This is a genomic window from Bacteroides congonensis (assembly GCF_900130125.1).
Lineage (GTDB): Bacteria > Bacteroidota > Bacteroidia > Bacteroidales > Bacteroidaceae > Bacteroides > Bacteroides congonensis.
On sequence record NZ_FQXY01000011.1, the window covers coordinates 115,344 to 173,014 of the forward strand.

Annotated in this window: 50 protein-coding genes and 1 pseudogene (2 of these 51 cut by a window edge); 26 read left to right on the forward strand and 25 right to left on the reverse strand. The window is 44.1% G+C overall.

Annotated elements, in window-relative coordinates; genetic code table 11:
• Both trmB and BQ7997_RS18025 read left to right on the forward strand, forming a co-directional pair.
• Positions 1 to 553, forward strand: the 3' portion of a protein-coding gene (gene trmB / locus BQ7997_RS18020) for a tRNA (guanosine(46)-N7)-methyltransferase TrmB (protein WP_073347547.1). Its footprint begins 206 nt before the window's first position; the window shows 553 of its 759 coding nt (coding positions 207-759); its start codon lies off the left edge, out of view; the stop codon is at positions 551 to 553.
• 98 nt (positions 554 to 651) lie between these two features.
• Positions 652 to 1,752: an Mrp/NBP35 family ATP-binding protein gene (locus BQ7997_RS18025; protein WP_022136498.1), complete on the forward strand. Its 1,101-nt coding sequence runs from the start codon at positions 652 to 654 to the stop codon at positions 1,750 to 1,752.
• Between the two features lie 106 nt (positions 1,753 to 1,858).
• Here BQ7997_RS18025 and BQ7997_RS18030 read toward each other — a convergent pair whose 3' ends face one another.
• From BQ7997_RS18030 to BQ7997_RS18040, 3 genes are all read right to left on the reverse strand, one after another.
• Positions 1,859 to 3,754, reverse strand: a complete 1,896-nt coding sequence (locus tag BQ7997_RS18030) for a TlpA family protein disulfide reductase (RefSeq protein WP_073347548.1) — start codon at positions 3,752 to 3,754, stop codon at positions 1,859 to 1,861.
• A 186-nt stretch (positions 3,755 to 3,940) separates the two neighbouring features.
• Entirely contained in the window at positions 3,941 to 5,758 is a 1,818-nt protein-coding gene (locus BQ7997_RS18035; RefSeq protein WP_073348438.1) for a M56 family metallopeptidase, read from the reverse strand.
• A 21-nt stretch (positions 5,759 to 5,779) separates the two neighbouring features.
• A complete protein-coding gene (locus BQ7997_RS18040; RefSeq protein WP_022136495.1) occupies positions 5,780 to 6,145 on the reverse strand; it encodes a BlaI/MecI/CopY family transcriptional regulator in 366 nt (121 codons plus the stop codon).
• A 401-nt stretch (positions 6,146 to 6,546) separates the two neighbouring features.
• On the opposite strand from BQ7997_RS18040, the gene BQ7997_RS18045 reads away from it, so the two are divergent.
• Positions 6,547 to 7,200, forward strand: a complete 654-nt coding sequence (locus tag BQ7997_RS18045) for a porin family protein (protein WP_073347549.1) — start codon at positions 6,547 to 6,549, stop codon at positions 7,198 to 7,200.
• A gap of 158 nt (positions 7,201 to 7,358) precedes the next feature.
• Here BQ7997_RS18045 and BQ7997_RS18050 read toward each other — a convergent pair whose 3' ends face one another.
• The 5 genes from BQ7997_RS18050 to mdh all read right to left on the reverse strand — a co-directional run bounded on the left by BQ7997_RS18050 (position 7,359) and on the right by mdh (position 13,481).
• Positions 7,359 to 8,618: an ABC transporter permease gene (locus BQ7997_RS18050; protein WP_073347550.1), complete on the reverse strand. Its 1,260-nt coding sequence runs from the start codon at positions 8,616 to 8,618 to the stop codon at positions 7,359 to 7,361.
• Positions 8,619 to 9,800 carry an ABC transporter permease gene (locus tag BQ7997_RS18055; protein WP_073347551.1) on the reverse strand — a complete coding sequence of 394 codons (1,182 nt, stop codon included), beginning with the start codon at positions 9,798 to 9,800 and terminating at the stop codon, positions 8,619 to 8,621. It abuts the gene before it with no gap.
• 2 nt (positions 9,801 to 9,802) lie between these two features.
• Complete coding sequence (locus BQ7997_RS18060; protein WP_022136491.1) at positions 9,803 to 10,795, reverse strand: HlyD family secretion protein; 993 nt, start codon at positions 10,793 to 10,795, stop codon at positions 9,803 to 9,805.
• 11 nt (positions 10,796 to 10,806) lie between these two features.
• Positions 10,807 to 12,261, reverse strand: coding sequence for a TolC family protein (locus BQ7997_RS18065; RefSeq protein ID WP_073348439.1), 1,455 nt, complete (start codon positions 12,259 to 12,261; stop codon positions 10,807 to 10,809).
• Between the two features lie 278 nt (positions 12,262 to 12,539).
• Positions 12,540 to 13,481: a malate dehydrogenase gene (gene mdh / locus BQ7997_RS18070; RefSeq protein ID WP_022136489.1), complete on the reverse strand. Its 942-nt coding sequence runs from the start codon at positions 13,479 to 13,481 to the stop codon at positions 12,540 to 12,542.
• Positions 13,482 to 13,771: 290 nt separating this feature from the next.
• Between mdh and BQ7997_RS18075 the strand changes: the two genes are divergently transcribed.
• Complete coding sequence (locus BQ7997_RS18075) at positions 13,772 to 14,644, forward strand: hypothetical protein (protein WP_073347552.1); 873 nt, start codon at positions 13,772 to 13,774, stop codon at positions 14,642 to 14,644.
• 508 nt (positions 14,645 to 15,152) lie between these two features.
• Here BQ7997_RS18075 and tnpC read toward each other — a convergent pair.
• From tnpC to BQ7997_RS26170, 4 genes and pseudogenes are all read right to left on the reverse strand, one after another.
• On the reverse strand, positions 15,153 to 16,766 hold the full coding sequence (gene tnpC, locus BQ7997_RS18080) for an IS66 family transposase (protein WP_073346707.1): 1,614 nt from the start codon (positions 16,764 to 16,766) through the stop codon (positions 15,153 to 15,155).
• A 69-nt stretch (positions 16,767 to 16,835) separates the two neighbouring features.
• A complete protein-coding gene (gene tnpB / locus BQ7997_RS18085) occupies positions 16,836 to 17,345 on the reverse strand; it encodes an IS66 family insertion sequence element accessory protein TnpB (protein WP_073346706.1) in 510 nt (169 codons plus the stop codon).
• A 396-nt stretch (positions 17,346 to 17,741) separates the two neighbouring features.
• Positions 17,742 to 18,422: an NAD kinase gene (locus BQ7997_RS18090; protein WP_235817323.1), complete on the reverse strand. Its 681-nt coding sequence runs from the start codon at positions 18,420 to 18,422 to the stop codon at positions 17,742 to 17,744.
• Positions 18,423 to 18,528: 106 nt separating this feature from the next.
• Positions 18,529 to 18,888: pseudogene (locus tag BQ7997_RS26170) on the reverse strand (NAD kinase); the annotation flags it as partial.
• Between BQ7997_RS26170 and BQ7997_RS18095 the strand changes: the two are divergent.
• The 14 genes from BQ7997_RS18095 to folE all read left to right on the forward strand — a co-directional run bounded on the left by BQ7997_RS18095 (position 18,866) and on the right by folE (position 30,632).
• Positions 18,866 to 19,579: a pyridoxine 5'-phosphate synthase gene (locus tag BQ7997_RS18095; protein ID WP_022137726.1), complete on the forward strand. Its 714-nt coding sequence runs from the start codon at positions 18,866 to 18,868 to the stop codon at positions 19,577 to 19,579. The pseudogene BQ7997_RS26170 and the gene BQ7997_RS18095 overlap by 23 nt on opposite strands.
• Entirely contained in the window at positions 19,579 to 20,292 is a 714-nt protein-coding gene (locus BQ7997_RS18100) for a MotA/TolQ/ExbB proton channel family protein (protein ID WP_073347553.1), read from the forward strand. The genes BQ7997_RS18095 and BQ7997_RS18100 overlap by 1 nt, the downstream gene beginning before the upstream one ends.
• An 81-nt stretch (positions 20,293 to 20,373) precedes the next feature.
• Positions 20,374 to 20,790 carry an ExbD/TolR family protein gene (locus BQ7997_RS18105; protein ID WP_073347554.1) on the forward strand — a complete coding sequence of 139 codons (417 nt, stop codon included), beginning with the start codon at positions 20,374 to 20,376 and terminating at the stop codon, positions 20,788 to 20,790.
• A gap of 5 nt (positions 20,791 to 20,795) precedes the next feature.
• Entirely contained in the window at positions 20,796 to 21,668 is an 873-nt protein-coding gene (locus BQ7997_RS18110) for a TonB family protein (protein WP_073347555.1), read from the forward strand.
• Positions 21,669 to 21,701: 33 nt separating this feature from the next.
• A complete protein-coding gene (locus tag BQ7997_RS18115; protein ID WP_022137722.1) occupies positions 21,702 to 22,253 on the forward strand; it encodes a DJ-1 family glyoxalase III in 552 nt (183 codons plus the stop codon).
• A 7-nt stretch (positions 22,254 to 22,260) separates the two neighbouring features.
• Complete coding sequence (locus BQ7997_RS18120) at positions 22,261 to 22,920, forward strand: 2-C-methyl-D-erythritol 4-phosphate cytidylyltransferase (RefSeq protein WP_073347556.1); 660 nt, start codon at positions 22,261 to 22,263, stop codon at positions 22,918 to 22,920.
• The gene (gene recG / locus BQ7997_RS18125; protein ID WP_073347557.1) at positions 22,921 to 25,017 is read left to right on the forward strand and encodes an ATP-dependent DNA helicase RecG; all 2,097 of its coding nucleotides are present in this window, start codon (positions 22,921 to 22,923) and stop codon (positions 25,015 to 25,017) included. It begins immediately after the preceding gene.
• A gap of 223 nt (positions 25,018 to 25,240) precedes the next feature.
• The gene (ndk, locus tag BQ7997_RS18130; protein WP_044653644.1) at positions 25,241 to 25,705 is read left to right on the forward strand and encodes a nucleoside-diphosphate kinase; all 465 of its coding nucleotides are present in this window, start codon (positions 25,241 to 25,243) and stop codon (positions 25,703 to 25,705) included.
• A 19-nt stretch (positions 25,706 to 25,724) separates the two neighbouring features.
• On the forward strand, positions 25,725 to 26,597 hold the full coding sequence (locus BQ7997_RS18135; protein ID WP_022137718.1) for a peptidoglycan DD-metalloendopeptidase family protein: 873 nt from the start codon (positions 25,725 to 25,727) through the stop codon (positions 26,595 to 26,597).
• A gap of 122 nt (positions 26,598 to 26,719) precedes the next feature.
• Positions 26,720 to 27,262, forward strand: a complete 543-nt coding sequence (locus BQ7997_RS18140) for a DUF1599 domain-containing protein (RefSeq protein ID WP_022137717.1) — start codon at positions 26,720 to 26,722, stop codon at positions 27,260 to 27,262.
• Positions 27,252 to 28,655: a BT_3928 family protein gene (locus tag BQ7997_RS18145; protein ID WP_073347558.1), complete on the forward strand. Its 1,404-nt coding sequence runs from the start codon at positions 27,252 to 27,254 to the stop codon at positions 28,653 to 28,655. Before BQ7997_RS18140 ends, BQ7997_RS18145 begins: the two co-directional genes overlap by 11 nt.
• A 68-nt stretch (positions 28,656 to 28,723) precedes the next feature.
• Positions 28,724 to 29,482: a triose-phosphate isomerase gene (tpiA, locus tag BQ7997_RS18150; RefSeq protein ID WP_073347559.1), complete on the forward strand. Its 759-nt coding sequence runs from the start codon at positions 28,724 to 28,726 to the stop codon at positions 29,480 to 29,482.
• A 102-nt stretch (positions 29,483 to 29,584) separates the two neighbouring features.
• Entirely contained in the window at positions 29,585 to 30,034 is a 450-nt protein-coding gene (locus BQ7997_RS18155) for an SPOR domain-containing protein (protein ID WP_073348440.1), read from the forward strand.
• Between the two features lie 7 nt (positions 30,035 to 30,041).
• Positions 30,042 to 30,632, forward strand: coding sequence for a GTP cyclohydrolase I FolE (gene folE, locus BQ7997_RS18160; RefSeq protein ID WP_022137713.1), 591 nt, complete (start codon positions 30,042 to 30,044; stop codon positions 30,630 to 30,632).
• A 21-nt stretch (positions 30,633 to 30,653) separates the two neighbouring features.
• Here folE and dnaG read toward each other — a convergent pair whose 3' ends face one another.
• The 8 genes from dnaG to recJ form a co-directional block, all read right to left on the reverse strand.
• Entirely contained in the window at positions 30,654 to 32,747 is a 2,094-nt protein-coding gene (gene dnaG, locus BQ7997_RS18165) for a DNA primase (protein WP_022137712.1), read from the reverse strand.
• A gap of 108 nt (positions 32,748 to 32,855) precedes the next feature.
• Entirely contained in the window at positions 32,856 to 33,629 is a 774-nt protein-coding gene (locus BQ7997_RS18170; RefSeq protein WP_073347560.1) for a prephenate dehydrogenase, read from the reverse strand.
• 37 nt (positions 33,630 to 33,666) lie between these two features.
• Positions 33,667 to 34,728, reverse strand: a complete 1,062-nt coding sequence (locus tag BQ7997_RS18175) for a bifunctional 3-deoxy-7-phosphoheptulonate synthase/chorismate mutase type II (protein WP_044655600.1) — start codon at positions 34,726 to 34,728, stop codon at positions 33,667 to 33,669.
• Positions 34,729 to 34,823: 95 nt separating this feature from the next.
• Positions 34,824 to 36,002 carry a pyridoxal phosphate-dependent aminotransferase gene (locus BQ7997_RS18180; protein ID WP_073347561.1) on the reverse strand — a complete coding sequence of 393 codons (1,179 nt, stop codon included), beginning with the start codon at positions 36,000 to 36,002 and terminating at the stop codon, positions 34,824 to 34,826.
• On the reverse strand, positions 35,977 to 36,825 hold the full coding sequence (locus BQ7997_RS18185; RefSeq protein ID WP_073347562.1) for a prephenate dehydratase: 849 nt from the start codon (positions 36,823 to 36,825) through the stop codon (positions 35,977 to 35,979). The genes BQ7997_RS18180 and BQ7997_RS18185 overlap by 26 nt, the downstream gene beginning before the upstream one ends.
• 300 nt (positions 36,826 to 37,125) lie before the next feature.
• Positions 37,126 to 38,088 carry a tetratricopeptide repeat protein gene (locus BQ7997_RS18190; protein ID WP_073347563.1) on the reverse strand — a complete coding sequence of 321 codons (963 nt, stop codon included), beginning with the start codon at positions 38,086 to 38,088 and terminating at the stop codon, positions 37,126 to 37,128.
• A 38-nt stretch (positions 38,089 to 38,126) separates the two neighbouring features.
• Positions 38,127 to 40,034 (reverse strand): RecQ family ATP-dependent DNA helicase, encoded by a 1,908-nt coding sequence (locus BQ7997_RS18195; protein WP_073347564.1) that lies wholly within the window; start codon positions 40,032 to 40,034, stop codon positions 38,127 to 38,129.
• Positions 40,027 to 41,745 (reverse strand): single-stranded-DNA-specific exonuclease RecJ, encoded by a 1,719-nt coding sequence (recJ, locus tag BQ7997_RS18200; protein WP_044654326.1) that lies wholly within the window; start codon positions 41,743 to 41,745, stop codon positions 40,027 to 40,029. The genes BQ7997_RS18195 and recJ overlap by 8 nt, the downstream gene beginning before the upstream one ends.
• Positions 41,746 to 41,913: 168 nt before the next feature.
• Here recJ and BQ7997_RS18205 point away from each other — a divergent pair, with 168 nt between their 5' ends.
• The 8 genes from BQ7997_RS18205 to BQ7997_RS18240 all read left to right on the forward strand — a co-directional run bounded on the left by BQ7997_RS18205 (position 41,914) and on the right by BQ7997_RS18240 (position 53,223).
• Positions 41,914 to 42,474: an RNA polymerase sigma-70 factor gene (locus BQ7997_RS18205; protein ID WP_073347565.1), complete on the forward strand. Its 561-nt coding sequence runs from the start codon at positions 41,914 to 41,916 to the stop codon at positions 42,472 to 42,474.
• Positions 42,475 to 42,656: 182 nt separating this feature from the next.
• The gene (locus tag BQ7997_RS18210) at positions 42,657 to 43,601 is read left to right on the forward strand and encodes a FecR family protein (protein WP_073347566.1); all 945 of its coding nucleotides are present in this window, start codon (positions 42,657 to 42,659) and stop codon (positions 43,599 to 43,601) included.
• Positions 43,602 to 43,935: 334 nt separating this feature from the next.
• Positions 43,936 to 47,148, forward strand: coding sequence for a TonB-dependent receptor (locus BQ7997_RS18215; RefSeq protein ID WP_083589350.1), 3,213 nt, complete (start codon positions 43,936 to 43,938; stop codon positions 47,146 to 47,148).
• Positions 47,149 to 47,163: 15 nt separating this feature from the next.
• A complete protein-coding gene (locus BQ7997_RS18220) occupies positions 47,164 to 48,432 on the forward strand; it encodes a RagB/SusD family nutrient uptake outer membrane protein (protein WP_083589299.1) in 1,269 nt (422 codons plus the stop codon).
• Between the two features lie 34 nt (positions 48,433 to 48,466).
• Complete coding sequence (locus BQ7997_RS18225) at positions 48,467 to 49,402, forward strand: phosphodiester glycosidase family protein (protein ID WP_073347568.1); 936 nt, start codon at positions 48,467 to 48,469, stop codon at positions 49,400 to 49,402.
• Positions 49,403 to 49,430: 28 nt separating this feature from the next.
• Positions 49,431 to 50,858: a BACON domain-containing protein gene (locus BQ7997_RS18230; protein WP_073347569.1), complete on the forward strand. Its 1,428-nt coding sequence runs from the start codon at positions 49,431 to 49,433 to the stop codon at positions 50,856 to 50,858.
• 49 nt (positions 50,859 to 50,907) lie between these two features.
• A complete protein-coding gene (locus BQ7997_RS18235) occupies positions 50,908 to 51,762 on the forward strand; it encodes a phosphodiester glycosidase family protein (RefSeq protein ID WP_073347570.1) in 855 nt (284 codons plus the stop codon).
• Between the two features lie 57 nt (positions 51,763 to 51,819).
• Positions 51,820 to 53,223, forward strand: a complete 1,404-nt coding sequence (locus BQ7997_RS18240; protein WP_073348442.1) for an alkaline phosphatase — start codon at positions 51,820 to 51,822, stop codon at positions 53,221 to 53,223.
• Positions 53,224 to 53,703: 480 nt separating this feature from the next.
• Here BQ7997_RS18240 and BQ7997_RS18245 read toward each other — a convergent pair whose 3' ends face one another.
• The 5 genes in view from BQ7997_RS18245 to BQ7997_RS18265 are tightly spaced (at most 60 nt apart) and all read right to left on the reverse strand, a layout consistent with a single transcriptional unit that may run on beyond the window.
• The gene (locus BQ7997_RS18245) at positions 53,704 to 54,318 is read right to left on the reverse strand and encodes a hypothetical protein (RefSeq protein ID WP_073347571.1); all 615 of its coding nucleotides are present in this window, start codon (positions 54,316 to 54,318) and stop codon (positions 53,704 to 53,706) included.
• A 45-nt stretch (positions 54,319 to 54,363) separates the two neighbouring features.
• A complete protein-coding gene (locus tag BQ7997_RS18250) occupies positions 54,364 to 55,080 on the reverse strand; it encodes a DUF481 domain-containing protein (RefSeq protein WP_073347572.1) in 717 nt (238 codons plus the stop codon).
• Between the two features lie 18 nt (positions 55,081 to 55,098).
• Positions 55,099 to 55,668 carry a hypothetical protein gene (locus tag BQ7997_RS18255; RefSeq protein WP_073347573.1) on the reverse strand — a complete coding sequence of 190 codons (570 nt, stop codon included), beginning with the start codon at positions 55,666 to 55,668 and terminating at the stop codon, positions 55,099 to 55,101.
• A 60-nt stretch (positions 55,669 to 55,728) separates the two neighbouring features.
• Positions 55,729 to 57,024 carry a flexirubin biosynthesis putative acyl-CoA ligase FlxY gene (locus tag BQ7997_RS18260; protein WP_024986840.1) on the reverse strand — a complete coding sequence of 432 codons (1,296 nt, stop codon included), beginning with the start codon at positions 57,022 to 57,024 and terminating at the stop codon, positions 55,729 to 55,731.
• 1 nt (position 57,025) lies between these two features.
• Positions 57,026 to 57,671, reverse strand: the end of a protein-coding gene (locus BQ7997_RS18265) for a C45 family autoproteolytic acyltransferase/hydrolase (RefSeq protein ID WP_073347574.1). Its footprint extends 1,073 nt past the window's final position; only the last 646 of its 1,719 coding nucleotides appear in the window; its start codon lies beyond the right edge, outside the window; the stop codon is at positions 57,026 to 57,028.

The window sequence follows — 57,671 nt, forward strand, 5'->3', positions numbered from 1 at the left end:
AAAGAACTTTATAGCAGTTGATATTAAAGGTGCCCGCATGTGGACGGGGGCAACGGAATCGTTGCAGGCAGGAATGAAGAATGTAGCTTTTCTGCGCACGAATATCGAAATCATCGAACGCTTCTTTGCGGAAAGCGAAGTTAGCGAGATATGGCTGACTTTCTCCGATCCGCAGATGAAGAAAGCGACCAAACGACTGACTTCCACTTATTTCATGGAAAGATACCGCAAGTTTCTGCAACCGAACGGTATTATCCATCTGAAGACAGACAGTAACTTCATGTTTACTTATACCAAATACATGATAGAAGCCAATAAACTTCCGGTTGAGTTTATGACGGAGGATTTATATCACTCCGACCTGGTGGATGATATTCTGGGTATCAAGACTTATTATGAACAACAATGGCTTGATCGTGGTTTAAATATAAAGTATATCAAATTTCAGCTTCCGCAAGAAGGCAAATTGCAGGAGCCGGATGTCGAAATAGAACTTGATCCTTATCGTAGCTATAATCGTAGTAAACGCAGCGGGTTGAGCACAAGCAGATAACTTGCTGAAATAATCGCCATAAAGTAAGCTAAACATAAACAGTATACTGAGTGGTGAATCTGAAATGGTAGATTGTAAATCGTCAAATAGTAAATAAAATGACTCTTTATCCTAAATTGATATTGGATGCATTGGCAACGGTGCGTTATCCCGGCTCGGGAAAGAATTTGGTGGAAGCGGAGATGGTTGCCGATAATCTCCGTATTGACGGTATGACTGTCAGCTTTTCATTGATATTTGAAAAACCGACTGATCCGTTTATGAAATCAATGTTGAAGGCTGCCGAAACAGCTATTCATACCTATGTATCTCCGGATGTACAGGTTACGATAGCAACGGAAAGCAAGCAGGCTGCTCGTCCGGAAGTGGGCAAGATGCTTCCGCAGGTGAAGAATATTATTGGTATTTCTTCAGGCAAAGGTGGGGTAGGTAAGTCTACTGTATCTGCGAACCTGGCAGTCGCTTTGGCTAAATTAGGCTATAAGGTAGGTTTGCTCGATGCGGATATTTTCGGGCCTTCCATGCCGAAGATGTTCCAGGTGGAAGATGCGCGTCCATATGCTGAACGCATAGATGGCCGTGACCTGATTATCCCTGTAGAAAAATATGGAGTGAAATTATTGTCGATCGGTTTCTTTGTTGATCCGGATCAGGCTACTTTGTGGCGTGGCGGAATGGCAAGCAATGCACTGAAGCAATTGATTGGCGATGCGTCCTGGGGTGATCTGGATTATTTTCTGATTGACCTTCCACCGGGAACAAGTGACATTCATCTGACTGTTGTCCAGACATTGGCAATGACAGGTGCGATTGTTGTCAGCACTCCGCAGGCAGTGGCTTTGGCAGATGCCCGTAAAGGAATCAATATGTTCACTAATGATAAGGTAAATGTACCTATCCTCGGCTTGGTTGAGAATATGGCATGGTTTACTCCTGCCGAACTTCCGGAAAACAAATATTATATTTTCGGTAAAGAAGGTGCAAAGAAGTTGGCCGAAGAGATGAATGTGCCTTTGTTGGGGCAGATTCCTATTGTGCAGAGTATTTGTGAGGGTGGGGACAATGGTACGCCGGTTGCGTTGGATGAAAATACCATCACCGGACGTGCTTTCTTGTCATTAGCTGCGAGTGTTGTCCGCCAGGTGGATCGTAGAAATGTTGAGATGGCTCCGACCCAAATTGTAGAAATGCATAAATAGCCGGAATCCGGACAAGATAGCTTTTATATAAGCTGTTCGTAAGATATAAAAAGAACCTTCATAGTCTTTATAAAAACTATGAAGGTTCTTTCTTATAGTAGCTCTATTATTTATTCAATGCTTCTGTCAGTTTCTTTTTCATGGTGTCAGCTCCTGGGAAACCGGTCTGCTGATAAACTGTGTTACCATTGCGGTCGATAACAAAATAAGTCGGTACTCCCTGAATATTGAATTTATCCATAAGATATCTCCATTGGTCATTAGTCACACGGAAATGTTCTCCGTGAACATCGGGTATCATATTTTCCCAAGTTCCTTTGGGGGAATTTTCTCCTGCGACATATAAATAGAGGATATCCTTATCTTTCAATTCTTCTTTCATCGGAACCATAGCTTTGTTCGCCATTCTGCAAGGGCCGCACCAAGTAGCCCAAAAGTCTACTAATAGGACATGGCCTTTAAATTTGGAAATGATGGCAGAGAAAAGTTCTTCATTTTCTACTTCGCCTATTTCATTGATTTTGTATCCGGTCTTCTGTTTGTTCAATTCCATCTTCTTGAGCAACTCTCCATTGAGTGCTGTCAGCATGTTTTTGTAGGCGGGCGAAGGCAGTGCTTCAAGCGCGGTTATCTGTTCGGCGGTCAGCGGGGTAAAATCTTCAATCGAACGGTAACATTTATATGCTTCCATCATTTGGAACAGAATCCCCTGGTTTGTTCCCAACTGTTTTTCCAGAAGATCTTTCCGGGAACTGAATATTCCCGTTCCGTATGCGTATTCCGATGCATATAAATCTACCGGTGTATTGAGAGCCAATTCTTTGAATATATCAAAATAATTATCCGGAAATTCAATCTTGGTGTTTGTGTAATATTCCTTAGTCTGCTCTCTGTTCAACTTTTGACTAACGACATGTGCACGCATCAGGATATCTTTGCCCATAAAAAGTCCGATAGCTGTAGTTATATCTGTATTGGCTTTCAGAACTTCTTTTGCGGCCGGACTAAGAGGAGATTCTGCTATCTGTTTATGGATATTGCTCCGTTTCTCTATGAAATAGTTTTTCACTCCATCTATATCTTTTCCGATTACTTCGTCTACGATTTCCCCCGGACTGCTGACCAGATTACACTGAATGGTATTGTCCGTCAACTCTTGTTGCAGTTCAGCCAAATAACCGCTGTAATAAGCTTTCTTTCCATAAGGCTTATCGTCCTTTTGCAAGTGTGATTGTTGGCGTGTACATTCGGCCGTATTAATAATAATAGAACTTTCTTTTCCCGGAGCTAATAAGCAGGAAATTTGAGCAAACGGGAAAACAAGAGTCGCCGGAGTTACCGTGATGACATTTGTTTGAATCTGGAAAGTTCCGTCTTCATTTATACTCACTTCTTCGGCAAAGTTCAGCCACCTGACCGGGTCATTCAGATGCAATTTACCTGATGACGGCATATCTTTCTTAAAGTCGAGCACTCTTCCTGTTAGTGTGGCTTTACCGTATGCGAGTTCCGGGGTAGGTAATTGGGCTTTCTTATTAATCTTATGGATTATTGCGTCTTTAGGTAACGGAGTTTTACGGAAATACTTCTCGTTGAGCTGTATTCCCCATATCTTGTATGCTCCGTCAAAGTCTCCTTCAGAGAAATCCAGGCTGGTAACATTTTCCGGTATAGGAGGAAAGAGTAACTGAAATTCCGCTTCTCCGGATTCCGGCATCCAAAATTCTTTGTCCAGTGTTATTCCGACTCCCTTCCGGATTGGATAAAGTGCCCCGTTATTATCTTTCAGAAAACTTCCGGTTGCTACTTTTATCCAGTACTTAGGCCGATAGTAAGCTTTCACATAGACAGTGGTCACTGTGTCACTCATGACAATTTTATCAACTTCGATACTGTTGGAGCTCCAGGCAAGAAAAGGAGGACGCTCGATAACTCTGTCTTTGGCTTGTACAGTGCAAACTGTGCAGAGTATCAAACCGATAATCCATGCGAATCTTTTCATATGAATAGCGTTTTATTTCTAACAAATATAAGGATATTTTTGTAACTAGCCTTATGGAAGTAGAAAAAAGAAATTCTTTTTGGAATTGATGAGGTTAGTGTTCCCCACCGATGAGACTTGTGTCCGGCACCGGGGAACGCCTCTCTCCCCACCGATGAGGAGAGAGAGCGGCATCGGGAAAATAAATTATTGTAGCCGGAATGTAATAGGAAGGGTGTATTCTACGGCAACCGCTTGTCCGCGTTGCAGTCCCGGTTCCCATTTCGGCATATTACTTACTACGCGCATGGCTTCTGTATCTAAAGAAGGAGAAACGCTCCGCAGCACTTTTATTTCTGACAAGCTGCCATCTTTTCCGACAACCATCTTTATGATGACTCTGCCTTGCTGCTTTTTCTCTTGTGCAATAACAGGATATTTGATACTTCTGGCAAGATATTGCATTAGACCTCTTGTTCCGCCGGGGAATTTCGGCATTGTTTCTACTACCTTGAAAGTAGGCTCTGTATCTCCGGTTTTTACACCTACTGCATCGGGATTTGAATCTTCCTTTAAACCATACCCTACAACGACTACTTCTTCCAAATCAGATTGTTTGATTTCTTCAGCTTTCGGAGTTTCAGGTCCGGTTAGTCTGAACATGACAGGAACTGTAAATCTGACATTTACTGCTTCTCCTCTTTGCTTGCCGGGCTTCCATTTTGGCATGGCAGTAATTACACGTATGGCTTCCTTATCTAAATAGGGGTCTACACTCCGAACTACTTTTATGTTATCTATACTTCCGTCTTTTTTTACTACGAAACATACAATCACACGTCCTTGTGTGCCTTTAGCGTGTGCTTCGGCCGGATATTTGATGTTTTGTGAAAGATATTCCATCAAGGCTTTCATTCCTCCGGGGAAATCCGGCATTTCTTCTACAACTTCAAATATGACGGAATCCGGTACAATCTTGCTATGAGTCTCCAGTGTCTCTTGCGCCTTTTTCTCCTGCGGGAGAATGATTTTTTGAATTTCTTCTGCAGGAAGTTCGGGAATAGTCGCTATTTCGGGTTTCGAAGTGACTTGTGTCGTCGCCTGTCCCATTACTTCCTTGGCGAATTTCTCTGTGGTACGTGCCACCATTTCGATGTTGCTGACAATCATCAACAGGGCAGCCAAGGGGAGAAACATAAGATACTTTGTTCTCCCTATTTCTTTTGTTCTTCGTTTATTCATCATTTTAATACGATTTTTGAGTGGTAAAACATTGAAACTATTTGATAAATTTGCTGCAGCCTTGTGATGTGCCAGTCCCAATAAATGGTACTGGTATGATTTACTGTCATGTCCCGTCTCCAATACCCGGTGATCCGCCATGTATTCGAGATTTCCTCTGACTTCCCGTTTCATCAGCCAGATAAAAGGGTTGAACCAGCAGAATGTACACATTAGTTCACTGATTAACACATCTACCGAATGATGCTGACGGGCATGCGTTTCTTCGTGAGTAATGATTTCACCGATTTCGGACTCTGTATGTGACTGTGGATGAATGAATATCCAATGGAAGAAAGAGAACGGGCCGTATTCTTTCTTTAAAAGATGTACGCTTATTCCTTGTATAGTGCTTTTAGGGCACTGGATATGTAGCCGTATGATACTGCCTAATTGCACAAGGAAACGTGTTGTTAATACTAATATTCCACTCCAATAAATGATTTTTATAAAGAGTAAGATTAACTCTTGCCAGTTCATTGTTGGTTCTTGCAGTGGAGTGATGGTTTGTTCCGGAAGTATAATTGTTGCATAAAGATCTGCCATTGCCACCATTGGTTCATGGGCTTTTACCCATCCTTGAATGTTCAACAAAGGATAAAGTAAGGAGATGGCAAAAAAGCATAGCAAAGCCACCCGACGCCAATGGAAGAAGGTGTCTTTATAGAAAAACAACCGATAGAATGCGTAGAATAGGACTATTGCTACATTTATCTTTAGAAAATAGGCTAATTCCGGAGTCATCATAGTAATGAATATTTTCTATTAATCTTCTTTTCCTTTTTCAATCAGGTCGATGATATCTTTGAGATCATCGGTCGAAATCTTCTGGTCTTTTGCAAAGAAAGAAACCATTTCTTTGTAAGAGTTCTCAAAATAGTTACGAACTACGCCGCTCATAAAATGGCGCTTATACTCATTTTCGCGAATAGCGGGAGTGTACTGGTAAGTGTTACCCACACGTTTCGGTGTGACGTATCCCTTCCGTTCGAGGTTCTTCACGATGGATGCTACTGTGGTGTACGGCGGAGCAGGTTGCGTATATTTCGCTACGATGTCCTTTACGAAACAGCTTTGTAACTCCCAAATGTAGATCATTACTTCTTCTTCTTGTATTGTTAACTTTTCCATGGAGATATTGTTTAATTACGAATACTTCGCAAATCTACGAATATTTCGTAAATAAGCAATACTTAGCTGGTTAATAATTGTAAATGCATGAAATGCGCAAGAATATTTTAATTATATTATAATGCTGAAAATAGCTAAGCACAAAAAAAGCTCGAATAGGCATTGTTTTTGCTTAAATAGTCACACTTTAATAACCTTTATGCTAAAATCAGGTAAATGGCTGCTTTTTTATTTAAAATAAATGAAATATCTTTGCCGGTATAAAACAGACGTTAAATATGAATGGGTGTGTTTCTATACTCTAATAAAGGTATGAATAATTCCCCACACCTGAGAACAAAGCTATTTAATTAACAATGCCGACCAAAGGGAAGAGGAAGGCGAACTAAAAAATAAATGATATGAAAAAAGGTTTGATTTTTGTGCTGTTTGCACTTGTTTCAATCGTTTCTTATTCTCAGATTTCATGGAGTGCTAAGGCTGGTATGAATATGAGTAATGTGACTAAGATGGAAGATACCAAGATGAAGATTGGCGGTTATTTAGGAGTTGGTATGGAATACCAGTTTACAGATATGTGGTCCATTCAGCCATCTTTGTTATTCTCAACTAAAGGGTATAAAGAAAAGAAGGAAGAAGGAGATGAGAGTGCTGGAAAAGCTACTCCTATGTATTTGGAATTGCCTGTAATGGCTGCTGCAAGATTTGCAATTGCTGATGGACAGAATATCGTAGTAAAAGCCGGTCCATATTTTGCCTTTGGTTTAGGTGGTAAATATAAAGATGGAGATTATAAAGTGGATATCTTTAAAGACACCAAGGATGAAGATGGCGATATTGAAAACGAAGCTGCTAAAAGATTTGATTTAGGTATTGGTGTTGGCGTTACCTATGAAATTAATAAATTCTTTATTGATCTGACTGGTAGTTTCGGTTTGACAAAGTTGCAAGATGTTGGTGTTGAAAAATATGACGCTGCTATTGATGATTATACTTATGAAAAGAAAAGTGCCAAGAACATGAATTTCTCTATTGGGGTAGGTTACAAATTCTAATCGAATTATACTCTCTTTATAATATCTCTTTAAAAATCCCTCGTCCTATACTTTCTTTGGACGGGGGATTTTTTTATCCTTACTTTCCGAAAAAGAAAAAACGGCATATCTTAATAATAAGAATATACCGTTCGTTTCTCTCTCTTGTGTTATATTTATCAATCATTTACCTGCTTGGATAAGTTTTCTTTTTCTTTTAGCTCCTTATATCTCTCTATGGCATGTTTACGACTCATAAGTATTTGCCAGCGATATACCCAACAGGTAGTAAGGAAATAGATACCCGCCTGTAACCACAAAGCTTTGTATTCAAAAGCCACTTCACTCAAAGTTGCTCCCATATTATTGATTTTTACAAAACCATTGATCCCGAAAGTAGACGGGAATATGTAAGATACATATTTCCAGAACGGAGGAATCGCAGCCCCTGGCCAGGAAATTCCTGATATAAATAGCAAAGGAACGGATGTGAATACAAAAATCAGCATACACGTTTCCCGGTTACGAATGGCAATGGACGTTGTCATAGCAAAGAAAATACAAGCCGCCAAATAAGGAACAACGAATAATACTAATGAACCGGGTTGTCCGATTTGGTTGAGGCTGAATAGTCGTGGTACGATATGTAGCACATAGAAAGCCACCAATACATAAACCATAAAATAACTCAGCCCTTTTCCGAGTACGATTCGCAATGTACCGTTATAATGCCGGTTGATGGGTACGAGATCCTTGAACCGATTATTTTCACGGGCCGTTCCGGCAGCAAGACCGATGCCGAGCAATAATGTCTGTTGAATAATCAATACCAGTACGGCAGGAATCAGGAAAGCGGCGAATCCGGCAGTAGGATTGAATATCGAAATCTCCTCATATTCTATCGGATAAGCAGTTATCTCATCCTGCCGGTCGGTTGTATTGCCGCTACGGGCAATCTTAATATCCTGATTCATATCCAATGAAACGGCGGTATTGGCTATCAGCATGGACTTATAATAAAGTAATCCGCTCATATCACAATAGATGCTGACTTGCGTCTGCTTTCCTTTTGCGATATTATCACTGAAATCCGAAGGAATGTAAATGATGCCATACGCACGTCTGTTCTTCAGCATTTGCTTGGCTTCTTCCATATCGGCACAATAAGATACGATTTGAATATCGGGCGTAGCATCTACTTTCCGGAGATATTCGCGACTCAAAGAGGAATGGGAATCGTCCACAACAACGGCAGGAACTTCGCGCACCACTTCATTGTCATAGATAAAGCTATACAGCAGTGGATAGCCCAACGGGACGAGTATAAAGAATATCAGTACCCCCTGGTCGCGGAAAGTTGTCTGAAACTCCCGCTTCCAGATATAAAACAGGTCATTGATGCCTTGGGCTATCTTATCTTTTAATTTTATATCTTTCATTTAGGGTATGTATTTATAGTAAACCAATGCTTCTTTCAAGCGGTGAACCACGAAGAAAGGAAGCATCATGAATATTAATAAGGCCATATAGTTACTCCATGAGTAAGCCATGCTATATCCGTTGAGCGCCTGATCTACATAAATCAGGAAATAGTGACGCAGCGGAAACAGATTGCTCAAAGCCTGCAAAACAGGATGCATCGCCATCACCGGAAATGAGAAACCGGAAATAGAGAACGATATGACACCCCATAACGAAGCGAAGCTTAGTCCGAGCCGCAGAGTAGGCAGAGTCCCTATCATGAGAATTCCGCAACACTGTGATGCCAGCACAAGACAGAGTGTGGCGAATATCATGGGAAAGATACCGCTATTGCAAGGAAAATGCAGGAAACCATATAAGTATACATTATAAAATATACCCATAATGAAAAAGATTACCGTATGTGGAAGTAACTTTCCTGCTAATGCAATATAAATAGAGTTATTACTCATACGCAGCCACTCACGGGCGGTACGATCTTTGATTTCCACACCGATAGAGTAAACAGTGACCATGAATATAAGCAACATGAGTACTCCCGGTATCAGCGTATTGCATAGATATACCGAATAATTCAACCAGGGATTATTCAACGGATGCGTATCTATCACGATAGGTTGCAGAAATCCCATAGCCTGATCTTCCGTAGCTCCTTTGGCATATAGCGTGGTACGTGTGGCAGAGCCTGCTGTCAGTTCCCCCATCATTTTCATATCCCTGAAAAGCAGGGAACCTGCAATCAGGTATGAATAGTTGGTATAGAAAGAAATCTTGGGTTGCCGCTGGCTTTGTGCTTCCGCCGACAAGCCTTTGGGTATATAAAAGAACCCGTAGATTTTTCCTTCCTGTACGGCTATACGTGCATCCGTCACATTACTGTAATGGGCGACGACACCTGTCTGCGAAAAAGCATCCAGATTGCGTACGATATTGCGGGACGTAGGCGAATCATCCATATCCACCACACCGGCAGGAAGATCCTTCGGCAGTCCCGAATCCATTAAAGTGGTGAAGAAGATATAGCAGAAAAGTGGGGCGATGACCATGCAGAAGAGATAAAGCGGTCGTGATACCAACCGCCGGCATTCTCTTTGCATGACCTGCCACAATGCTATATATTTCTTTTCTCTCTCTTTCATGATTACTTATCAATGACAACTGACATGCCTGGACGAAGATTTTCGACTTTTTCCATCGGAGATGCTTTCACTTCGAATGTTTTCAGGTCAAACTGGCCGGTCGTCTTGGTAGCCTTCCAGGCTGCGTAACTACCCAAGTCCTTCATATAATACACTTTGAGTTTGATCGCTTTATTATCCAAAGCCGGAACGACTGCTTCAAATTCAGTTCCCATAGTCAGGTTTTTAAGCAGGTCTTCGCGCACATTGAACGTTATCCACATGTCATTCAGTTCGGCAATATTCATGATAGGTGCGCCGGTACCTACCAGTTCTCCTACCTTCGGGAAAATCTCCGAAACCTCTCCGGCTGCCGGAGCGATAAGATAAGTCTCCTTGATGTAAGATTCAACTTCGGCAACGGCTCCTTTTGCACGGTTGACAAGAGCTTCCGCAGCCATTTTGTCCTCACGTTCAGCTCCGTTCTTTGCCATTGTATATTGTGCTTTTGCAGCTTTCTCGGTAGCGATAGCGGCGTCCCGTTGTGCAGTTACTTCGTCCAGCTTTTGTGCGGGCATCACTCCCTGTTCATACAAGTTCTTCACTCTTTTGTATGACTTTTCGGCAATGGTGACTCCCGCCTGTGCTTTCTGCCACATCTCATAAGCGGCCTGAATCTGTTCCTGACGTGCCCCTTTGATAGCTTTTTCGTTTTGTGCCTGTGCGGCAGCTTCGGCGGCACGTGCCTGTTCCATCTTCGCCACTACATCCGGCGCTTCCAGGATAGCCAGTGTATCACCGGCATTGACCTGCTGTCCTTCTTTCACGCGAAATTCCAGAATACGTCCCGGAACTTTGCTTGAGACACGATATTCGGTAACTTCTGCCTGTCCCTGAATGATTTCAGGCCCTTTGCGAAGCATGAAAAAACCAACGACTGCAACGATTGCAATAACTCCGAGTAAAGTAAGAAAAGCCAGCAGCATATTGCTGTTTTGTGATTTAGTAGGTGCCATATGATTATGAATTATTTCAAAGTTCCTAATGATTTTTTTAGATAAATTTCTGTCAGTTTCACGTCTATTTGAGCATCAATCTTCTCCGATTGGGCGGATAGCCAGGCTGTTTGCGCTTCGAGAACATTACTGGTAGCAATTACGCCCTCTTTAAAGCCAAGTGTCGCATAGCGAAGATTCTCTTCCGCCTTCTCCATATTCTTGGAAGCCATCACCAGTTTTTTACCGGCCTCGTTCACCTTGAACGCTGCCTGATTAACCTGCAATTCGATTTTTTCCCTGGCATCTTCCAGTTGATATTGCGCGATTCTTGCTTCGGCTTTGGCAGACCTTATTTTGTAAATACCTTCGCCCCAATGCCAGATAGGTATCTGCACCATCACTCCGACATTCCACATTCCTTTGAACTTATTCTCGAAACTGTTGAAGACAGAAGGATTCGTAACCATATAATTTCCCATTAACGCAATAGAAGGAAGATGTTCAGAACGGGTTACATTCACTTTCTGCCTGTAGATTTGCGTAGCCAGTTCGAGACTGCGTATCTCCGGTCGGTTGGCGTAGGCCGTTGACATATCGAAATGAGTCTCCGGTGCTAATAGGGGAATGTCATCCATATTTTCGTCTGTCAGAGTGACGGGAGAGCTAAGATCGAGCCCGCATAGTTGGCACAACAACATTCGGGCAAGGCTTAATCCGTCCTCTACTTTTGTCAGTGTCATTTCCGCTTCATTCACCTTGACGCGCACGGATAAACCGTCTGCTTTAGTAGCTACTCCTTCGGCAATCATCATTTCCACATCGCTGTCCAACTGTTGCAGAAGTTTCAGATATCCTTCCGCCAACTTTTTCTTATTGACTAATGAAATGACTTGCCAATAAGCTTGGTCGGTGCTCATGATAACTTCCTGCATGCCGCCTTGATGTTGCTGACGTGCCAGTTCCTCGGCGTATTGTGTTATCTTGTTGTAAGCGCGGATTTTTCCACCCATATAGAGTGGCTGTGTCAGCGTGACAGCTCCGGCGTACACGTTTCTAGTGTCCGTGCGGAGCGCGTCTACCAGTGAACTTCCGGCATTGTTAAAGGCAGAAGTCAGGCTCGCTCCTAATTCAGGGATTTTAGAAGCAAGTTCCGGATGTAATTGCGCTATGATTCCGCCGGCTTGCTCCAATGGGCCTGCCAGACTGGTTCCCAATCCCGAAAGTGCGGCTTTCTGGTCGGCATTCAATAAAGAGAACTCTTTTTGATTTCTCATGTAAGCTCCGGTTGCCGAGAAGCTGGGTAGGTAATTGGTAAATGCGGCTTTTCGCTGATAGTGGGCGGCATTTATCTTTTCATTGCTTATCAACAGATCTTTATTGTTGGCAAGGGCTAAAGCGCGGCAACTATCCAAACTCAGTATAGTTTGCGCTTTTACTATAAAAGTCAGGTTTAACAGAATTGTCAGGAGAAATAGTTTTTTCATCGCATCTTGCATATTAATAAGGTGATACTTCTATTTAAATAACCCTGTTCTTATGTAATTTGTTTATTGAAGTAGTCAGTTTTTTTGAACTTGTTAGCTTAAACAATAATTGCATAAACAACGATGCAAATGTATGCGCTTTCTGTGAAAACGCAAAAAGAATTAGCTTTTTTTAAAAATATAACAAGATGAGCGGGGGAGAAGAAAAGAAAGAAGGCTGTCCTTCCATGATGAAGGACAGCCTTTCCTGATATATAAATGTAAGGGGATTTGCTTTATTAAAGAGCACCTACTTCTTTCAAAGCAGCGTTAGTTCCGTGTACAGCTTTTGCGCTAGCTGCGAACTTGGCTTTTTCGTCTTCGTTCAGGTCGAGTTCAACGATCTTTTCGATACCGTTCTTGCCAAGGATTACAGGAACACCGATACAAATATCTGATTCGCCGTATTCACCTTCGAGGAATACTGAACAAGGAACCATCTTCTTCTGGTCGTGAAGGATAGATTCAACAACGAATGCTCCTGCTGCGCCCGGTGCATACCATGCGGAAGTACCCAGCAATTTAGTCAGAGTAGCGCCACCTACCATAGTAGCAGCAGCAACTTCTTCCAACTTTTCAGCAGAGATAAAGTTAGTTACAGGCATACCTTTGTAAGTAGCGAAGCGAGTCAACGGAATCATTGTAGTATCACCGTGACCGCCGATAACCATACCTTCTACTTCGTTAGCATTGCATCCCAAAGCTTGAGACAGGAAATATTTGAAGCGAGAGCTATCCAAAGCGCCACCCATACCGATGATACGGTTTTTCGGCAAGCCCAGAGATTTCAATGACAGGTAAGTCATTGTATCCATTGGGTTAGAAATTACAACAAGGATAGCGTTAGGAGAATATTTCAAGATGTTCTGTGCCACTGATTTAACGATACCAGCGTTTACACCGATCAGTTCTTCACGAGTCATACCCGGCTTGCGAGGAATACCTGAAGTAATCACAACAACGTCAGAGTTGGCAGTCTGGGCATAATCGTTAGTGCAGCCTACGATTGTAGTGTCGAAACCCAACAATTGGGCAGTCTGCATCATATCCATTGCTTTACCTTCTGATACGCCTTCTTTAACGTCCAGCATTACTACTTCGTCTGCTACTTCATTAAAAGCAAGTACATTTGCACATGTAGCACCTACGTTACCTGCGCCTACTACGGTTACTTTTGACATAATACTATATATTTAAAAAGTTGATAATTTGTTTCATCTATTTTGCGCGACAAAATTACAACGATAATCCTAATTAAAGAAATTTTTCCGTAATAATTTTAGTTAAAGGTCGAAGTAATCAGAATCTACAGACAGTAGCCTGAAAGGAGAGCCGATAGAATGCCAAACTGGTTAATAAATTAAAATTGTACGGATTAGCCGATGGTTTTTCTAAAACTCTCTGTTTTTCCGCTTGACTTCTGTTGTGAAATGATTACTTTTGCGCACGTTATCAATTCACAACTGAAACTATGAGTAAAAAAAGTCTTCTTATTGCGGCCGTAGCTATTTTGGTAATAGCGATTATTGGCATTACCTATTTATTATTTACAGAAAAACAAGCCAACAGGGAGTTAGTACAGGAATTCCAATTAGACAAGGAAGAGCTGGAAACTGAATATACCCGCTTTGCACAACAATATGATGAGTTGAAGATGACCATATCTAATGACTCTTTATCCCAACTGCTTGAACAGGAACAATTGAAGACACAGCGCTTGTTGGAAGAACTCCGCACGGTGAAAAGCTCGAACGCTACGGAAATCCGCCGTTTGAAGAAGGAACTGGCCACCCTGCGTAAAGTTATGATTGGGTATATCAACCAGATTGATTCATTGAATAAATTGACTGAACAGCAGAAATTGGTGATAGCTGATGTGACCGATAAGTATAATAAGGCTTCTCAACAAATCAGTAATCTTTCTGAAGAAAAGAAGAACTTGGATAAGAAAGTGACACTGGCAGCCCAGCTTGACGCCACCAATATCCGTATCGAACCCCGCAACAAACGCGGCAAAGTAGCGAAGAAGGTGAAAGACGTGGTGAAACTGGCTATCAGCTTTACAGTCGTAAAGAATATCACTGCTGAAAACGGTGAGCGTACCATATACATACGTATCACCAAACCGGATAACGATGCGTTGACTAAGAGTGCGTCCAATACTTTCCCTTATGAGAATCGTACACTGACCTATTCTATCAAAAAGTATATCGAGTACAACGGAGAAGAACAGAACGTAAATGTGTTTTGGGATGTGGAAGAGTTTCTGTACGCCGGAAACTATCGGGTTGATATCTTCGAAGGTGGTAATCTGATTGGCTCGCAGACGTTTACATTGAATTAGACTCCAGTTTAGTTCATAACCAACATCATTGAGTAAGTGACTCACCATATCAACTGTTGAGCTAATAAATTATCTCATTAGGGTACGGAAATGAACTAATTCGATTTCAGAACTAAACACGCACTCCAAACAAAAGTTTTCACGATTTACCCTCATACCCTCATAAATTTTTTCAAAGCCTTTATTCATCGTAGCTTCAGCTATGAGAGCAGGTCATGATAGCACCCTGAGAGTAACTTTTGCTCTCAGGGTATTATCATCCCATCCCCCTATAAAACATAGGATATACTAACGGGATATTAACGTTATCTCTTCGGTATCCTTTCGTCAGATTACCGATATCACTAATTCGTCACGGCCGTGACAAATTCCTACCACGGCTGTGAAGAGAACCTACCATGGCCGTGACGGTAAGCATTCGGCCTCGTGCGTGTTTCTTTCCAAGCTATAATAAAGCCAAAAGCCAGACGTACTTCGTCTGGCTTTTGGCTTTATCAATCTTTCTTGTTTATCCTTTCCAATTAAATGGCAGTAAATCGGAGTAGTCGTTTTTCTCTTCTCTTTCTTTCTCCTGTACCCTAATCAACACGTCCTGCATCCATAGTTTCGGGTTCACCTTATTTTCCCTGCAACATCCCATCAGTGAAAAGAATATTGCCGCTGCATGTGCCGCCTCATGTGATCCGGAGAAAAGAGTGTTTTTTCTGTTCAAAGTCAATGGTCTTATAGAACGCTCCACCGGATTATTGTCAATGCAGAATTGTGCATCGTTGACATATCCGGACAGTTGTTCAAATCGTGTGTACATATAGAATATGGCCTTGGCAATAGGCGATTTCTCAACCGTATGTTCATATTCCTCCTTGCACCATTTTTCCAGTCCTTTGATAATAGGGTACGATTCTTCCTGGCGAAGCTTTACTACAGCCCCGCCTTCCAGATGTTCTATCCTGATTTTCTCCTCCACAGCATACAGTCTGCCTATTTGTTCAAGTGCATACCCTGCTCTGGGAGGGTCATTCCCTTCCGCTTCCACAAACTTGCGCCTGACGTGTGCCCAGCAGCACAGGTGTAACTTTCCGGGTAGCGTGTCGAACTCGTCATATACTGCAAAGCCGTCACTCTGTACCACCCGGACCTGTCCTGCCAGCAGTGTGTCTATTCCACTGCTGCCACGTCCCTTGTGATATTCAAAGAAGGGGGTATGGAACCGGGGCAGATAGAAGTTCCACATATACCCGCGGTGAAGGGCACCGGGACGGTCGCTTTCAAGTACGGGGTGGGGCGTCTCATCGGCCATGACGTAATAACTGTCCTTGACCAGTTCACGAAGCTCATTATAGACCGGCTCCAGACGCTGTGCGGCGGCCATCATCCAGTTACTTACGGTGGAAGGACTCAGATGGATGCCTTCACGCTCAAAAATGTCCAGCTGTCTGTGCAGAGGCAGGTGATCGTAATATTTGGCGGTAGCAATGTGGGACAATATACTTTCCGACGCATTGCTGTGAGGGTGTGCCGTTACGGGCATGGGAGCAGTCATGATACGACCGTCGGCAAGCCGGTATTTAGGGCGGATGATGCGTCTCACATAGAATCGCGCAGGGCTGACGGCATATTGTTCGCTCACTTCCTCCCCCAGCTTTGTCGCTCCCTCCAGGGAAAGACCTTCCGGCATGGGAATGATGATTTCCTCACGGGGAAGGGACGGGTCGATGGGCTTACGGGCGTGGGGAGTAATCTTTTTGGTGAAGCTCTTACGGAAACGGTTGTAACCATTCTCCGATTTGACAGATTTCTCAGCTATTTTCTGTTCTTCCGCTACCGGGTCATTGACATCGGACGGGGATTCGAAACAGATGCTCAATTGGCTGGCATCTTCGGGAAGATGACGTTTTTCACTGGATTTACCCCATAAACGGCGTGTCAAGTCAGCCAATTTCCATCTCAAGTCAGCTATGACGGCTGTACAGGCTGAGATTTCCCCGGCCTGGCGGGAATACTCCTGCAAAGAGGCTTCGTATTTTCTCTGAAGTTCCGCATGCTCCTTTTCAAGACGTTCACGTTCCTTGCGCAACTCTTCGTACTCTTCCAAAGTAAGGGTAATGACTGGTTCTTTCACTGTATATCCACTTTTTTATTATGTGGCAAAGTTATCAAAATAAAGCTGTACGGCTTATAGGACGGGAGATTACTTTTCAACTGTTTTCCGATACTTTTTAACAGTAAGCAGCTCATTCAGGCGATTCCAGGAAATTTGAAGAAAACCCCTCTTCCGTTCGTCCTTTTTCAAGAGGAAAGAACCGTGGTTCAGACGACGGCATTCCAGACGGTATTCATCGTCGCACCGATAAAGGATATGCAACCTGCTACGGGAACGGTCAAGAAAAATATGGCAACTCTGCTCTGACACGTAAGAACCCGTGTGCCGGATGACCTCACCACAAAGACCGTCAATTCCTTTATGGAAATTACAACCTTGCGGATAAAGGTAATAAGACCAGAAAGGACTGCTACGGAAAAGACCAAGACCTAAAGGGAGAAGTAGGTCCTGAGGGGAATGGATACCAAGACTAGAAGCCGATACTTTATAACGACGACCACCGTCAAATATGAAAAGAACAGAATCAAAATGATTAGACTCAGACAAGAGACTACGCAGCTTCTCACTTTCACTAGAAAATACTAATACTGAACACATAATAGATTAAGATGATTATGAAGTCACAAAGGTAGGAAGGAAAACAAGGGAAAGAAACACGCACAAGGCCGAATGCTTACCCGTGACGAATAGTTACCACGGCCGTGGTGAGATAATAATACCGGTAATCTAATGGAAGAATACCGGCAGCCTAACGCAAGGATAAAGGCAAGATAACTAACACTTCCTTACTTCATAACTTATTGTTTCCCTAAACAACATAGCCAGGGAACCCACATTAAAGCACAACGTACTGAAATGAGTTAAACAGTACGGAAACGAATCTTCTGGGCTAGTTGCCCTAAAAACACATTCCTAAACCTTTCAAACTCAGGCTTTGGTACAGCATATGTGGAATATCCGTTATTGGGTGTCTATGATTTTTATAAGAAAGGGCTATCGCCTGCCGTCCGCCCCCCACATCATTTTGCTGCGAAGCGTATCGAAAAAGATATGATTGAAGCGTTTCACTACTTTCACGCTGTAGTCGGCACGGCGAATAGTGAGTTGAGTCGTTTCTTTGCAAGTTTCACTGCTGCCGTCGATGGCAACCAGAAAGTTATGACTGCGGCTTTCCACGTCTAATGTGATTTCCCAATCATCACGGATGACGATAGGGCGGACGTTGAGGCTATGCGGAGCTACGGGAGTAATGACGACAGTGTTGGCATGGGGAACCATAATCGGGCCGCCCACACTTAGGGAGTAGGCAGTTGAACCGGTTGGAGTAGCAATCACTAATCCGTCGGCCTGATAAGTATTCAAGAATGCACCGTTGATAGCAGTACGGATACTAATCATTGAAGAACTGTCCCGTTTGAGCACGGCAATTTCATTTAAAGCATACGGAGATGCTTGCAGATGGGTGTCGTTGCAGATAAGTTGAAGTACACTCCGTTCTTCCACGCTGTATCTTCCGGCTTGAATCTCGTTGAATGTCTCTTCCATCTCTTCGGGAGAAATGTCAGCTAGAAATCCCAGGCGCCCTGTGTTGATGCCAAGGATAGGAATTCCCTTTCTGCCTACCCGGCGGGCAGCTTTCAGGAAAGTGCCGTCCCCGCCGATACTGATTACCATAAACCCCCGGCCGCGCTGTGTTGGCGCGAAGGAGGAGATTCCCTTTTCGGCCTACCGGGGGGGCAATTTCAGGAAAAGCGCCTCCCCCGCCGATACTGATTACCATATCGGCTGTGAAATCATCACCGTCAAATAACTGGTCGGCTTCGATTTCCATATGCTCTGAAATCAGGAATTGATAGAACTCCCTGCATACACAGACTTCCGCTCCCCGTTTTTTCAATAACCGGAACAGATTGGCGGCATGAGAGGACTTCTTGGCCTGATAAGTATTTCCGAAGATGGCAAATTTCATAAGCGATGTCATTAGTTTCGGTTGCAAATTTGGCATTTTTTCTTGGATTTCTACTTTAAATAACCAAAAAAGAAACGAGAATGCGTTTCGTATTATTAGGCAACTAATAATAATATTTGTATTTTTGCGGCAAATATTACGTAGAACCATGACTAAATTAAGTGTAAACATAAACAAGATAGCTACGCTGAGAAATGCACGCGGTGGAAATGTGCCCAATGTAGTAAAGGTAGCGCTTGATTGTGAATCTTTTGGAGCAGACGGTATCACCGTTCATCCTCGTCCCGACGAACGCCACATCCGTCGTTCGGATGTATATGATTTGCGCCCTTTGCTGCGGACAGAATTTAATATCGAAGGTTATCCGTCGCCTGATTTTATAGACTTGGTGTTGAAGGTAAAACCGCATCAGGTAACTTTAGTGCCTGACGATCCTTCACAGATAACTTCCAATTCCGGTTGGGATACAAAAGCGAATCTGGAATTTCTGACCGAAGTTCTCGACCAGTTCAACAGCGCCGGTATCCGTACATCTGTCTTTGTGGCTGCCGACCCTGAAATGGTGGAGTATGCGGCGAAAGCAGGGGCTGACCGTGTGGAACTGTACACCGAACCGTATGCGACGGACTATCCGAAGAATCCGGAAGCAGCCATCGCCCCTTTTATCGAAGCTGCCAAAACTGCCCGTAAACTGGGTATCGGTCTGAATGCCGGACATGATTTGAGTCTTGTGAATTTAAACTATTTCTATAAAAACATTCCTTGGGTGGACGAAGTCTCTATTGGTCATGCATTGATTAGTGATGCGCTGTACTTGGGACTGGAGCGTACCATTCAGGAATATAAAAACTGTCTACGCTGATGAATGCAATGATCTTGTTGGCCCAAGGGGCTATGAATATGGCAGATTCGCTGGCTACTGCCAATCCTGTCCTGACAGAGGTGAACGCTCCTGAAATGAATATGCTTGATATGGCTATCAAGGGTGGTTGGATTATGATTGTGCTGGGTGCGCTGTCCGTAGTCTGCTTCTATATCCTTTTCGAGCGTAACTATATGATTCGCAAGGCGGGAAAAGAAGACCCCATGTTTATGGAACGCATCAAGGACTATATTCATAGCGGTGAAATCAAGGCGGCCATCAACTACTGCCGCACGATGAACACGCCTTCGGCACGTATGATAGAAAAAGGTATCAGCCGCCTGGGACGTCCCATCAACGACGTGCAGGCTGCCATCGAGAATGTCGGTAACATCGAAGTGGCGAAACTGGAAAAAGGACTGACTGTGATGGCAACCATCTCCGGTGGTGCCCCGATGCTCGGATTCCTCGGTACGGTGACCGGTATGGTACGTGCATTCTACGAAATGGCGAATGCGGGTAGCGGAAATATAGACATTACACTGCTTTCCGGCGGTATCTACGAAGCCATGATTACTACAGTCGGCGGTCTGATTGTCGGTATCATTGCCATGTTTGCCTACAACTATCTGGTGATGTTGGTAGACCGCGTGGTGAACAAGATGGAATCTCGCACGATGGAGTTCATGGACTTGTTGAACGAGCCCACATAAAGGCAGAACGAAGCCCGCGTAAAAGCAGGAAAGTAACTGAGAACGTTAATCATGAATCACTAACCACTAATCGTTAATAAAGTGGGATTAAAAAGAAGAAATAGAGTATCGCCCAATTTCAGTATGGCTTCCATGACGGACGTCATATTCCTGTTGCTGATATTCTTTATGATAACCTCTACGGTGGTGTCGCCCAACGCCATAAAAGTGCTGTTGCCGCAAGGCAAGCAGCAGACTTCCGCCAAACCGCTGACAAGAGTCGTTATTGATAAAGACCTGAACTTCTATGCCGCTTTCGGCAACGAGAAGGAACAACCGTATGCCTTGAGCGAACTGACTCCCTTCCTGCAGAGTTGTGCAGAGAAGGAACCTGAAATGTATGTGGCTTTGTATGCGGATGAATCGGTACCTTACCGTGAGATAGTACGTGTGTTGAACATCGCAAACGAGAATCATTTTAAGATGGTGCTGGCTACACGCCCGCCTGAAAATAAATAGGAACAATGGACAGAAGAAAAAAGGGTGAATACATAGGAGCGCTGGGTGCATTGTTGGTGCATGTGGCAGTGATTGCTCTTTTGATTCTGGTGAGCTTTACTGTCCCCCAACCGGATGAAGATGCAGGCGGAGTGCCTGTGATGATGGGGAATGTGGAATCGGCACGCGGCTTTGACGACCCTTCACTGGTAGATGTGGATGTGCTGGATGAAGATGCGGCAGCCCCTGCGGAGACAGCACCCGAACTTCCTTCCGAACAAGACTTGTTGACACAGACCGAAGAAGAAACGGTCACTTTAAAACCGAAAACGGAAGAACCTAAAAAAGAAACAGTGAAACCTAAAGAAGTGGCCAAACCGAAAGAACCCGTGAAGAAGCCCGAAAAAACAGAAGCAGAGAAAGCCGCCGAAGCCAAACGACTCGCTGAAGAAAAAGAGGAGCGTGAGCGCAAGGCCGCCGAAGAAGCTGCAAGAAAGAAAGTTTCCGGTGCTTTTGGAAAGGGAGCGCAAATGGAAGGAAACAAAGGGACATCGGCCGGTGGTACCGGAACTGAAGGTAGTAAGGAAGGAAATTCTTCTACCGGAGCTAAAACAGGAACGGGTGGTTATGGAACATTTGACCTCGGCGGGCGTTCTTTAGGTACGGGCAGTTTGCCAAAACCTGCATATAATGTGCAGGAAGAGGGACGTGTCGTGGTGAATATTACTGTAAACCCTGCGGGACAAGTGATTTTGACCGGCATTAATCCCCAGACAAATACTGTAAGTTCAGCGTTGCGCAAAGCCGCCGAAGATGCGGCCAAGAAAGCCCGCTTTAATACAGTGGATGGAGTGACGAACCAAACGGGAACGATCACTTATTATTTTAATTTGAGATAGAAGAAGTATCATTAACCAAAAATAAAAAGCATTATGGGAACTGTATACGCATTTTTTGCAGATGGTTTTGAAGAAATCGAAGCTTTTACTACTATTGACACGTTGAGACGTGCCGGAATGAATGTGGAAATCGTATCCGTTACACCGGATGAAATTGTAGTCGGAGCACATGACGTGTCTGTCCTTTGCGATGTCAACTTCGAGAATTGCGATTTCTTTGATGCTGAACTTTTGTTCTTGCCGGGTGGAATGCCGGGAGCCGCTACGCTTGATAAGCACGAAGGGTTGCGCAAGCTAATCCTTAACTTCGCGGAAAAGGGCAAGCCTATTGCTGCCATTTGCGCAGCTCCGATGGTATTGGGTAAACTGGGACTGCTGAAAGGCAGGAAAGCTACCTGCTATCCTAGCTTCGAGCAATATCTGGATGGCGCTGAATGTGTCAATGAACACGTAGTGCGTGACGGAAATATCATCACAGGTATGGGGCCGGGCGCTGCCATGGAATTTGCTTTGACTATTGTTGACCTGTTGGCAGGTAAAGAAAAAGTAGACGAGCTGGTAGAAGCGATGTGCGTTAAACGCTAAGCTGTCCATGAAGAAATCTGTTATTATTGTCGCCGGTGGAAAGGGCTTGCGGATGGGAAGTGAACTTCCGAAACAATTCCTTCCTGTCGGTGGTAAACCTGTGTTGATGCATACGCTGGAAGTATTCCGGAAGTATGACGCTGCACTTCAGATTATATTAGTGCTTCCAAAAGAGCAACAGGACTTTTGGAGGCAACTCTGCAAGGAACAGGGTTTTGCCGTGGAACACCTGATTGCCGACGGCGGTGAAACACGTTTCCATTCCGTAAAGAATGGACTGGCATTGGTGCAGGCTCCCGGATTGGTGGGAGTGCATGACGGTGTCCGTCCATTTGTCTCGATAGACGTGATAAGTCGTTGCTATGATTTGGCAAAAGAGCGGAAAGCGGTGATTCCGGTGATTGACGTGGTAGAGACATTGCGCCATTTGACGGACGGCGGAAGTGAAACGGTCAGCCGCAATGACTATAAATTGGTGCAAACTCCGCAAGTCTTTGATGTGGAATTACTGAAACAGGCTTATGCGCAGGAGTTTACTCCGTTCTTTACCGATGACGCTTCGGTGGTAGAAGCAATGGGTGTACCTGTATATCTTGCAGAAGGTAACCGTGAAAATATAAAGATAACAACTCCTTTCGACCTGAAAGTAGGGAGTGCTCTGTTGTAAATGTTCGATTTAGCCACACGCGACATAAAATTTATCTCCGGTGTAGGGCCACAGAAGGCTGCCGTATTAAATAAGGAGTTGGAAATCTACTCTTTGCATGATTTAATTTATTACTTCCCTTACAAATACGTTGACCGGAGCCGCATCTATTACATTCATGAAATAGATGGCAATATGCCGTATATCCAGTTGAAAGGAGAAATACTGGGTTTCGAAACCATCGGCGAAGGGCGTCAACGGCGCCTGACTGCCCATTTCTCGGACGGAACGGGAGTCGTGGACTTAGTATGGTTTCAGGGAATAAAGTATATCTTAGGTAAATATAAACTTCATGAAGAATATATCATCTTCGGCAAACCGACTGTTTTCAACGGACGTATCAATGTAGCCCATCCCGATATAGACAAGGCGGATGAACTGAAACTTTCTTCCGTAGGCCTGCAACCTTATTATAATACGACGGAGAAAATGAAACGCAGTTTCCTCAATTCTCATGCAATAGAGAAGATGATGGCAACTGTGATTCAGCAGCTACAAGAACCTCTGCCCGAAACACTCTCTCCCAAGTTATTGGCAGAACATCATCTGATGCCGTTGACGGAAGCCCTTCGAAATATCCATTTCCCGACCAATCCCGATTTGCTTCGCAGGGCGCAGTACCGCCTTAAATTCGAGGAACTGTTTTATGTGCAACTCAATATCCTTCGATATGCCAAAGACAGACAAAGGAGATACCGTGGCTATATCTTCGAAAAGGTGGGCGATGTATTCAATACATTTTATACAAAGAACCTTCCTTTCCAACTTACAGGTGCGCAGAAACGAGTATTGAAAGAGATACGTAACGATGTAGGCAGCGGCCGGCAGATGAACCGTCTTTTGCAGGGAGATGTGGGAAGCGGAAAAACACTGGTTGCCTTGATGAGTATGTTGTTCGCTTTGGATAACGGCTATCAGGCATGCATGATGGCGCCTACCGAAATCCTGGCAAACCAGCACTATGAAACCATAAAAGAACTGCTTTTCGGGATGGACATCCGTGTCGAACTACTGACCGGCTCTATCAAAGGAAAAAAACGGGAAGCTATCCTTACCGGATTATTGAACGGAGACGTGAATATCCTGATTGGGACGCACGCCGTCATTGAGGATACTGTCAACTTCTCCTCGCTGGGTTTTGTGGTTATTGACGAACAGCACCGTTTCGGTGTGGCACAACGCGCCCGTCTCTGGAGTAAGAATAATCAACCTCCACATGTCCTTGTAATGACTGCCACCCCCATTCCCCGTACATTGGCAATGACACTATATGGTGATCTGGACGTATCTGTAATTGATGAACTTCCTCCCGGACGAAAACCAATTACCACTGTTCACCAGTTTGATAATCGTCGGGAAAGTATGTATCGTTTCGTGCAGAAACAAATAGACGAAGGACGGCAGGTTTATATCGTTTATCCTTTGATAAAGGAAAGCGAAAAGATTGATTTAAAGAACCTTGAAGAAGGTTATCAGCATATCCTTGAGGAGTTTCCCAAATGCATGGTGTGCAAAGTGCATGGTAAAATGAAATCTGCCGAGAAAGACGAGCAGATGCAACTTTTCATTTCGGGAAAGGCACAGATAATGGTAGCCACCACAGTCATTGAAGTGGGAGTGAACGTACCGAACGCTTCGGTGATGATTATAGAAAATGCCGAACGTTTCGGACTGTCGCAGTTGCATCAGTTGCGCGGTCGGGTAGGGCGTGGTGCCGAACAGTCTTATTGTATCCTGGTGACCAATTATAAACTGACCGAGGACACCCGGAAACGACTGGAAATTATGGTGCGCACCAATGACGGCTTTGAAATAGCCGAGGCGGATTTAAAACTTCGTGGCCCCGGTGACCTTGAGGGGACACAGCAAAGTGGTGTCGCTTTCGATTTGAAGATTGCCGATATAGCCCGTGACGGACAACTGCTGCAATATGTCCGTTCCATAGCCGAAGGAATTGTGGAACAAGACCCCGCAGCACAGAATCCGGAGAACGAAATTCTGTGGCGGCAACTCAAATCCCTGCGGAAAACGAATGTTAACTGGGCTGCCATTAGTTGAAAAACGGTTAAACATACGGTTTATTTGCGTAAATGTGTTGCATAACATATTTAATCCCTATCTCTCCTATTTATAGGGGTTTAAAGACTCATTTCTTATCCCTTTTGTCGCTAACCATCTGAAAAATAGTTAATAACTCTCTTGTTGTTTCAAAGGAAAATACTACCTTTGGGGGAATTTTTTTAGTAAATGTATCGTTTAACCAATTGAAAAGTCGAGTATTATGCTTGAAAAAACGCTGGTCATTTTAAAACCATGTACCCTTCAACGGGGATTGATTGGTGAGATTACTCATCGTTTCGAACGTAAAGGATTACGGTTGGCCGGCATGAAGATGATGCAACTGACTGATGAATTACTAAGCGAACATTATGCCCACCTCAGTGGCAAAGAATTCTTTCAACGTGTGAAAGATTCCATGATGACAGCTCCTGTTATCGTTTGTTGTTTCGAGGGTGTGGATGCTATTCAAACAGTCCGTACGTTGGCGGGACCGACTAATGGACGTCTGGCTGCTCCGGGAACCATTCGCGGAGATTACAGTATGAGCTTTCAAGAGAATATAGTTCATGCTTCTGATTCACCGGAAACCGCAGCTATTGAATTAATGAGATTTTTTAAACCGGAAGAAATATTCGAATACAAACAGGCGACGTTTGACTACCTGTATGCTAACGACGAATATTAAATGAATTGACAAAGAACGAATGAATTTCAATTGCATTATTAAAACTGGATTGGTAGCTGTAGCGGCTATGGTTAGTCTGAGCTCTTTCTCTCAAGACCTGATTGCCCGCCAGGCACCGATAGACAAAAAACTAAAATCAGTAGACTCTTTGGCCTTGCAAAAGCAAATCCGTGCCGAACAGTCCGAATATCCCGCCCTGAGTCTTTATCCTAACTGGAACAACCAGTATGTACACGCTTACGGAAATGCCATTATCCCCGAAACTTACACTATCGACCTGACAGGTTTCCATATGCCGACTCCGAGTACGAAAATTACTTCGCCTTTCGGCCCTCGTTGGAGAAGAATGCATAATGGTCTGGACTTGAAAGTGAATATCGGTGATACTATTGTTGCCGCATTCGATGGTAAAGTGCGTATTGTAAAATACGAGCGTAGAGGATATGGTAAATATGTCGTTATCCGTCATGATAATGGATTGGAAACTGTATATGGTCACTTGTCCAAGCAATTGGTTGAAGAAAACCAATTGGTGAAAGCCGGAGAAGTAATCGGTTTGGGTGGTAATACAGGACGTTCTACTGGTTCACATCTTCATTTTGAAACCCGTTTCTTGGGAATTGCAATCAATCCGGTTTATATGTTTGACTTCCCGAAACAGGATATCGTAGCCGATACTTATACGTTCAGGAAGACAAAAGGCGTGAAACGCGCAGGCTCACATGATACTCAGGTAGCTGATGGCGCAATTCGTTATCACAAGGTGAAGAGTGGTGATACTTTGTCCCGCATTGCCAAATTGCGTGGTGTATCAGTCAGCACACTTTGTAAATTGAACCGCATCAAGCCGACTACAACTTTGCGTATCGGACAGGTTTTGCGCTGTTCATAAACTCGCTTGCTTATAAAACAGTAATACAATAGCTTTTGAAGAGGGCACTTTAATATAATTTAGAGTGCCCTCTTTCTGTTTTTACTTAATTATTGTTACCTTTGCGCACTATTTGGAAGAAGATGAAAGATACCAAGCAACAATTTGAACATGTCATCGCTTTGTGCCGTGACTTATTTTCCAAGAAGCTGCACGATTACGGGCCTGCGTGGCGTATTCTGCGTCCGGCTTCAGTAACCGACCAGATTTTTATCAAAGCCAACCGGATCCGTAGTATTGAAACCAAGGGGGTGACCTTGATTGACGAAGGAATCCGTGCCGAATTTATTGCGATTGTCAATTATGGCATCGTCGGACTTATCCAGTTGGAACTGGGATATGCCGAATCTGCCGATATCAGCAATGAAGAAGCGATGGCTTTATACGATAAATATGCCAAGGAAGCATTGGAACTGATGCTTGCCAAGAATCATGACTATGATGAAGCTTGGCGTAGTATGCGTGTCAGCTCTTACACAGACTTGATTCTGATGAAGATATACCGCACCAAGCAGATTGAAACTCTATCCGGCAATACGTTGGTATCCGAGGGGATTGACGCCAATTATATGGATATGATAAATTACTCTGTTTTCGGACTGATAAAGATAGAATTTGAAGGATAAGAACTTACATATTATTCAGAAAGTCATAGCGAATACCGGTCGCTTTCTTTTGGCGGCTTCGTTCATCTTTTCCGGATTTGTCAAGGCAGTTGATCCGCTGGGCTTCCAGTATAAGATACAGGATTATCTGACTGCATTCGGCATGGCTTCCTGGTTCCCTTCATTTTTCCCTTTGCTGGGCGGTATAGTACTGTCTGCCATTGAGTTTTTTGTCGGTATATCCCTGTTCTTTGGTACGCGGAGAACGCTTGCTTCTTCATTGGCACTGATGCTGATGATTGTCATGACACCACTGACTTTGTATCTTGCCCTCTTCGATCCGGTTTCGGACTGCGGTTGTTTTGGTGATGCGTGGGTGTTGACAAATTGGGAAACATTTGGCAAGAATGTCATATTGCTACTTGCAGCAATTGCAGCATTCCACTATAGGACGATGCTGACCCGCTTTATTAGTGTGAAAATGGAATGGCTGGTTTCTTTATACACATTGTTTTTTGTATTTACCCTGTCATTCTATTGTTTGGATCGTCTGCCGGTTTTAGATTTTCGCCCCTACAAGATAGGAAAGAATATCCTGGAGGGAATGACAATGCCCGAAGGGGCAAAACCTAGTGTATACGAAAGTGTCTTTATCCTGGAGAAAAATGGAGAAAAGAAAGAATTTACGCTGGATAACTATCCGGACAGTACATGGACATTTGTAGACACACGCACTGTACTCAAAGAGAAAGGATATGAACCGGCCATCCACGATTTCTCCATGATGGACTTGAGCACTGGAAATGATATTACACAAGATGTATTGACTGATATGGGATACACTTTCCTGTTGGTCGCCCATCGGATTGAAGAAGCGGATGACAGTAACATTGACTTGATTAACGAAATATATGACTACTCGGTGGAGCATGGCTATAAGTTCTATTGCCTGACCTCTTCACCGGAAGAACAGATAGAATTGTGGAAGGATAAGACCGGAGCGGAATATCCTTTCTGTCAGATGGATGATATAACGTTGAAGACGATGGTACGTTCTAATCCGGGATTGATGTTGATAAAGAACGGAACGATTCTGAATAAATGGAGCGACGAGGATATACCGGATGAATATGTGCTGACTGACAAACTGGAAAATATACCGTTGGGACAACAAAAGATGGAGAGCGATGTTCACACCGTGGGATATGTATTCTTGTGGTTCATTATTCCATTGTTGCTGGTATTGGGAGTGGATGTTTTGGTCGTTCGTCGTAGAGAACGGAAATCCGTAAAGAGGAAGCAGCAGGAAGATGCCCTGAAAGCAACCGAAGCTCAAGAACTGACGGACAGTGCCCGGAAGCCGACAGACAACGCGCCAATGTCAGTTGATAACTCCAACAGGGTGAAGCCATAGACTATTAAATAGAAAATCGTAAATAAGAGAATAGTAAATTTATTAACCCTTTAAATAAAGAAAACAAAATGAGAAAGAACATTGTCGCAGGAAACTGGAAAATGAACAAAACCCTTCAAGAGGGTATCGCTTTGGCAAAAGAACTGAACGAAGCATTGGCTAACGAAAAGCCCAATTGTGATGTAATCATCTGTACTCCGTTTATTCACTTGGCTTCTGTTACTCCGTTGGTAGACGCTGCCAAGATCGGTGTAGGTGCTGAAAACTGTGCAGACAAAGCGTCAGGTGCATACACAGGTGAAGTTTCTGCTGAAATGGTTGCTTCTACCGGTGCTAAATATGTAATTCTGGGTCACTCTGAACGTCGTGCTTACTACGGTGAAACAGTTGCTATCCTTGAAGAAAAAGTAAAATTGGCTTTGGCTAACAGTCTGACTCCGATTTTCTGTATCGGTGAAGTATTGGAAGAACGCGAAGCTAACAAGCAGAATGAAGTAGTAGCTGCTCAGATGGAATCTGTATTCTCTCTGTCTGCTGAAGACTTCTCTAAGATTGTGTTGGCTTACGAACCGGTTTGGGCTATCGGTACAGGTAAAACTGCTACTCCTGAACAAGCACAGGAAATCCACGCTTTCATCCGTTCAATCGTGGCTGACAAGTATGGCAAGGAAATCGCTGATAATACTTCTATCCTTTACGGTGGTAGCTGCAAGCCTTCTAACGCTAAAGAACTGTTCTCTAACCCGGACGTTGACGGTGGTTTGATTGGTGGTGCTGCTTTGAAAGTATCTGATTTCAAAGGTATCATTGATGCATTTAACGCATAATTAAAACTTATTTCAGGCACGGATTTCACGGATTACACGGTTTAGTGTATGAAATCAGAAACCGTGTAATCCGCGTAATCCGTGCCTAATATTATTTATAAAATGAGAAAACTAGCTTTACTTACTTTATTGTTGGTCTTGGCAAGTGTCGGCGCACAAGCACAGGGCATTGTCAAAAGCCTGGAACGTACAGTGCCGGGACAGGGAAAGGTGGCTATTCATCAAGACCCCCGTATTGGAGCTCTGATTGGTGTGGAACGTCCTGCGACAGGAGAACAGAAAGTAATAAAGACTTCCGGATACCGGATACAGGCGTATGCCGGTAATAATACCCGTCAGGCTAAGAATGATGCTTATCATGTAGCCTCGCGTGTTAAAGAATATTTCCCGGAGTTGCCGATATATACTTCATTCACTCCTCCCCGCTGGCTTTGCCGTGTGGGTGATTTCAGGAGTATTGAAGAGGCGGACGCGATGATGCGTCGGTTGAAAGCTACCGGTGTGTTCAAAGAGGTCTCTATTGTAAGAGATCAGATAAATATCCCTTTATAAATCTATCATGTTAGGAAAAGAAGAAATTATCTCTCCGAATCTGGAAGAGTTGAAAAGTCATTATCATAGTATTATAACTTTGTTGGGCGAAGATGCTGAACGGGAAGGGTTGTTGAAAACTCCGGAACGGGTGGCTAAGGCAATGTTAAGTTTGACAAAGGGATACCATATGGATCCTCACGAAGTGCTCCGCTCTGCTAAATTTCAGGAAGAATATAGTCAGATGGTGATTGTAAAGGACATTGATTTCTTCTCTCTCTGCGAACATCATATGCTGCCGTTCTACGGAAAGGCGCACGTGGCTTATATCCCTAACGGCTATATCACCGGGTTGAGCAAGATTGCCCGTGTAGTCGATATTTTCTCTCATCGCCTGCAAGTGCAGGAACGCATGACGCTGCAAATCAAAGAGTGTATCCAGGAAACACTGAATCCATTGGGAGTGATGGTTGTAGTGGAAGCAAAACATATGTGTATGCAGATGCGTGGTGTGGAAAAGCAGAACTCTATTACTACTACCTCAGATTTTACAGGCGCCTTCAATCAGGCAAAGACTCGCGAAGAGTTTATGAATCTCATTCAACACGGGCGGGTATAAACAGTTTCCCGCCTTAGGAGATTAGCGCAAGACGACGCGGTCTCCCAGACGTTTAGCCATAATGCTTTGGACTGTTCTTAGTTCATTATAGCGTTGCATCAACGAATCGCACTTTTCATTATCGTGCGCTAGTGCAGGGTCTTGCAAAGCATAAAGCATATGCTTTAACTCTTCCGTTACAATGGCATATTTGAAGTTAATCATCAGCATTGGAACCAGTTCATAAAGACGTTCCTCATCTGTCACAATCTTCTGTGACTTGGAATGATATTTACTAAGCTGATAACGTACATTAATCAAGTCCACACTCAGTTTACTGATAACCTGATCGGGATGCGCCAGAAAATAGCGTTCCGCTACGAAACCTGAATCGTGCATATGTGCGGCGGCTTCCGACAACATTTGGCGGTGTAACGGATTATGAAAAGCCAAATCATCTTCTTTCAAGTCGTTGATGACGTACTCTATAACGGTCACCGGAATCTCGTTTCCTTCTTCATCCGTCAGATTACACATGACTTTTTCTCCATAGCGGACTACCGCCTGCAATATCAGTCGCTCGAATTTATAGAACTCCTGTCCTTCTTTTCCTTCCTGTGGAATAAAAGAAGCATAGTTATCTTCTTGTGGCGGGAAAGGGGCTTCTGTATATCCGGCATCAGCAACTTCCGGTGGTAACGGAACATCACCGTCCGTCATGGGGATATTACCATTCGCTTCTCCCTGCTGACCTTGTTGAGCCATCGTAGCTGTTCGCTGGGCAATCCGGCGATCACGTTCAGTCTGTTCGGCACGTTTTTCTGCTTGTGTTTCCCTTCTTTTGGCAACTTCCGAGACCAGCAGTTTGTCTTCTACATGCAGTAACTGTGCGCATTCTTTGATATATACATCCCGTACAATCGCTTCCGGTATGACGGAGATGCTTTGTACCAAGTTGCCGATCAACTCTGCCCGTTTGATAGGATCTTTTCCGGCATCTTCCAGCAGCAAGTTGGTCTTGAAGCGGATAAAGTCCGTCTCATGCTCCGATATGAAGGCTTGGAATTCCGTAGAGTTATGTTTGCGGGCAAAAGAGTCCGGGTCGTCGCCATCGGGCAGCAGACAAACTTTGATATTCATGCCTTCTTCAAGCAGCATATCAATGCCTCGGATAGAAGCCTTTATACCCGCTGCGTCGCCGTCATAGAGCACAGTCATATTATTGGTGAACCGGTGAATCATACGGATTTGTCCCGGTGTAAGAGCCGTTCCCGAAGAAGCTACCACGTTTTCTATACCGGATTGATGCATGGAAATGACATCCGTGTAACCTTCTACCAGGAAGCAACGGTCTTGCTTCACAATTGCCTGTTTGGCAAAATAGATACCGTATAATTCGTTACTCTTATGGTAAATCTCCGATTCTGGAGAGTTGACATATTTGACTTTTACGCCTTTGGTGGCACTGGCAAGCACACGTCCGCCGAAGGCCACTACTTTACCGGAAAGAGTATGAACGGGGAAAATGACACGTCCCCAAAAACGATCCCGCAAACGATGATCGTCTGTCTCATAGCAAAGTCCTGTCTTTACGAGATATTCCTTCTTATATCCTTTCTGTAAAGCTTCCTTGGAGAAAGCATCATGACTATCAGTACAATATCCCAATTGGAACTTCTCGATAATGTCATCCCGGAAACCACGGTTACGGAAATAAGCCATACCGATGCTACGACCGTCTATATGGTTCTTCAGTATATTCTGAAAGTAGTCGCGTGCGAAGTTATTAACAATAAACAGACTTTCGCGTTCGCTCTGCACAAACTTCTCTTCATCGCTCAGCTCCCGTTCCTTAATCTCGATATTGTATTTCTTGGCAAGGTATCTCAGAGCTTCCGGATAAGACATCTGCTCGTGTTCCATGATGAAGTGCACCGCGTTTCCACCTTTGCCACACGCAAAGCATTTGCAAAGCCCTTTGGCGGGAGAAACGTAAAAAGAAGGTGTCTTGTCACTATGAAACGGGCACAAACCGACGTAATTGACACCACGCTTGCGCAGGGTGACAAAATCTGAAACGACATCCATAATCTGTGCCGCATCCAATATCCGGTCTATGGTAACTTGATCTATCATTCTTTCTCCTGTGAATCTGTTTTTGCGGATACAAAGGTACATATAAAAAAATCCCCTGCAAAGAACTTTTTTGCAGGGGAGCGTTAAATCTTATATGCCGGTTAGGAATTATTTAATCTTCTCCCGAATCTTCGTCAGATACTTTTTCATCCCTTCCGCATCCTTGTTTTCGATGATTTCGAGAAGGTTTTTCAACTCGGTGCGGATATTGGTCACTTGTCCCGGAGTACGTGGATTGAACAGGATTTCCTGAAGCAGATAATCATCCTCGCTCAATAGCCCCTTGGCGATAGCCATGTGCTTCTTGAACGTAGTTCCCGGAGCTTCCTGATGCTTCATTACGGCTGCGAATACGAAAGTCGAGACGAACGGGATAGAAAGCGAGTAGGCCACTGTCTCGTCATGTTCGTCGAATGTGTATTCGAAAATATTCAGCCGTAACGTTTGGTAAAGGTCTTTGAAGAATATCTTTCCCAAATGATCCCCCTCACTGATGATAATGGCATTTTCGCTGCTCAGGTTACTGAGACTGGCGAAAGTTGGGCCAAACATCGGGTGACTGGAAACGTAACGGAAACCGCTTTCTTCATAAAACTTCTTCAGTCCTGTTTTTACAGAGGCAATGTCACTAATGATACAGTCTTTGGGAAGTACGGGCAATACTTTACGAAAAGCATCCAGCGTGTACTTTACGGTGACGGCATTAATAACCAGTTCCGGTTCGAATTCCTTAATCTCCTCTAATGTAGTGAAACGATACGTGTTATAGACAAAGCGCAACTGGTGCGGGTTGACGTCATACACGGCCGTCTCGTGTTGAAAGCTCAAAATATCAGTAAAGAAGGAACCCATTTTTCCGGCTCCAAGGATTAATATTCTCATATTCTTATTTATTTAATAGTAAGTAGTCAATACCTGACTACTTATTGATAATTTCCATCTGCTGACGAACAGATTCCTCGTGGATGGCTTCGAAGATTTTCTTCATAAATTCGGCATCCATGCCACATTGCTCTCCTTGTGTACCGCGTTTTTCGAGAATCTCATTGTAACGTCCGGTTTGGAGTACCGTGATACTATGTTCTTTCTTGAATGTACCGATTTCACGGGCAACACGCATTCTTTTTGCAAGTTCCTGGATGATGTTATCATCACATTCGTCAATCTGTTTGCGCAATAGGCTCAGGCTTTCCGTAGATTGGGTTTCGGTGCGGATAACCAGCAGGTTGAGAATGTAATCGAGTACATCGGGAGTAACCTGTTGCGAAGCGTCGCTCCATGCACAATCCGGGTTGCAGTGACTTTCTACAATCAGCCCGTCGAAATTCAAGTCCATCGCTTGTTGGCAGAGCGGAGCCACCAGTTCACGTTTTCCACCGATGTGACTCGGGTCACAGAAAATCGGGAGATTAGGAATGCGGCGACGCAGTTCGATAGGAATGTGCCATTGGGGAAGATTACGGTAAATCTTCTTATCGTAGCTGCTGAAACCACGATGGATAGCACCCAAACGTTTCAGACCTGCATTGTTGATACGTTCCAAAGCTCCGATCCATAATTCAAGGTCAGGATTCACAGGGTTCTTGACAAGTACAGGGATATCTACCCCTTTCAGAGCGTCAGCGATTTCCTGTACGGCGAAAGGATTCGCAGTGGTACGTGCGCCTACCCAAAGGATATCAATTCCGGCTTTCAGACATTCATAAACGTGCTTGGCGGTTGCTACTTCGGTAGAAACATACATACCAGTTTCCTTCTTTACTTCTTTCAGCCAGGCAAGACCTTCCACACCGATTCCTTCGAAACCACCCGGTTTGGTACGCGGTTTCCAAATTCCGGCACGGTATATCTTCTGACCCTTAGCTGCCAGTTGCCTGGCTGTATCCATCACTTGTTCTTCAGTCTCTGCACTACATGGGCCGGCTATGACAATCGGTCTTTTAGCTTCAATGCCCGGTAATAAAATTGATTCGAGTTCCATATTCTTATTTGTTTTTACTTTTATTCTTGTTTATTGTAACGACTCTGGCGGTATATCGTTTTTGATTATCAACAATCTCCTTTTCTTGTGAACGGTCAGAGTCTTTTGATTCTTTCCAATGCTTCCGCTAATTTTGCATCCTTGCAGCAGAGGGAGATACGAATATATCTTGCTCCGTTACTGCCAAAGATAAATCCCGGCGTGATAAACACTCTTGCTTCGTGTAGCACTTTTTCCGTCAGTTCTTCCACGTCTTTGCAAGAAGCCGGAATCTTTCCCCAAAGGAACATTCCTACTTGCTTTTCATCGTAAGTACAACCCAATGTTTTCATAATTTCACCGGCAAGATGGCGGCGGTTGCGATAATTCTCATTGTTGCCTTCGTACCAGTCTGCTTCTGCTTCCAAGGCTGTTGCTGCCGCCAACTGCATAGCGCGGAACATTCCGCTGTCGATATTGCTTTTTACTTTCAATATCCATTGTACGAATTCAGGGTTCGACGCTAACATTCCGATACGCCATCCCGGCATATTGTGGCTTTTACTCATGGAGTTGAACTCAATACAACATTCTTTAGCTCCCGGCACACTCAGGATACTGATAGGTTTTTCATTCAGTATGAAGCTATACGGATTATCGTTCACAATCACAATATTCTTACGACGGGCGAAGTCAACGAGACGCTCATACAGTTCGGGAGTTGCGTTAGCACCAGTCGGCATATTCGGATAGTTAGTCCACATCAGCTTCACACGGCTTAAGTCCATCTTTTCCAAAGTCTCGAAGTCAGGCATCCAACCATCCTCTTCTTTCAGGTCATAGTTGATAACTTCCGCGCCGAGTATCTTACTTAGAGAGGTATAAGTAGGGTATCCCGGATTCGGAACCAACACTTGCTCACCCGGATTGACGAATGCCAGCGTGACATGAAGAATACCTTCTTTCGAACCGATCAATGGTTGTATTTCCGTATTCGGATTCAGTTCTACTCCATACCAGCGTTGATACCAATTGGCGAAACCTTTGCGAAGTTCAGGGATACCTACATACGGCTGATAACCGTGTCCGTTGGGGTCGTGGGCATTGTTGCACAATGTCTCGATGGTCTTTGCCGAAGGCGGCATATCAGGGCTTCCGATACCCAGGCTGATAACGTCTTTTCCTTCTGCGTTCATCTGTGCTACCTCTTTCAGTTTCTTGGAGAAGTAGTATTCGCTTACACTTGCCAGTCTGTCGGCAGGAGCGATCTTATACATTTGACTTTCCTTCTGCATATTCGCCTAATGTTTTGAGTTCTTTAGTTAATGGAGTGATTGCTGCAATAGATTGCTTATATCTTAGGTAATCGTTGAAAGCTACATCTACGTAAAATTGATATTCCCATTCACGTCCGATAATCGGCAACGATTGTATCTTGGTCAGATTAATATTGTAAAAAGATAGAATAGATAATACTTGTGACAAACTGCCTTCGGTATGCGGTAGAGTGAATACCATACTTGCCTTATTGGTTGCGTTGGCGTGATGCTGGCGAAGTCCGTCTACCTGCCAGGGATCGGCAACGACCAGGAAACGGGTGAAATTGTGTTTGTTAGTTTCGATACCTTCCTGAAGGATTTTCATTCCGTAGCGTTCTGCCGCTGCCTTAGAGCAGATGGCTGCATGTCCTTTCAGGTTGTCCTTTTTGATGATTTCAGCGCTGCGGGCGGTATCTTCACCTTCCACCACTTTCAGTTGCGGATGCTGATTCAGAAAATCACGGCATTGCATCAGGGCGATGGGATGGGAGTTAACTTCCGTCAGGTCTTCCCAACTTTCGTCGGGCAGGCAGACGAAGCTGTGAGAAATACGTAGTTTGTATTCACCGATAATCTGCGTACCGCTTTGTCTCAACAACTCATTGTTGTGCAGCAAGCTTCCCGCAATCGTATTTTCGATGGCTAGCATTCCGATAACCTGGCTGTCTTTTCGTATCGAACTAAACACGTCCTCGAAGTTGGCACAACAGATTAACTCTATTTCTTCTCCCTCGAAGTACTTGTGTGCGGCGATATCATGATATGAGCCGAGTGTTCCTTGAATTGCTATCTTTTTCATTGTTCTAATGTATTATATAAAAAAATCCCGCGTCCATATCGGAGCGGGATTCATATGATTGATTTCTCTATTCAGTCCTTAAGCATCACTGTCACTTGATACATACAAACTCCCGCTCTACTTTGTTGCTAAAGTAAAAGTAAAAAAAGAAGTAATATGCATAAGTAAATGATCTCATACGAGTCTTTGTTTTTTGCTTTGGTTTCTAATTCTGGGGACAAAAGTAATACTTTTCTGTTAAACGCAAACAAAAAGCGATACTTTTTTTGTTTTCTTGCCTGAAATATATGAAAAGGACACTTAAAAGATGCCGGGAAGTGCTTCCGGCTTTGGTTCCAGGTTCTTGAATTCACCGTTTAAGCTGGCTTCATCTTTCGGATTCAATTCCAGTGACTTCTTCATATCTTCCACAGAACCGTCCTTGTCTCCGTTCAACAGTTTGGCACGTCCGCGTTCCTTGTAGGCTTCCGCGAAATTCGGGTTTAGTTCGATAGCCTCATCAAACAGAGCGATGGCTTCCGTCAGTTTCTTTTGGTTGATATAAAGTTGGCCTAAATATAGGTATGCCTGTTCGTTGAAAGGATTTATTTCCGTGACAAGCCGGTAGTCCGCTTCCGCTTCTTCAGCCTGCCCGTTCGCCTCTTTCACTTTCCCGCGCAGGAGTATGGCTGTTTCTTCTTCCGGATTTTGGGCAAGTACAGCATCTATGTCTTCCATCATTTCGTTGTACTGTCTCAGATTCAGTAGAGCTTCCGCACGTAGCAGGCGGGCTTCGATGAAATCATCTTTCAAAGTGATGGCCTTCGTGAGATGAGCAATGGCCATCAAGTCGTCGTCCTGTCCTTGGCGGGCTTTTCCCAAGAGATAATGCGCTACGGCATTTCCTTCTTCGATGGCAATCGCCTTGTTGGCGGCTTCTTCCATCGCCTGATAATCTTCCTGGATGAAACATACATTGGCTAATGTAAGGAAGGTATTCGTGATATGCGGTTCCATTACAGCCATTTTCTCCAACAGTTCGCGGGCTTTTGCCGTATCTTCCATTTGGATGTAGAGTTGGCTGAGATACCCCATTGTTTCAAACTCTTCCTCAATAGCAAGAGCTTCAGTGAAACATTTTATGGCATAATCCGGACGTCCCATACGTTGCGCACGCAAACCGTCATATTTGAAAATATCGAATCTTTTCTGATCGTTTTTCTGCTTTTCATTCTCCGGAGTTTCAGACTTGCCGGAGAAGAAAGATTTAAAAAAGTTCGGCATGATATGTTGTTTTTAAGTTTATCTGCAAAAGTAATAACTTATTTTGAAATATGTATCATTCCATCCTGCATCTTCAATGCGCCTTCTTCCAATAAATGATGGATGACTTCCGCGACTCTCTCTCTTTCCGCTTCTATTTTATTAGCTATCTCTACAGGGAGCAGCGGTTTCTGTGCCAGTAATTCTGTGATTTGCTGTTTCAGTTCTTCAAAAGAGTCTTCGGATAGGGTAGCATCCGTTGCACGATGGCTGATACAAACATCGCATTGTCCGCAGTTATGTTCATTTTTCTCCCCGAAGTAGCGGAGTAGCATCCGGCTGCGGCATACATTTTCCGAAGTGACATATTCTTCCATCGCCTTGATGCGCGCTTCATAGCGGACTTTGCGTTCTTCGTAGACAGAAGGCGGAATATGTACGAAACGAAGTTCCTGACGTTCGCGCGTGTATATAATATAAGGTGTCTTTTTGCGGGGAATATAATCCACGATACGGCGTTTGGTCAGCGTCACGAGTATATTGTAGATTTTTTCACGTGTCAGTCCGGTACGTATGGACAGGGATGCTTCGCTGATATAGGCATAGTCGGTGAACACGCCTGTGTACGAACGGAGAATGGTCTGTATCAGTGCTTCCGTTTCCGCCCCCATTTCGCGCAACTTGTACAACTCGTCCCGCCGAAGCGTAAACAGGATACGCGACGCATTGTCCTGTTCGTCCGTATATTCCAGATAACCGGCTTGGGACAGTATTTTCAGCGCACTGTCTACCGGCACCGGAAAGTATTTGAACTTCCGGCAAAATTCCTCGATATTGAATTCGCGGACACACTGGAATCCGTCGCCCATCGCCATCTGGTAATAATACTGCAAATGTTCGTAGACATTGAGGATATATTCTTTGTCGGGAAAAGTATCCACTACCCGTTTATGCAGCGTTGTCTTATCTGATTTGGAATATAAGATGACAGCGTAAGCCTTTTCCCCGTCTCTTCCCGCACGTCCGGCTTCTTGAAAATATGCTTCGGGAGAATCGGGAAGATCGAGATGCAGTACAATGCGGACATCAGGCTTGTCAATGCCCATTCCGAAAGCGTTTGTCGCCACCATTACGCGAACCTCTCCATTTTGCCAGCGTTTCTGCCGGAGGTCTTTCACGGCATTATCGAGTCCGGCATGATAGAAATCAGCGGTAATGTCTTCGTTTACCAACAGTTCGGTGATTTCTTTGGTTCGTCGTCTGTTACGGGCATAAATAATGGCACTACCCGGTATTCTTCGTAAGATATGTAATAATTCGCTTGTCTTATTATCCGTCTTGCGGACAATATACGCCAGGTTCTTCCGTTCGAAACTCATACGGAAAACATTTCCTTCATGGAAATTCAGGCGGGCTTGAATATCTTTCACGACTTCCGGAGTCGCGGTAGCGGTAAGTGCAAGTACCGGAACTCCCGGCAATAACTCCCGTATTTCCGCTATCTTCAGATAAGCGGGGCGGAAGTCGTATCCCCATTGCGAGATACAGTGGCTCTCGTCCACGGTAATCATGGATACCTTCATGGAACGCAGTTTGATACGGAATATTTCCGTATCCAGACGTTCCGGAGAGATATAGAGGAATTTGTAATCACCGAAGATACAGTTCTCAAGTGCGGTGATAATCTCCTGGCGTGTCATGCCGGAATATACGGCAAGCGCTTTGATACCCCGTTTTCGCAGGTTATGCACCTGATCCTTCATCAAGGCGATAAGCGGGGTAATGACGATACAAAGCCCTTCCTGGGCGAGGGCAGGTACTTGAAATGTGATGGACTTGCCGCCACCGGTCGGCATCAGTCCCAATGTATCTTTACCTTCGCCGATACTGGTAATGATCTCTTCCTGCAAGTCGCGGAAAGAGTCATATCCCCAGTATTGTTTTAATATCTCCTGATACTTATTCAATCGGTCTTATATCCTCGATTTGAAGTTGGACTTCACCACGTTTATGGGTATTCTCTTCGATGGTGTAACAGATGTCGAACGAACGTTTGGTCTTGATATAACGCACGTGTGAGCTTTGCCCGAATGCGATACCGTTCATTACATTGTTCGATTTATTGTCAACCAGTTCCAGCTTGATATGCTCCTGGTCGCGCCCCACCACTTTGCTCGTTCCATAATCGTAGACATGATGCGTACAGAAGACAGGTTTCAAATTATCAGGGCCGAAAGGATTGAACTTCTTCAGGTCATTGAAGAACTTGGGAGAAATATCCCTGAAATCGATCTCGGCATCAATGTCAATAACGGCACTCGTCTGTTCCGGCAGGATATGTTGTGAGACATATTCCTCAAACCGCTTGGTGAAAGCATCCACATTCTCTACTTTCATAGACAGTCCGGCGGCATAGGTATGCCCGCCAAAATTCTCCAGTAAGTCCCGGCAATGCTCAATCGCCTTATATACATCAAAACCGGAGACGGAACGTGCGGAACCGGTTGCCATATCATCCGTCCGGGTCAGCACCACGGCAGGGCGATAATACACTTCCGTCAACCGGGAAGCTACGATACCAATCACGCCTTTATGCCATTCCTCATTGTAAAGCACGATAGAACGGCGGTCGGCCAGCCCTTCCAGGTTGGCAACGATTTTGTTCGCCTCTTCCGTCATACTCTTGTCGAGGTCTTTGCGAGTCTCGTTATACTGATTGATTTGTCCGGCCTTCTCAAGCGCGGCTGAGAAGTCTTTTTCCGTCAGTAAGTCCACCGCTTCTTTTCCGTTCTGGATACGTCCCGACGCATTGATGCGCGGCCCGATTTTGAAAACAATATCGCTGACGGTGATTTCCTTTTCAGAAAGTCCGCATACGTCGATAATGGCTTTCATTCCGATACTCGGGTTGCTGTTCAATTGCTTCAAGCCATGAAAGGCAAGAATGCGGTTTTCGCCCATAATCGGCACAATGTCCGATGCGATACTTACCGCTACGATGTCAAGCAGCGGAATCAAGTGGTGAAACTCGATACCGTTATTGATAGCGAATGCCTGCATAAACTTGAAACCGACACCACAACCGGAAAGGTGAGTGTACGGATACGTATTGTCCAGGCGTTTAGCATTCAAAATAGCTACGGCAGGCGGCAGAATATCATCCGGCACATGATGGTCGCAAATGATGAAATCAATGCCTTTCTCTTTGGCATACGTAATTTCCTCTACTGCTTTTATTCCGCAATCGAGTACGATAATCAGTCCTACACCGGTTTCAGCGGCATAGTCTATTCCTTTTTTAGAAATGCCATACCCTTCGTTGTAGCGGTCGGGTATGTAATAATCAAGGTTCGAATAGAACTGTTGAATAAACTTGTAGACCAGTGCCACGGCGGTAGTACCGTCTACGTCATAATCTCCATAAATTAGAATACGTTCTTTCTTTCCCATCGCCTTGTTCAGACGTTCTACTGCAATATCCATGTCCTTCATCAGGAACGGGTCATGCAGGTCGGGCAATTGCGGGCGGAAAAACTTCTTGGCGTCCGTTGCCTTCGTTATTCCCCGCTGCACCAAAAGTTGTCCAAGTATCGGGCTAATCCCTAATTCCTGGGCCAATGTTTGGCTTGTCTCTGCCTGTTCGGGTGTAATGGGTCGATAATTCCATTTGTGATTCATTTTATATATTGTTTTTTCTTTTTCTGCTCTCAGGGGTTGAGAAAGGCACTTCTTTCCAACGAGGGGTAAAAGTACGAAAAAAACGGGAAGTGGGAGTAGATATGACGAAAATATTTCAAGGGTAACTTTCTTTTATTTATCTTTGCTCCACCAATATGTATCTGATAAATGAGAAAGCCGGGTAACGTCACAGACTCCAATATGACATTTGATAATATCTATTCAGAGTATTATCAACGTTGCTTCCTGTTCGCTAAATCCTATCTCCATGATGAAATGCTGTCGAAGGACATAGCTTCCGAAGCAATGATTTCTTTATGGACTACGATGAAGACGGAAGAAGTGGATAATGTCCGTGCTTTCCTGATGACCGTAGTAAAGAACCAGTCGTTGAATCATCTGCGGAACGAACACCTGCGGATGGAAGCTCGTGAGAATATCTTGAATGATGAGCTTTATGAACTTGATTTCCGCATCTCTTCTTTGGACGCCTGCAATCCGACGGATATTTTCTCGGAAGAAATAGACCGGATTGTCAACCGGACGTTGGATACCCTGCCGTTGCAAACCCGGAATGTTTTCAGAATGAGCCGTTATGAGAACAAATCCATAAAAGAGATAGCCGACGCATTGAATATCAGTGTCAAAGGTGTCGATTATCATATCAGTAAGGCTCTGAAAGCCTTACGTGTCAGTCTGAAAGATTATCTTTATCTCTTCTTCTTTTAATAAAGTACTGCTTTATCCCTAGTCTATTAATAGATAAGGAGTGGAGAAGTACTGTCCTGACCATTAATAACCTGCTGATGGAAGAAAAACTCACTTTTTTCATCTTTTCAACTAGTGAACTTCTTTTCTGGCGTGTCTATTATGTACAAGGCGGATAAATGCTTTGGATAATAGAACGCTATATGGACGTAAGACTACTTAATAAATATATTGCCGGTGACGTACTTCCCGAAGAAAAGAAGGAAGTGATACGTTGGATGAGGGAGAGCGAAGAACATCGTGAACAACTGATGCAGTTGCATCGCATTTATAACGCAACTCTTTGGAATGGAAACGTTGACAGCCGGGATTCGAAGAATACGGAAAAGAAGAAACCTGTAATGCGGTATCTTTGGGCATCGATGAAGATAGCCGCGGTGGTTGCCATGCTCGCTTTTATTATCCATAAGGAATATCAGGACTATCGGTTGGAACATTCTACCGATGTGCAGACGGTAACCGTTCCGGCAGGGCAGCGTGCCAGTCTGATATTAGCCGACGGGACAACTGTTTGGCTCAACTCCAACTCCACATTGAAATACCCCGCCAACGGCTTCCACTCTAAAAACAGAAAAGTGACTTTGGAAGGAGAAGGGTACTTCGAAGTGGCTCATGACGAGAAACACCCTTTCATTGTTGAAACGGAGAAATATGACATCCGGGTATTGGGAACCACTTTCAACGTATCCGCCTATCCGAATTCCGATATGTTCGAAACATCTCTGATAGAAGGAAAGGTAACTGTCTACCAACCGGATACACAACATGAAGTGACCTTGAAACCTCATGAAAAGGTGGAAGCTAAAAACGGAAAACTCTATAAGGAGACTTTTTCATCGGACAATGATTTTTTGTGGAGAATGGGTATCTATTCCTTCAAGGATGAGCCGTTGGAAACTGTCTTCAAGAAACTGGAGCAATATTATGAAGTGAAGATTATTAATAAGAACGAGGAAATCGCTTCCCGCCCGTGTACCGGTAAATTCCGTCAGAAAGAAGGAATCGAGCACGTGATGAAGGTATTGCAGAAGTACGTCAAATTCAACTATACGCAGGACGATGAGAAAAACCAGATAATTATCTATTAAATTAACCCTAGTATTTAATCTAAAAAAGAAACACCCGGAATGAGAGCAAGAGAACCAGCCCCATCAAAACAGAAATATCGGTAAATGCTGCAACACTTACCGATATGTGAGAAGTCAATAAAAAAGACTCGACATCTGTTACAAATCTTTATGTATTAACTTAATAACTCTAGGCAAAGATATGAAAAATAATCTTTGGTGTGGACGTATTGTCCATAGAAAAACACACTGTACTCAAATTTTAAGAATTATGAGGTTAACTGTCTTTTTCCTGTTATTCATTATCTTTGAGACGTATGCTTTGAACAGCTATTCTCAGAATCAAAAAGTTACGATGAATAAAGGAACCGCAACATTGGCCGAAATCATCAGGCAGATTGAAAAGCAAACAGACTATTTGTTTATTTACAATGAACGTGAAGTTAGTCTGAAACGGAAAGTTTCCATTTCTACTCAAGACGGGACAGTGGCAAGTCTGCTGCTGGATGCGTTGCACGGTACGGAATTCTCCTACACGATGGAAGGGAAGCACATCATCCTTACGAAAAAACAAGCAGAAGTGCAAAATCCTGTGCAGAACAGAAGAAGAGTGACCGGACAAGTCAAGGAATATTCGGGCGAGGTTATCGTTGGGTGTAATGTGTCGGTCAAAGGCACTACTATCGGTACAATCACCGATATAAATGGCAAGTACAGCCTCGAAGTTCCCGATAATGCCACCTTGGTCTTTTCATTTCTGGGATATAAGAGCATGGAATATCCGGTGAAAGCGCAGCAGACCATCAATGTGACTTTGGACGAAGATTCGAAAGCATTGAATGAAGTGGTCGTAGTGGGATACGGAACACAGCGCAAAGCGTTGGTTACGAATGCTATCAGCTCTTTCAAACCGACAGAATCGAATATGCGTCCGGTGTTGACACCGAGTGAATTATTGCAGGGACGTGTAGCGGGTGTCACGGTATCGACCGGCTCAGGCAACCTGGGAAGTTCCGAACGAATGAGCATTCGTGGTGCCGCCTCTTTGAGCGCCAGCAATGAACCGCTTTATGTGGTAGACGGGATACCCATCCTCAACAGTAATGCTTCCTTATTTAATATGGGAGAAGATTTAAGCTCGATGGCGGTATTGAACCTGACGGATATTGAATCTATCGAAGTACTGAAAGATGCGGCTTCGGCAGCTATCTACGGTTCGCGTGCCACCAATGGGGTCGTAGTGATTACCACAAAATCCGGTAAAGAGGGACGTTCGGATATTCGTTTGAATGTCAGTACGGGAATTTCCAAATTCGCCAATAAAGGACGCATCAAATATGCGGATTCCGACTTGTATGTAGAAACCTACAACGATGGAGTCGAACGTTATAATCGTCAGAATGGTTACACCGTAGGTTCTGCGGGTTATGTGGTTCCCATCTCCAACCCATTCCAGGGATTACCCGATACGGATTGGCTGGATTTGATTACTCAAGTGGGACATTCTTACAATGTAGACCTCTCCTTCTCCGGCGGAAGCAAGAAAACTAAATTCTATGTGGGAGCCAACTACAATTATCAGGAAGGTATAATCAAGACCAATGACATAACCAAAATCAATCTGAAAGCCAAGATTAGTCACGAAATGACTTCCTGGTTGGAAGTCGGTGCTAATGTCAGCGGTAATTATCTGAAAAACAATCGTGTTCCGGGAGCCAATATCGGTTCTACCATTGTAGCCCGTGCCGTTGAACAACGTCCTTTCGACCGTCCGTACAAACCGAACGGTGACTATTATTTAGGTGGAACCGACGAACTGGCACGTCATAATCCACTTCAGATTCTGAATGAAGAAGTATCCTATATTGATACCTACCGTTATTTAGGAACGTTCAATGCCGACTTAAAATACAAGAAGTTCAGTCTGAAAAACTCTGTCAGCACCGACATCGGATATACGTATGACTATGTGTACTACAATGAGAATCATCCTTATGGAGCAGGCGGCGGACGTATTGTGGAGTACAACCGCCTGGTGAAGAACTTATTGATAGAGAATGTATTCAACTATAATGATAAGTTCGGTGATTTTGAAGCGGGTTTGATGCTGGGACATTCTTTCCAGAAGATGTCCACCCGTACGTCTTCCATTGACGGACGCGGTTTCCCTTCTCCGGTATTTGATACGGTAGGCACGGCTTCCGAAATCTATAACGCTTCGGGCGGTATCTCCGAGTTTGCCATGGAGTCTTACTTCGGACGTATCAATCTGTCTTATTTAGACCGTTACATCTTGAATGTGACCATGCGTTCGGACGGTTCTTCCCGTTTTGCTCCTTCCGACCGTTACGGATACTTCCCTTCCGTTTCTCTAGGATGGAATGTTTCAAAAGAATCTTTCTGGAAATTCCCTCAGACAGACTTGAAGTTCCGCCTGAGTTATGGAAAGACCGGAAATCAGGATGGAATCGGCAACTATGCCTGGCAACCGTTGATGTCCGGTGGCATCAACTACGGCAATAATAGCGGTATGGCGGTCACCAGTATGGGAAACAACAAACTGACGTGGGAAACCGCCGACCAGTATGACTTCGGTTTCGACCTCGGCTTCTGGAACGGAAAGCTGAACATGATTGCGGATATATATCTGAAGAATACGAACAACCTTCTTTATTCAATGCCCCTGCACGGTACAAGTGGATTTACCAGTATCACCAGTAATATCGGTTCCATGCGGAATTATGGTGTCGAGTTTTCAATAAACGGGCATATGAATATCGGCAAGGTGAACTGGACTTCTTCTTTCAATATATCCCACAACAAGAATAAGCTTACTAAATTGCTGGGAGATGATTTGCTTCCGATAGGCGCCAACCGCGCTTTGAAAGTGGGTAAGGAACTGGGGGCTTTCTACCTGTTCCAAATGGACGGTCTCTATCAATATGACGGCGAAGTGCCGCAACCCTTGTATGACTTGGGCGTCCGTGCCGGTGACGTGAAATACCATGACGTGGATAACAATGGCATTATCAATGATAACGACCGTGTGCTGACAGGTTCTTCCAATCCCGATTTCTTCGGTGGATGGAACAATACTTTCAAGTATAAAGGATTCCAGTTGGATGTATTCTTCACCTATATGTATGGCAACGATGTATATGCCGAATGGGCGGTGACAGCTACCCGTCCGGGTTACCGGATGGCTATCACGGAAGATGTCGCGAAGAATCGCTGGACAGCTCCGGGAAGTTCGGATAAATATCCGCGTGCGGTCAATACATTGTGCGGACACAATAGCAAGAACTCCACCCGTTTTCTGGAAGACGGTTCTTTTATCCGTCTGCGTTCTCTGACATTCAGTTATACATTCCCGCAAGTAATGTTACAGAAGATTCGCCTGAAAGGGCTTCGTATGTACGTTCAGGGAGACAACCTGCTGCTGTTCTCCAAATACTCCGGTTGGGATCCGGAAGTGAGTAAGAATATGGATCCGCAGTTCTTTGGAGTCGACTTGTACGGAGTGCCGCCTTCACGTTCGGTCAATTTCGGAATAAACCTTAGTTTCTAATCATAAACGCTCACAATGATGAAAAAGATTATTTATATATTTCTCGGATGCCTGTTGTGGACTTCATGCAGCGGTATGCTGGATATTGAATCGCATTCTGCCGTATCGCCGGGAAGCGTGACTCCCAAAGACCTGTCTGCCCTGCGAATGGGGATGTACAATAAAGTGCAGAACTCTCCGGCACGCGAATCATACATCACCTTCGATATATTAGGCGGTGACTTGACCCAAAGTACGGGAAATGCAAGAGACTTGATAAACTCGGTACTTTCTTCTTTGAATTCAATAGTCGCTACTAGTTGGAACGGCTATTACAATGCTCTATATCAGGTGAATAATGTAATTTCCATCGTAGAAGACCTTCCCGAATCCGACCTGCGGAATCTGATTATCGGAGAAGCACATTATTTCAGGGCATACATTTACCACGCGCTGGTGACCCGTTGGGGCGGTGTCCCTATTCAGAAAGTGAATACCATGGAAAAGCCTTTCCGTGATCCGGAAGAAGCCGTATGGGCATTTATTGAAGAGGAACTCGAAACGGCGCTTGCTTTCCTGGGCACGTCTTCAAGTTATTATTATGTGTCCCGGGATGCTGCCGTAGCTCTGAAAGCCCGTGTAATGCTGGAACGTGGAAAACTGACGGAAGCTGCTGCTTTGGCCGAGAGCCTGATAACAAATGGGAAGTATAAACTGGACAGCTTCGATAAGATATTCCGGGGACAGGCAAATTCGGAAGTCATCTTCTCTTTCCAATGTCTGGCAGAAGAATCGAATATCACCATTTCCACCTTATTCTATACATATGCTCATCCCAATCACGGCAGCTATGTGTATCGTCCCACGAACGACGTAATGAATATGTATGACGACAAGGATAAACGGAAAGAAGTTTCCATTATCAATGTAGGTGCCGAACCTTGTATCAATAAATATCCGAGCGGACAGACCGGTACCGACCCGGTAGTGATGAGTCGTTTGGCTGAAATGTACCTGATAAGTGCGGAAGCGCAAGGACTCTTCAAAGGTCTGGGACGGCTGAACGAATTGCGGAAAGAACGCGGGCTGGACGCCGTAAATCCGAAGGATGAAGACGAATTTATAGAATATATTCTGGACGAACGCCGGAAGGAACTGCTTGCTGAAGGTTTCAGATATTATGACCTCATACGTACGAATAAGGCAAAGACAATGCTTGGACTGAAAGATTATCAGTTGGTATTGCCTATACCGGGCAAGGAAATGATTTCGAATCCGAACCTGGAGCCGAATCCCGGATATTGATAATGATTGTATTTATACTTATTAAAGAGACAAAATGATGAAAAAACTGATATATGATTCCGCTCTTCTTCTTTTGGGTTGTCTGCTATGGACGGGATGCAATAATGATGAAGACCTGACCGTCTATTCCACCGAGGGCGCGAAAACGGAGTTGGGACAGAAGATAATTGCCGGAAGTGACGGATACGTCGGACAATATTTCTCGGACACTACTTACACGTTGGCTCCGGGTGTAAAGGCTTTGGAGATGGAAATCCTTTCTGCCACAGGTATGGCGGTAAAGATGTTTGTCCTGGAAGTCGATTTGAAAGACACGCATCTGACGATGAAGGCTTCGTCTCCCAAAGACGAAGGCAAGCTCAAGACGAAACAACAAATGACGTTGCAGGCATTGGCACACGACAAACAGGGCAGCCGTGTTCTGGCTGCCGTGAATGGTGATTTCTTTGCTACGGACGGAACACCGCAAGGCATTTACTACCGGAACGGAGTATGTCTGAAGAATACGATGACCGATAATGTATGTACTTTCTTTGCCGTCACGAAGGGTAAGAAGGCGGTGATTGGCTCGTATGACGAATATGATACTTATAAGGATGAGATTCTGGAAGCGGTGGGCGGTCGCGTGCGTTTGATGACGAACGGGAATGTGCTTCCTCAGACATCAACGGCACTGGAACCCCGGACGGCTATCGGCGTGACGGACAATAATGTCGTTTATATTTTGGTTGCCGACGGACGTAACTTTTGGTACTCCAACGGCATGAGGTATGCTGAAATGGGAGCTGTCATGAAAGCGTTGGGAGCGAAGGATGCTATCAATCTGGATGGCGGTGGTTCGTCTACGTTCATTATCCGCTCGAAGGCGGGATTTGAAGAGGACCGTTTTGCTATCCGCAATTGGCCTTATGATAATGGCGGTGTCGAAAGAGCGGTTGCCAACGGACTGTTGGTGGTGACCGATAATTAATAGTTTGAATCTTAATAGTTGAATCATTATGATACGAAATAATAGAATGTATAGTTGCCGGCAAGGTCTATGGGGAATCATCTGTTGTCTGTCCTTGCTGATGGGTATGGCAAGCTGTCAGGACTTTACGGATGATACGGGACGTACAATGCCCGAACCGGATTTGAAGTTTGCGGACGGAACGCTGAATCTTCCGTTGGAAGAAAAGGAATATACGGTGGATATCGAATCCAATCTGCCTTGGCGTGTGAAGACTTCCGTCACTTGGATTGACTTGCTTTCATCGAACGGGATGGGGACGGGAAGTTTCAGAATATCGGTATCCAAAAATGCGAATGTAGCTCCCCGCGAAGCGGAAATTGCAGGCTGGATTATCGAAGGTGCCGAAACAAAGCTGAAAGTGGTACAGGAAGGAGTGGGCATCGCTCTAAAAAAACGTGCGGTGAAAGTAGGTGCGGAAGGCAGTGCGGAAGAGGTGATACCTTTTTCGACAATGGTTACTTACACATACGAACTATCTGAAGGATGCGACTGGATACACGTTACCGACGGGGCAGCAATTACTCCGGGCGTCATCAATGAATCGGAACTGAAATTGGCGATTGACCCTTATACGGATATAGACGAGGGACGTACCGCCTCATTGTACCTGAAAGGTTCGAATGGGATTACCGACGTACTGACGATAACGCAGGATAAGAAACCCTTGGGAGACATCGATTACCTGAGAATGTTCTACGAAAGTGCGAACGGGGATAACTGGACGAAGAAATGGAACTTTGACGCTCCACTGGAAACTAACCCGACAAACTGGTTCGGATTGAAGTTTGAGAATAAGAGGGTGGTTGAGATTGATATTCAGTCCCCGAATAATATCGAAGGAGATATTATCCCCTTATGCAACTTGTCGGAACTGAGAAGCATAAAGTTCAAACATCAGAAGTTAGCAGGTATTCCAGAGGAAATAGGACAACTGTCCCAGTTGACCACTTTATGGATAATAGAATCTGCTGCAAGCGGAAACTTGCCGGAATCTTTGGGAGAATGTGAATTATTGACTAGCTTTAACATCTCAAATCATCCAACTTCCACTCCGGCCGGATTTAACAACACGTTTACCGGCAATCTGGATATGTTGATAAATATCCCCGGTATGGTGACAATAAAGGCATATTGCAATAATTTGAGCGGACCGCTTCCGGTTATTCCGTTAGACGGAAACAATAAACCGACCACTTGGAAGAGCCTGAAAGAGTTTATGATTTATACCAACGGATTCAGTGGAAGTATCCCTTACGGATATGGAACGGTAATCGAGAAGAGTGGTTCGACTGGTATATTCAGAGTGAATGATAATCAGTTGAGTGGACAGATACCTGCGGATATTAAGGCATGGTCGCAATATGCAACCCGGAAAGCTGCTTGGATAATGCAAGGAAATAGTCTTACTGAATAAAATAACTTGATTAATTTATTAACTTAACACATTTATCTGTCTGTTTACAATGAGAAAATACTTCGTTATCCTTGTCTTAGCTCTTTGTTCCGTCGGAACATTGAAAGGGCAGACTGCATCAGATTCTTTGGCAATCGTTTCCGCACAATGGGAGATAATACATGCTCAAAAAGGAATTATCCACAAGAGTGCGTCTATACCTCAGCTTTATCAGTGCCCCCAAGTTATCAACCTGATAGAGATTGACCCCGGCAAAGGGATGAAAGCGGGTATTGCTCTATCGGACGGTATGAAAAAGACAAGCCGGATAGCTTCCGAACATCATGCGCTTGCGGCAATCAATGGTTCTTATTTTGATATGAAGCATGGGAATTCTGTCTGTTTCCTGAAAACAGACAGGCAAGTGATTGATACGACAACGATAAACGAGTTTAAACTACGTGTCACGGGAGCCATTTATGAACGGAACGGAAAGATGAAGCTGATTCCCTGGAACAGACAGATAGAGAAAAAATATAAGCGAAAGGTGGGTACAATATTGGCATCCGGTCCGTTATTATTAAAAGACGGTCGGGTATGCGACTGGAGCTTATGTGGAAAGGACTTTGTTCAGAACAAGCATCCCCGTAGTGCTGTTTGCATGACGAAGGATGGAAAGATACTGCTTGTCACGGTGAACGGACGTTTTCCGGGGCGTGCCGAAGGGGTTAATATCCCCGAACTGGCACACTTGCTTCGGATATTAGGCGGTAAGGATGCGTTGAACCTGGACGGTGGCGGTTCCACAACATTATGGCTGTCGGGAGTACCGGAGAATGGTGTCGTCAATTATCCTTGTGATAATAAACGTTTCGACCATGCCGGAGAACGCGGAGTGCCCAACATCATTTATATTTATGAATAACCTTATTATTTATTAGCTATCGCACGACTTAAAGCTGCGAATAAAATGGAAAATGAAATGAAGAAACTTTTAAGATTGTCCCTGTTCGGGCTATTATTACTGTGTAGTGTCGTTGTAAACGGAGCACAAGTCCCCAAATATATCTTCTTGTTTATCGGTGACGGCATGGGATTCAACCATGTGGAAGCAACCCAAATTTATGCGGAGAAAGTAGGAACAGATACGGGCGAACGCTCGCTGCTATTTCCCACTTTCCCTGTATTGACTCAAGTATGCACGCGTTCGGCTTCTCACTTGATTACGTGTTCATCCGCTGCGGCTACCGCTTTGGCTACCGGAGAAAAAACGACGAACTATGTAATCGGAATGGATGCGGAAAAGAATCACGGGTTAAAATCCCTGGCACGCCAACTGAAAGATAAAGGTTATAAAATAGGAATAATCACCTCTGCCTCTATCGATCACGCTACCCCCGGTGGATTCTATGCTTCACAGCCCGACCGTTCTATGTATTACGAAATAGGAGTGGATGCCGCCAATTCCGGTTTCGATTTCTTCGGCGGGGCGGGATTGCTCGAACCTCGCAGCAAGCGGAACCTTTCGGCGCCTTGCCTTTATGACCTGTTTAATCAGAAAGGCTATACGATGTTTCGTGGAATGGACGCTTATAACCGTGCTACTGCAAAGGATAAAATTCTTCTCTTCCCAACCGATACAGTGAGCAAAAGCCTGAAATATGCGATGGACCGTTCTGGAAAAGACTTGAGTTTGCCTGACTTGACAAAAGCCTGCCTTGCTAATTTTCAGGAAACCGCGAAGAAGGGTTTCTTTATGATGGTAGAAGGCGGAAAAATAGATTGGGCGGCCCATGCCCATGACGGTGGCGCTGTTGTGAAAGAAACCATTGATTTCGACCAATGTATCCGCTTGGCTTATGATTTCTACAAAAAGCATCCGAACGAGACATTGATATTAGTGACTGCCGACCACGAAACGGGCGGTCTTGGACTGGGCAACTCCGATATGAACTTGAATATAGACTTGCTCCAATACCAGAAGTGTTCACAAGAAGCCTTGACTGCTGCTATGCGTGAAATGAAAAGCGGAAAGATGATTCCTTCGTGGGAAGACATGAAAGCGTTTCTGAAAAAGAACCTGGGCTTTTGGGAACAAATTAAGATTACTCCGCGTGAAGAACTGGAATTATTGGTTTGCTACGAAGAGTCTTTCTTGAAGAAGAAGTCGAAAGATGTGGTCAGCCTTTACGCGAAAGATGAATCTTTAGCGGTGGCTGCTATTGCCTTGCTGGATAAGAAGGCATCATTGGGATGGACAACTAAAACTCATACGGGAGCACCCGTGCCATTGTATGCGATAGGCAAGCAGGCTGTTCTTTATTCGGGCAGGAGAGATAATACGGATATGGCTAATGTTTTGCGAAAGTTATTCCTTATCAAATAGGGAGAGGTTTATCAATCAAGAATGTGAGTCAGTATTTGAGTTAGAGAAAACCGGTACGGTTATGAATCAAATCCGTACGGTTATGTTATGAACTAATTTCGAGCTTGTGCAGATTTATTTTTAATGCTTAATGGATTTATGGTTAATGATACATGGCTTTATTCGTCTGACAACTGTTTCTTTTTCGTCTGACAGTTGTTAGATGAAAGAATAACAGTTGTCAGACGAAAGTTTAACAATTGTCAGACGAATAAAGTTATGTATAACGGGGATTAAATCATTGTATACTACCAATAAAGTTTTAGAAAAACTAAGTTTAGTTCATTTCTGCACCGTATTGAATGAAACCGCAAGAAAAGAAACAAACTTTTGGTGCAATTACCCTAATTGAGTGCTAATGTATTGAGAAATAAAAAAAGCGAGACTTCCAGGGAAACTTCGCTTTTTCGTTATTGTAATATCCGAAAGCAATATATGGCTTTAGTTTTTTATTTTACGCAACTTTGCCTTCTTAATGAAGAATTTGGCAAGTTCTCTTCCTGCTTTGGCATACGTTTCCTGAACGCGATATCCGGAAGTAAAATCAGTACCCCAAAAGTTATTGGCTGAGGCATTGCGTATTCGGATAGAGGCTACTTGCTCGCCTGTTTCAATATTCTTCACTTTGCAACTTAAGTCGACCGAGGCATTTTGTCGCATGACACCTACATTCCAGCCGGGTTCTGTGAAGTCCGTATTGATTTCAATTCGATGTTGCGCTCCTTCTGTACCTGCTGTGATACCTACCTCACTCATATATTTGTCGAAAAGCTCTAAGAACTTTGGTTCAAACCGCTCTTTGCGGTCACCATACCAGGCTTCTTTCCATTGCTCGCCTTTGCCCTCTTCTTTCTTGTTATACTCGGACACTTTCTTATCTACATATTCTTTTTCGGTTAGCTTGCCTACCAACATCTCTTCATAAGAGAAAGAAAAGTCAATGGTTTTCTGGGCTTTAATGAAATCAATAGAACCGGAAGTCATAACAATGCTTTGTGCGTATGAAAGGATAGTAAAGCAACTTAATAATACAACTGTTGTTATTCTCTTTTTCATGCTTTTGTTTGGCTTGTTATTATGGATATTAGTTACTTAAATCTACTAGAATTCAAATCCTACTTTAAATCCAAGACCTTCCAAATCCGCTGTGTCGTCATAACTAATATAATAGCCACTGTAATAGTAATCATATTGCTGATAGTTATATTCCAATTTGAGATTTAGAGCTTTTTTGCCTTTTAGGGAGAAACGTACTCCGATACCGGTAGAGACATACAGTCCTTCAACATCTCCAACTGAATATCCTGTTTTGATATCAGCAAACGGAGTTACTTTCTTGTTGATAAAGTTGGCTCTGAAATCAACAAAGATAGGTACGGCTATCAGGTCTGCATCGGTATAGAAATCTGCCGCAACACCACCACCCAAGTAGAAATAGTTATTGAACTGGTATCCGTGGGAAGTTGAAATTTCTACTTTGTTCGCATCATAATCACTAAGATCAGCTATGTAACCGAAGTCAACGAAACCTTTATAGCCTTTCAGTGTATTTCTCGCTGCTTTGCGATTGTCGATATCGGTGCGATAATCTCTTGTGTATCTTTCCTCTTTAATGATTTTCTCCACTTCATTCATCTGGCAGATGATGAGACTGCCGTCGCCGGTCTTAATCTTTAAAGAAACATTGGGCACTTGCTCAATGATAACTCCTTTGATAACGCTTCCGTTTTTCAGATATACAACTTCTGTGTAGTTTTGAGCTGCAACGTAAGTACTGATACTCAGTAATAAAGTCAGTAATAATAGTAGTTTTCTCATAATTCTATTTCTAATTGTTTATAATTTCTTGAGTGCGCTATGAATGGAACCGGCCCAGTAGTTACGTAATCCGAATCCACCTGCTTTTCCTTCTGTAATCCATTCCTCAATGATTTCTTTAGTTTCGGTATTGAAGAATACGACTTCATATGTACCTCTGTTTTTTGACTTGTCCAGGAATTGTGCGACAAATACCATGCCTACGCCGGGCGTTTTCTGAATAGGCAGTGCTTCGATGGCTGTCTTGATTTGTTCTTTGTCGAGACTATACTCTGTTTTAGTAGTCATCAGTTCGGACTCGTTAATATTGCGATTTACCTGATTGACAGCGTCCAGTGAAATTTCCGTCACCTCTTTTTTCAACTGTTTGCCTACATTATACTTCTTGGCTTCCGTGATAAACAATTCATTGATACGTCTGAAAGCATCTTTGAATTGTAGCGGTGATTCATCCGCACCGAAAACTTTGACCTGAGAATAGTCTACACCATAGAATTTGATAGACTGAACATCTTTCAATGCACTTTTGCCTTGTCCGAAACAGAACAGGCTTGTGCTTAAGAATAAGAATAGGATAAGTTTTTTCATATACGTTAATGTTAAAGTGAATTATGTATATTGTTATCGATTCCCAAAAGTAGAAAAAAGTTATCGTAAATCAATGAATTTAATCGCTTTTCGACTCATGGGTGGCATTTGTATCTTGGCGATATACTCCGCCGACTCGAAATTGATGCTTGGCGCCACTCTGACTTTCGAGCGGAACAAGTCCTTTATCTCCTTGGCAAAACTCTCGCTGCGGTTCTCGCTTCCGATGCGAATCAGAATCTCATCCGTACCCAGTTCGTTGGTGTAGACCTCTATAATGTAGTTCTTTACCAAAGGAATATTATCCAGAATATCGAATAATGCGGGTGGATATAATGTCGTGCCTTTGTACTTTATCATTTGCCCTTTCCGACCGAGGATGGAACTCAGGCGAATCGTGTTTCTTCCGCAGGCACAAGGTGAGGTGTGATGGTAACAGATATCACCCGTTTTGAAGCGGAGCAGCGGCATCCCTTTGACACCCAATGTCGTAATGGTCACTTCGCCTGCTTCTCCCTCGGCAACAGGCTGGTTATTATCATCCAGAAACTCGACGATGATAAGTTCCGGTTGCAGATGTCCGCCGTGGAATTCGCTGCATTCGGTGAAGGATGACTGCATTTCGGTGGAAGCATACGTGGAATACAGTTGCAAGGCAGGCCATTTATCATGTATTTTCTGTCCGAGCGTATTTAACTGGAACTCCTGGTTGCGCAATGCTTCACCGATACAGATACATTTCTGCATGGAACAGGCATTATAGTCGATATGGTTTTTCTCGGCGAACTCTATCAGTTTGATAAGGAAAGAAGGAACCACCATTCCGCAAGTGGGTTGTATCCGGCGAATCGTATCCCATTGCAGCTCGGGGATGCCGTTGCCTACACGGATAACTCCCATGCCGAGTTCGCGCGCGCCCATATAATATGCCAGTCCTGCCATGAAGCGGCGGTCGATGGTAGTCATCAGTTGCAGGATATCCTGCCTGGTGCATCCGGTGGTGGTGAAAGATAGAAACTCGTTGTAGGATAAGCGGTCGAGGTCTTCGGAAGTGAGGACGAAAGTCACCGGGTCGCCTAATGTGCCGGAAGTCGTCACGTAGTCGATGATTTCTTCTTTGCCTACGCAGATGAAATCTTCATTATGAAGTTGCAAATCCGTCTTCGTGGTAACGGGGATTTGTTGCAGGTCTTCTATCTTCCGAATCCGGTTGATATCGATATGATGTTCCTCGAACATCTGTTGGTAGAACTTGGAATGTGCTTGCAGATAGGCTAACGCTTCAGCTAGCTGTTCTTCCTGATAGCATTTTATTTCTTCCGGTGAGCGGAACTGAATGTCGGGATTCTTTTCCATCTTAAGAGTGTTTTTGTATTTTCTGTTGGATACGTTCTTTTTCTTGTAGTTTGGGAATCGGTCTGGTCAATGCCTTTTTCCAATAGCCGACGGCTTGTTGAGGCTGGCGGATAGCTTCGTGGTAATTGCCCAGTACTTCATACACATAATAGAAAGAAGGGTTGGACGCTTCGTATTCCTTGAGCAGACTGTCTTCCACTTTCTCCTTTGCTTTTATCTTTTTCAGTAGTAGCGGAGTAAGCCTTTTGTAAGTAAGGAGTTGCTCGAACTCCGGTTCCTGCATGAATTCATCTGCGGGAATGGTCAGTTCCGGAATGTATATCTCAGCCCGGAGAGCGATGGCTTTTTTGAATATCAGGTTCAAGTCGTAAGCTACGTATTTGCCGCATTGCCACGGAGAGGTGGATACCCACATCAACTGCTTCTCAGGTTGGAAGATGACGGAGTGGTGGGCGATAAACTGGTTGATAGCCATTTCGTTTGCCAGTCCCAGGTCGGCGTTTTGCCGCCCTTTGTGATTACGCAGGATAGAAGCGGCTTTTACCGGATTCATCGGTTGGTTCTCGCTAATCAGTTCTTCCAGACGTGCATAGCGGTAAGGACTGTCGGAAGTCCGTATGTTTTCTATGTTCCGTTCGTCCTTGGCG

Bases quoted from the DNA above. Each gene is read 5' to 3' on its own strand.
- BQ7997_RS18090 (WP_235817323.1), bottom strand. From the start codon at position 18,422: ATGGTAATCAGTATCGGCGGGGACGGCACTTTCCTGAAAGCTGCCCGC.
- BQ7997_RS18170 (WP_073347560.1), bottom strand. From the start codon at position 33,629: ATGAGAATATTAATCCTTGGAGCCGGAAAAATGGGTTCCTTCTTTACT.
- tnpB (WP_073346706.1), bottom strand. From the start codon at position 17,345: ATGTGTTCAGTATTAGTATTTTCTAGTGAAAGTGAGAAGCTGCGTAGT.
- BQ7997_RS18030 (WP_073347548.1), bottom strand. From the start codon at position 3,754: ATGAAAAGATTCGCATGGATTATCGGTTTGATACTCTGCACAGTTTGC.
- BQ7997_RS18180 (WP_073347561.1), bottom strand. From the start codon at position 36,002: ATGCAGAAGGAAAGTCAAATGTATAAGATCGCTCCTGCCGACAGACTG.
- BQ7997_RS18100 (WP_073347553.1), top strand. From the start codon at position 19,579: ATGAATGCAATGATCTTGTTGGCCCAAGGGGCTATGAATATGGCAGAT.
- BQ7997_RS18230 (WP_073347569.1), top strand. From the start codon at position 49,431: ATGATACGAAATAATAGAATGTATAGTTGCCGGCAAGGTCTATGGGGA.
- BQ7997_RS18115 (WP_022137722.1), top strand. From the start codon at position 21,702: ATGGGAACTGTATACGCATTTTTTGCAGATGGTTTTGAAGAAATCGAA.
- BQ7997_RS18215 (WP_083589350.1), top strand. From the start codon at position 43,936: ATGAATAAAGGAACCGCAACATTGGCCGAAATCATCAGGCAGATTGAA.
- BQ7997_RS18175 (WP_044655600.1), bottom strand. From the start codon at position 34,728: ATGGAACTCGAATCAATTTTATTACCGGGCATTGAAGCTAAAAGACCG.
- BQ7997_RS18035 (WP_073348438.1), bottom strand. From the start codon at position 5,758: ATGACTCCGGAATTAGCCTATTTTCTAAAGATAAATGTAGCAATAGTC.
- BQ7997_RS18055 (WP_073347551.1), bottom strand. From the start codon at position 9,800: ATGAAAGAGAGAGAAAAGAAATATATAGCATTGTGGCAGGTCATGCAA.
- BQ7997_RS18135 (WP_022137718.1), top strand. From the start codon at position 25,725: ATGAATTTCAATTGCATTATTAAAACTGGATTGGTAGCTGTAGCGGCT.
- BQ7997_RS18110 (WP_073347555.1), top strand. From the start codon at position 20,796: ATGGACAGAAGAAAAAAGGGTGAATACATAGGAGCGCTGGGTGCATTG.
- BQ7997_RS18250 (WP_073347572.1), bottom strand. From the start codon at position 55,080: ATGAGAAAACTACTATTATTACTGACTTTATTACTGAGTATCAGTACT.
- tpiA (WP_073347559.1), top strand. From the start codon at position 28,724: ATGAGAAAGAACATTGTCGCAGGAAACTGGAAAATGAACAAAACCCTT.
- BQ7997_RS18155 (WP_073348440.1), top strand. From the start codon at position 29,585: ATGAGAAAACTAGCTTTACTTACTTTATTGTTGGTCTTGGCAAGTGTC.
- BQ7997_RS18040 (WP_022136495.1), bottom strand. From the start codon at position 6,145: ATGGAAAAGTTAACAATACAAGAAGAAGAAGTAATGATCTACATTTGG.
- BQ7997_RS18260 (WP_024986840.1), bottom strand. From the start codon at position 57,024: ATGGAAAAGAATCCCGACATTCAGTTCCGCTCACCGGAAGAAATAAAA.
- BQ7997_RS18220 (WP_083589299.1), top strand. From the start codon at position 47,164: ATGATGAAAAAGATTATTTATATATTTCTCGGATGCCTGTTGTGGACT.
- BQ7997_RS18210 (WP_073347566.1), top strand. From the start codon at position 42,657: ATGGACGTAAGACTACTTAATAAATATATTGCCGGTGACGTACTTCCC.
- BQ7997_RS18095 (WP_022137726.1), top strand. From the start codon at position 18,866: ATGACTAAATTAAGTGTAAACATAAACAAGATAGCTACGCTGAGAAAT.
- dnaG (WP_022137712.1), bottom strand. From the start codon at position 32,747: ATGATAGATCAAGTTACCATAGACCGGATATTGGATGCGGCACAGATT.
- folE (WP_022137713.1), top strand. From the start codon at position 30,042: ATGTTAGGAAAAGAAGAAATTATCTCTCCGAATCTGGAAGAGTTGAAA.
- BQ7997_RS18225 (WP_073347568.1), top strand. From the start codon at position 48,467: ATGATGAAAAAACTGATATATGATTCCGCTCTTCTTCTTTTGGGTTGT.
- BQ7997_RS18140 (WP_022137717.1), top strand. From the start codon at position 26,720: ATGAAAGATACCAAGCAACAATTTGAACATGTCATCGCTTTGTGCCGT.
- BQ7997_RS18190 (WP_073347563.1), bottom strand. From the start codon at position 38,088: ATGCCGAACTTTTTTAAATCTTTCTTCTCCGGCAAGTCTGAAACTCCG.
- BQ7997_RS18255 (WP_073347573.1), bottom strand. From the start codon at position 55,668: ATGAAAAAACTTATCCTATTCTTATTCTTAAGCACAAGCCTGTTCTGT.
- recJ (WP_044654326.1), bottom strand. From the start codon at position 41,745: ATGAATCACAAATGGAATTATCGACCCATTACACCCGAACAGGCAGAG.
- BQ7997_RS18185 (WP_073347562.1), bottom strand. From the start codon at position 36,825: ATGAAAAAGATAGCAATTCAAGGAACACTCGGCTCATATCATGATATC.
- mdh (WP_022136489.1), bottom strand. From the start codon at position 13,481: ATGTCAAAAGTAACCGTAGTAGGCGCAGGTAACGTAGGTGCTACATGT.
- BQ7997_RS18235 (WP_073347570.1), top strand. From the start codon at position 50,908: ATGAGAAAATACTTCGTTATCCTTGTCTTAGCTCTTTGTTCCGTCGGA.
- BQ7997_RS18060 (WP_022136491.1), bottom strand. From the start codon at position 10,795: ATGGCACCTACTAAATCACAAAACAGCAATATGCTGCTGGCTTTTCTT.
- BQ7997_RS18240 (WP_073348442.1), top strand. From the start codon at position 51,820: ATGAAGAAACTTTTAAGATTGTCCCTGTTCGGGCTATTATTACTGTGT.
- BQ7997_RS18045 (WP_073347549.1), top strand. From the start codon at position 6,547: ATGAAAAAAGGTTTGATTTTTGTGCTGTTTGCACTTGTTTCAATCGTT.
- BQ7997_RS18075 (WP_073347552.1), top strand. From the start codon at position 13,772: ATGAGTAAAAAAAGTCTTCTTATTGCGGCCGTAGCTATTTTGGTAATA.
- recG (WP_073347557.1), top strand. From the start codon at position 22,921: ATGTTCGATTTAGCCACACGCGACATAAAATTTATCTCCGGTGTAGGG.
- BQ7997_RS18205 (WP_073347565.1), top strand. From the start codon at position 41,914: ATGAGAAAGCCGGGTAACGTCACAGACTCCAATATGACATTTGATAAT.
- BQ7997_RS18065 (WP_073348439.1), bottom strand. From the start codon at position 12,261: ATGAAAAAACTATTTCTCCTGACAATTCTGTTAAACCTGACTTTTATA.
- BQ7997_RS18050 (WP_073347550.1), bottom strand. From the start codon at position 8,618: ATGAAAGATATAAAATTAAAAGATAAGATAGCCCAAGGCATCAATGAC.
- BQ7997_RS18245 (WP_073347571.1), bottom strand. From the start codon at position 54,318: ATGAAAAAGAGAATAACAACAGTTGTATTATTAAGTTGCTTTACTATC.
- ndk (WP_044653644.1), top strand. From the start codon at position 25,241: ATGCTTGAAAAAACGCTGGTCATTTTAAAACCATGTACCCTTCAACGG.
- BQ7997_RS18120 (WP_073347556.1), top strand. From the start codon at position 22,261: ATGAAGAAATCTGTTATTATTGTCGCCGGTGGAAAGGGCTTGCGGATG.
- BQ7997_RS18025 (WP_022136498.1), top strand. From the start codon at position 652: ATGACTCTTTATCCTAAATTGATATTGGATGCATTGGCAACGGTGCGT.